Raw genomic sequence first — 55,649 nt, 5'->3', positions numbered from 1 at the left:
GAGGAATTCGGCGTTCGCCTTGACGTCGTGGCCGAGGACCACGTTGTGGCGGGGCAGGTCGGCGAGGCGGGTGGCCAGGAGTTCGCGGGTGACCCGGCTGGCTTCGCCGGTGGGGGCGAGGCCGAAGACGTCGGGGTAGCGGTCCTCGGTGGCCCCCGTGAAGAAGTCGTCCTCGCCCAAGGCCCGGCCGTCGCCGAGGACGGCCGGGGCGGCGTCGGGGTCGATACGCGGGAAGACGATCTTGGCGGCGCTGCCCTCGGTGGCCAGGGCCAGCCCGAGCCAGGTCACCAGCTGGTCCGGGAAGAACTGCGGCTTGAGCTCCTTGCCGGAAGAGGAGCGAATGGGCAGGCGACGGCCGTCCAGAAGGGCGCGGGTGACGGACTCGTGCTGGGTGGGGTGAAGCTGTTCCCCGGACAGGACGCGGGCGCGTACGTCGTCGTAGAGACCGATGGCGTCGAGGAAGCCGAGACCGATCGCGGCGGCCGACGGCCACGGCAGCACGGCGACCCCGCCGTCTTCGTTGGGGCGGACGAACACGCGGTCGTTGGCCAGCAGCTGCCATCCGGCGCGGGCCAGGAGGAACCCGACGGTGGACTTCCCCGCGCCCTTCTCGCCGAGGGCCAGCACGGTACGCCCGTCGCGGACGGCGGCGGAGGCGTGCAGGATGCGCCAGCCGTCCGCGAGGAGCCTGGAGCGCAGGACCTCGCGGGCCAGGCGGGCGGCGGCGAGCGCGACGGGCACCTCGTCGCAGCCGACGATCCGCAGGAGGCCGGGCTCGTACCGGTAGGCCAGGCGCTCGCCCGGTTGGACGGCGGCCACGACACCGTCCTTGCCCCGGGCGTACAGCATGGGCTCGTTGGCGTACAGGCACTCCTGGTGCGGGCCCTCGCCGATCTGCTGGGCGAGGGCGGCGACCTCGACGGCCTCGACGTCGGCGGCCACGACCGGACCGGCGTGCGGGGCGACAGCGTCCACGGCGTTCCACCACGGGCCGAAGTAGCGCATGGACCAGTCGGTGATCACCGCCGTACTGCTGGTCACGGTGACGTGGGCTTGGGCGGCGTTGATGCGGGTCGCGAGGGTCATCGGGCTCCTTCGAGGTGGTGGGAGATCGTCTTGCACGCGAGGTGGATCTTGTGGTCGGCGGCGGCGAGTAGACGCCGTTCGGCCGGGTCCAGGCGGGGCAGGCGGACGGCCGGGCGTCCGGCGGTGAAGTGGACGGGCAGGCCGAGCTGGGCGCCCTGGTGGTCGACGGACAGCTCGACCGGCCCGTCCTCAAGGCCGAGGGCGTGGGTGAGGGCGTGGAGCACAGCGCCGGCCGGACCGCATCGGCCCCGGCCGATCCCGGCGTTGATGCGGCGCGGGCGGGCGCCAAGCTCGGCCCGTACGGCCCGGACAGGGACACGAACGTGGTGGCCGTCGACGCGGGTGGTGGAGGTGCACAGAACGGCGGCGTCGCCGTGCTCACCGATCACATGCCCGCTCACGCTCTCGACGGGGACGGCGAGTTCGGCGGCCAGCGCGAGGCGGTAGCGGGCGGTGTCAGTCGCGGAGCCGACCCCGTACACGCGGGCCGCGCCGGAGGCGCGGGCGAACAGCCACGTCAGCGGGTCGACGGGGTTGGTGACGACCACGGCCGTCCCCTCGTACCCGGTCAGGGAGCGGGCCAGGGCGGCGATCAGCGGGGCGTTGGCCTCCAGACCGGCCATCCGGACGTCGGCGGTCGCGGTGTTGGTGAACTTCGCCCGGGGGGCGACGACCACGGCGGCGCAGTCGCGCATGTCGGCGGGGTGGGCGGTCTGGGCCCGGACGGGCGAGCCGACGATCTGGGCCATGTCCTGGAGGTCGGTGACCAGAGCGGCGGCCGAGCGGTCGCTGCCGGAGGCGATCAGGACTTCCTCGCACCATCCGCCGGCCACCAGGAGGGCGGCGACGGTCTGGCCGACGGCTCCGGCTCCGATGACCCCGACGGGGCCGGTGCGCGCGCTCATCGTCCGGCCGCCGTTGCCGCGTGGTCCAGGGCCAGGCGCCATACGGTGCGGCCGTCCATCGACACGGCCGCAAGGAGCGCGGAGACCCGGTCGAGGAGCGTGCACACGGCGGGTGCCTGGGCGATCAGCGTGCGGGCCGACTCCGGCAGGGGCAGGCCGGTAGGGGCGGTCAGGTAGGTGGTGAAGATGTTGACGGTGTCCATGAGCCACAGGACGACCAGCTGCCGCAGCCACGCCGCCCGCTCCGCCGGGGTCAGCCGGTAGGTGGCCAGGTCGGTGAACTGGCCGATGCCCTGGAGGACTGCGGTGGCGCCGGGCCCGGCCGGGGGCTGGACGATGAGCCCGAGGACCGTGCGGGAGACGAGCTTGGCGACGTCGGATGCCGGGTGGCCCATGGCCAGGCCCGGGTCGATGAACGTCGGCCGCCTCTCCGGCCCGTCCGGGAAGACGACGTGCTCCGGCTTCAAGTCGCCGTAGACGATCCCGCTGCCGTAGCTGCCGGACAGCCGCATCTTCCGCAGCCGTGCCACGACGGCCCCCAGGTCCGGTGCAGACGGCCCGGTCAGGGACACGTATGTGTCCCCGGAGATCCCGTTGAACTTCCGGGCGAACGTACCTTGGACGGACCGCTCCCGGATCGCGGCGCCCTCCACCAGTGCGGCCACCGCAGGCTTCTGGAGCGCGCCCAGCTCCTCGGCCACGCCCGCCAAAACGTCGAACGTGCGGTGCGGGTCCTTCGCCAGGATCTCGCCGAGCGTCACACCGTCCACGGGCTCGGTGAACAGGACCCCGCCGGCCAGTCCGGCCACCGTCGCCGTCCCGAGTCCGGCTCCGGCCAGTGCCCCGTACTGGGCGGCCTCCCGCTCCAGCAGCGCGCCGGGCGACGATAAGTACGCAGCCTGTTTGGCCCTCACCTCCGCCCAGTCCCCGTGCGTGCCGCGCAGCACCGACGCCAGCGACACCCCCAGTAGGGACACCTTCGCGAACAGCGGCCGCCCGGCGGCCTCCACCCGGCGGACGTACCCGGTCACCGACGGGATGTGCGGGCCGACCACCACCGGGCTGTCCGGCCACAAGGCGGCGGCGGCCTGGGCGATCCGCTCGTCCGCGTAGGCGAAGACGTTGTCCGGGCTGACGGTGGTGTTCACAGTGGGCTCCTCGATGACGGGCGAAGGTGGTGCGGAACAGGTGCGCCGGCGAAGGTGCTGTGGAGCACCTGCCGCGGGTGGAGGGCCCCGGCCGTGGCCGCCAAGGCCAGGCCACGGCCGGGGCCGGTCAGGCGGCCCGCCGTCTGGCGGGCGAGTGGTTGTCGGCCGCGTACCGGGCCAGGTGCTGGGCGAGCTTGGCCAGCAGCCTCAGCGAGGCGACCGGGTCCCCGCCCCGCGTGGCGGCCATGTTGCGGGCGTGGTGGACCGTGGCGAGAGCTATGTCGCGGCCCCGGCCATCCGGCATCCAGTCGGCGAACTCCTGTGCGGGGCCAGCGAGGTTGGTGATGTGCTGCCGCAGCCGCTCCCGGATCTGCGCGGCGGCCGTGCCGTAGGGGGCGTGGTCGGCGAGCGCGAGCGCGGTGTCGATGTCGCAGGCGACGTCCACGGAAGAGGTGACCGGCGGAACCTGGGCCGGCGGTGCGATGCCGGCCCTGGGCCGGGCGGGGAGGATCGGTGCGCTCGTGCGGGACATCTCCATAGCTCCTGTTCACGGCTGATCCGGATGAGAGCAGCACCGAGAAGGCCGCCGGGCGGCCGGTTCCTCGGGCATGACGACTATTCAACTCACCGTGATCGGGCAGGGGTACCGTGTCGGCGAGGGCAAGCGGTATATCGGGTATACGGGCAGGTGCTTCATGGCCACACGCACACCGAACGACCGTCTCCGCGATGTGATCGCGGAGACCGGCTTAACGTACGAGGCCGTCGCGAAAGCGGTCCGGTCCGTCGCGGCCGAGTGCGGGACGGCCCTGCGGACGAACAAGTCGGCCGTGGACCACTGGGTGCAGGGCGCCCGACCACAGCCCGACACGGCCCGCTATCTGGCCGTCGCGCTCTCCCGCCGCCTGGGCCGCCTCCTGACCCGCGTGGAGTTGGGCCTCGCCGACGCCGACCCGGACGGCCATGACAGCATCGGTCTCACGCTGGGGGGCGATCCGATCGACTCCCTGATTCCGATGTGGAGGGCCGAGTTGGACCGCAGACGCTTCCTGTCGGCCTCCGCCTACTCGGTGGCCGCCGCCGCTCTGCCCCTGGCGTACGTGCGCGATATCGCGGAGAGGACCGCAGCCGCCCGCTCCGGTCAGGTCATCGGGATGGCCGAGGTCAACGCCGTGCGCGACATGATCGGCATGTTCTCCGACATGGACGAACGCCATGGCGGCCAGCACGGCCGCTCCGCCCTGGTGACCTACCTCCGCGACGACGTCGCGCCGCTGTGCCGGGGCCGGTTCCGCACGGACGAGATCCGCGCCCAGATGCTGTCCGCCGCGAGCCGGGGCGTCCATTTGCTGGGCTGGAAGTCCTACGACGCCGGACAGCAGGGCCTCGCCCAGCGCTACTACCTCCAGTCCTACGGGCTCGCTGTAGAGTCCGGGCTGCCCGGCCATGACGGGTTCGTGATGCGGACCATGGCCATGCAGGGGCTCAAGCTGCACCGTCCCGAGCACTGCCAGGGCCTTGCCGAGACCGGCCTCACCCGGGCCAAGGGCCGCGTGGACTCCCAGACCGAAGCCCTCTTCCGCGTCGTCCACGCCCACACCCTGGCCAAGACGGGACTGTCGGCCGCTGCCCTCGCCGAAGTCGGCCGGGCCCGCGCCCTGCTGGAACAAGGCAGCCAGCGGGGCGACGAGGTGCCGTTCTGGGGCCTGGCGTGGGGGCCTGTGGCGCCGTCGGTGTTCTCCCGGACGGCGAAGGTCTTCGAAACCCTCGGGGACCACCGGGCCGCCGCTGCCGAGTACCTGCACGCCGCCGCCACGAGGCCCGCCGGAACCTACGCCCGGATCGTGGCCCTGGACCTGGTCGCGGGGGCGGAGCTCCACCTCAAGCGCGGCCGGATCGAGCAGGCGTGCGCCACGTTCGGGCAGGCCATGGACCACATGGAAGGCGTCCGCTCCGTGCGGACCCGCAAGGCCGTCAAGACCATGCGGGCCGACCTCGCACCCTTCCGGACCCGGGGGCTTCGCTGCGCGGCCGAGCTGGACGAGCGGGCCGTGTCGTTCCTCGCCACCGCGTAGGAGGTGACCGGGAGCATGCGGGCCGGCGGAGGTGACGCCGGTCCTGGGGTGGAGCGGTGTTGTCGTACGAGACATCTCCCTGGCTCCTGTTCGCGGTGGTCCGTGCAGGGCGAAGCGTCGGCGTGGGGCCGGGTTTCCGGACAGGTCCCGGGCCGATCGCGTTTGGCGTTACGGCTATTGAACTCACGGTGATCGGGTGGGGGTACCGTGGGCGGCGGGGCACCTTGTTCAATCTGTTCAAGATCGCTGCGGGGAGTGCGAGTTGGCGGAGAGCCGTAGTCCGAACACCGCCCTGGCGGACGTCATCGCCGAGGCCGGATGTACCTACGAGGTCCTGGCCAGGGACATCCGTGCGGTGGCCGCCGAGTCCGGGGTGACGCTGCATACCTCCCGCTCGGCCGTTCACTCCTGGGTCATGGGCGGTACACCAAGCGGTCAGACCCGCTCGTACATCGCCGAAGCCCTCACCAGAAGGATGAAGCGGAAGGTCACGCCCACAGAGATCGGTCTAGGCTGCGCAGGCACCGGCGAGGCCCTGGGGGCCGATCCACTGGCCAACGCCACCGACCTCGGGAGACTCGTGATGCTCCGTCGCAGGAACTTCCTCAACGCCGCGTTCGCGACGGCAGCCGTCGCCCTGCCGCTCGGCTACGACCACCAGGCCGTCGCCGCGACCCTGCGGGCAGCCGAACGCGGCGGCGCCGTTGGCACCGAGGAAGTCGCCACCGTGCGGGAGCTCACCGAGACGTTCCGGAGCATGGATGAACGCTTGGGCGGCGGCCACGGCCTGACGATGGTGACCGCCTACCTCACCGATACCGTGGTCCCCATGCTGGAGGGCCGCTTCCCCTCGGAGCCGGTACGGCGCAGCGCGTTCGGGGCGGCGGCGACTCTGGCCTGCCTGGTGGGCTGGAAGCACCACGACTTGGGCCGCGAGGGCGCCGCCCAGCGCTACTACCTCCTCGGCTTCCAGTTGGCCTGCGAGTCAGACCCGTACGGGCACGCCGCGTGGATGATGCGGGCTCTGACTCACCAGGCCCTCGACCTCGGTCACCCGCAGGCGTGCATCGGTCTCGCGGAGGAGGCGCTGCGGCGTGCGACGGGCAAGGTCGACCGGCAGACCGAGGCCCTGCTGCTGGTCACCTGCGCCAGGGCGTACGGGGCTGGTGGGCAGAGCGGGAAGGCGGCGGCGGCCCTGCTGTCGGCCGAGGACGCGATGCTCACCGCAGGTGACCCGGTGCCTGGCTACGCTGCCGCGTCGGGTCCGGTCGCGGCCACCGTTGCTTCGCACACCGGCAAGACCCTGACCGAGATGCGCGACCACCGGGCTGCCGAGAAGCACTACCGGGCGGCGCTCAAGGGACGGACGCCGGGGACCTATCAGCGGGTTCACGGCCTGACCATGGTCAACATCGGGCGGTCGGTCGCCGCGCAGCAGCGGCACGAGGAGGCCGTGGCCGTGTGGGGTCGGTCGCTGGACTTCATGGATGGCCTGGTCTCGGACCGGACCGTGAAGGAGATCAGGGCGATCCAGTCCACGGCTGCCAGCTACCGCAAGCGCCAAATCCCCGGAGCTGGGGCCTTGCACGAACGCGCCGTCGACCTGCTGCGAGCCCAGGCATGAACCGCGCCCGGACCGGTTCGCCTACGGTCGGCGTCGTGATCATCACCATGGGAGACCGGGAGGCTGAACTCCGTGCTCTCCTCGAGTCGGTGGCAGCCCAGGAAGGCGAGCCCGCCACGGTCGTCGTGCTCGGGCAGGGAGCGAAGCTCCCCGCTCTGCCGGACCCGGTGGCGGCCGTCGAATTGCCGGAGAACCTGGGAATCCCCGGCGGCCGGAACGCCGGGGTGCGGTGGCTGCACGAACACGGCGGCGCCGACATCGTCCTCGTCCTCGACGACGACGGCCTCCTCTCTCGAACCGACACCCTCCACCTGGTCCGGGAAGCGTTCACGGCGAATCCGAAGCTGGGGATCGTGGGCTTCCGCATCGCCGACGAGAACGGCGTCTCCCAGCGCAGGCACGTCCCCCGCCTCGGGGGCGCCGACCCGCTCATCTCTGGGCCGGTCACGACGTTCCTGGGCGGCGCCCACGCCATCCGAATGGACGTCATCGACCAGGTCGGCGACTTCCCCGACAAGTTCTTCTACGCCCATGAGGAGACCGACTTCGCCTGGCGGGCCCTGGATGCCGGGTGGGAGATCGACTACCGGGCCGACCTGGTCCTGACTCACCCCCGTACCCCGGCCTCCCGGCACGCGGTCTACTACCACCACACCGGCCGCAACCGGGTCTGGCTCGCCAAGCGGCACCTGCCCGCCGTCCTCGTCCCGGTCTACCTCGCCACCTGGGCCGCGTACACGCTGGCCCAGCGGCCGCCGCTGGCCGGGCTGAAGTCGTGGTGGGCTGGATTCTTCGAGGGGGTGCGGGTGCCGTGCCCGCCACGGCGTCCGATTCGGTGGCGGACCGTGTGGCGCATGACCCGACTCGGCCGACCACCGGTGATCTGACCTTCCCCGGTTTCTGGTCTGTGAGGTGAAGGGGAGCACGGGCGCCGGCCGCGTGCACCCCCGTCGTCTCACCGCGAATCAGGTCAGCTGCCGCCAGCGGCATCGGTGTCATTGGGGCGGCCCACCAGGTCGACACCACCGGGATCTCGACGTCCGACTTTGCGCCGGCCCCCATCGGCCGCGCCAGTAGCTAGGCGTTGTGTTCCTTCACTCAAGCCCGGCGAGGCCAAGGTCATGGCGAGGTGGGCGTCTCCAGCTGGCAGTGGACCTGCACGATGCCCTCGACGGAGTGGGTGAGGCGTTCGGCCATCCCAATCAGGTGGCTGTCTCTGACTTGGCCGGTCAGGGTGGCGATGCCTTCCGTGACGGTGACCTTGACGGCCTCGTGGGAGAGGGGGAAGAGGCGTTCGACGACGGTGCGGCGGATCTCGGTGGCGAGTTCCTCGTCGGTGCGGAGGAAGACCTTGAGGAGGTCGGCGCGGCTGACGATGCCCTTGAGGGTGCCGTCGGCGTCGACGACCGGGAGGCGCTTGATGTGCCGGTCGGCCATGAGGCGGGCGGCCTGAGGCAGGGTGGCGTCGGGGCGGATCGTGACGGCCGGGGTGGTCATCATGTTCTCGGCGCGGGTGGAGCCGGCCTTGGCGGTGTCGCCGAGGCGGCGCATCTGTTCGATCAGGCCCGGGCGGTGCTCGTGGAACTCCTCCTTGGGTAGGAGATCGGCCTCGGAGACCACGCCGACGACGCGGCCCTCGCCCTCGATGACAGGTAGGGCGGTCACCTTCCACCGCTCCATCGCGGTGGCGATGTCCTTGAAGCCGGTTGAGGGGGTGACGGCGATGACCTTGGTGGTCATGACATCGGCGACGGTGTACGGGGTGGAGGTCATGGCGGGGTCCTCAGCGTGCGTAGGCGAGCGGGGTGCCGCTGCCGTGAGGGGCGAACAGGTCGAGGAGGCGGGTCCGGGCGGAGTCGAGCCGGTCGGCGATGACGGCGGCCACTGCGGTGGAGACGGACCGGCCGACGGACGAGTCCTCGTTGCACAGCTCCCGTACGGCTGCGGCGTCGAACTCCAGGGCGCGCACGTCATGGGAGGCGGTGGCGCCGAGGTGCCAGCTGTAGGGCGGGAACATCCAGGACCAGCCGAGGAGCTCGCCGTAGCCGAGGGTGTCGACGACCACGTTCTTGTGGCCGGGGACGTGGGTGTCGAGGTCTACGGTGCCGCGCTGAATGATCCAGAACTCCTCGGCCCGCTGGTGCTCCTTGAAGATGCGGGTGCCGGCCGGGAATGTCACCTGGTGGGAGTGGGCGAGCAGGGCTTCGCGGGCTTCCGGTGCCATCGCTTCGAGGATGGTGTGCATGGTGCTCATGGAGTGCCTCCAACCCTTCGCATCCACCCTGCTCGGTGGCCCACCGTGTCCGGGAGGGCCGCGCGGTGCACACCGCCGGGGCCGTCCGGCCCGGGTCAGCGGACCAGGACGGCCTCCCCGGATTTGGGTACGACGGCCGTCCATCCCAGCTCGTCGTCGATGCGGTCCCGCAGGGTTTCGGCGGCGGTCTCTTCGCCGTGGACAAGGTAGGTGGTGTGCGGGGCGGGGGCGTCGCGCAGCCAGTCGATGATCTGGCCGGCGTCGGCGTGCGCGGAGAAGTGCGGGACGTCGGCGACCTCGGCGCGGACGGGGACGTATTCGCCGAACATCTTGAGCGTGCGGGCGCCGTCCACGAGGTCGCGCGAGCGGGTGCCGGCGGCGGCGAAGCCGACGATCACTACGGCGTTGCGGGGGTCGGGCAGGATCCGGTGGAGGTGGTGCAGCACGCGGCCGCCGGTGGCCATGCCGGCGGACGAGACGATGATCGCTGGTCCGGTGGTGCTGTTGATGTCGATCGATTCCTGGACGGTCCGGGCGGCCAGGAAGGGCTCCGGGCTGATCGCCGCCTCGCCCTGGGCGAGGATCTCGGGGCGCAGCTCGGGCGAGTGCGCCCGCACGGCGTCGCGGTAGACGTCCAGTGCGGCCAGGGCCATGGGGCTGTCGACGTAGACGGGTACGTGGCGGGGCAGGGTGCCGTCGCTGCGCAGGGTGGCCAGCTCGTGCAGGACGACCTCGGTGCGGTCGATCGCGAAGGCCGGGATGACCACGGTCCCGCCACGGGACAGCGTCCGCGTGATCACCGAGGCGAATTCCCGGCGGGCGCTCTCGTGGTCGTGGCGGCGGTTGCCGTATGTCGACTCCATCAGGAGGACGTCGGCGCCGGAGAACGGCTCGGGCGGCAGGAGGAGTGGGTGGCCGGGGCGGCCGAGGTCGCCGCTGACGGCGAGGGTGTGGCCGTCTTCCAGGGTCAGGTGGGCCCAGGCGGAGCCGAGGATGTGACCGCCGTGGTGGAGCATCAGTTTCGTGCCGGCCATGATCTCGATCTCGCTGCCCACCGGTACCGGGTCGAAGTACTTGATCGTGTGGTCGACGTCGGCATCGTCGTACAGCGGCTTGGCGGGCCGGTGCTTGGACCAGCCGTGCTGGTTGGCGTGCTCGGCGGCTTCCATCTGGAGGCGGGCGCTGTCACGGAGCACGATCTCGGCGAGCCGGGCCGTGGTGGCGCTGGTCAGGATCGGTCCGCGGAATCCGTGCCGGACCAGTCGAGGCAGGTAGCCGCAGTGGTCCAGGTGGGCGTGGGTGACGACGACGGCGTGGATGTCGGAGGCGTCGCAGGGCAGCTTGTCCCAGTTGCGGCGCCGTAGGTCCGCGACACCCTGGAAGAGTCCGCAGTCGACGAGTATCCGGGCGTGGTCGCTCTCGACCAGGAACTTGCTGCCGGTGACCGTCCGCACCCCGCCCAGGAACCTCAGCAGGGCCGGGCGGGCGGTAGCAGGAGACGGGGACGGGGCTGGCTGGGACATGGCAGCAGCCCTCCTTTCGGAACGGATGCCGGTCTCCACCGTGGCACCGGAACGCCCTGCCCGCTGGGGACCGACCGGTCCCGGGTAGGGGCCGACCGGCCCAAGCGGGACGGAGGGAAACGGGCACAGCCTGACGGTGACCCCCTCCCGCACAGCACACAGAGAGAAGGCCGCGCCATGAAGGCACTCGTCTTCCACGGGCCCGGACAGACCTCCTGGCAGGACGTCCCGGACCCCTCCATCAAGGACGCCGCCGACGCCATCGTCCGGGTCGACGCCGTCACCATCTGCGGCACCGACCTGCACATCATCAAGGGTGACGTCCCCGAGGTGACACCCGGACGGATCCTGGGCCACGAGGCCGTGGGGACCGTCGTCGAGACCGGCGGCGATGTCCGCAGCGTCCGCCCCGGTGACCGCGTCCTGATCTCCTGCATCTCCGCGTGCGGTCGCTGCCGGTTCTGCCGTGAAGGGCACTACGGCCAGTGCCGCGGAGGAGGCGGCTGGGTCCTGGGCCACACCATCGACGGCACCCAGGCCGAGTACGTCCGCGTTCCCTTCGCCGACCTCTCCGTCCATCCCCTTCCCAGCGCCCTGGCGAGCCACGAAGCGGTACTGCTCGCGGACATCTTCCCGACCTCGTACGAGGTGGGTGTCCTCAATGGCAACGTGCGCCCGGGCGACACGGTCGTCGTGGTCGGCGCCGGACCCATCGGCCTGGCCGCCATCGCCACGGCACAGCTATACAGCCCGTCCCGGATCGTCGCCGTCGACCTCGCTGCTTCCCGTCTGGCAGCTGCGCGGGACCTCGGGGCCGATGCGACCGTCAGCGCGCAGGAGGAGCCGGAGCAGCTGGTGGGGGACCTCACGGACGGGCTCGGCGCGGATGTCGTCATCGAGGCCGTCGGCGTACCCGAAGCCTTCGAGATGTGCACCCGCATGGTCCGCCCGGGCGGCCGGGTAGCCAACATCGGCGTGCACGGCAAGCCCGCCGTCCTCCACCTCGAAGACCTGTGGATCAAGGATGTCACCATCACCACCGGCCTCGTCGACACCCACTCGACTCCCATGCTGCTGCGCATGATGGCCGCCGGCCGCCTGCCCGGTGCTGCGATGGTCACGCACCGGTTCGAGCTGGACCAGATGGAAGAGGCGTACGACGTCTTCTCCCGCGCCGGCGAGACCGGCGCCCTCAAGGTCGTACTCGGCGGACCGCAGCACGACACCGTCGCCGTACCGCCCCAGGAGCAGTGATCGCCGTGAAGAGCATCCCGCGATCCCCGGAGCAGTCGTCCGGAGAGAGGACCGGACGAACCGACCTGGGTCGTCGCCTGGCGGCCCGCCGTGAAGCCCTCGGTCTTAGCCGCGAGGAACTGGGCCAGCGGTGCGGAGCGGATGGTAACTACATCGCGTACCTGGAGGAGCACGCCGCCGCTCCCGCTATTGGCACCCTCGCTCGCGTCGCTGATGCCCTCGGCCTCACCGTCGACGACCTGACCGGCGCCAGCGCCCATCGAGTCGCCGGCCGATCCACTGCCCGGCGCGACAGTACCCTCGTACCGCTGGACGAGCCCGAATGCCAGCGCCTGCTGAACACGTACGGCGTGGGCCGCATCGCCATCTTCACCCCCGACGGCCCCGCCGTCCTCCCCGTCAACTACCTGATCGCAGGACCCGACATCGCTTTCCGCACCTCCGCGGAAGCCGTCACGGCCAGGGCCGCCGGAACCGAGGTCGCCTTCGAGATCGACAACATCGACGACGTGACCGCCACTGGTTGGAGCGTGCTGGCCGTGGGCGAACTGGCAGCCGTCACGGACCAGCACGAAATTCAACACCTCAACACCACGGCCCGCTCCCAGCCCTGGGCCGGCGGCCCGCGCACCCACTGGATGAAGCTCACCCCCGCCCGCATCACCGGCCGTCGCGTGGTGCACGACTCATGAACGACCTACGCGCGGTCGTCTTCGACACCGACGGAGTGCTCCTCGCCACGGCGGACCGCCACGCGGCTGCCTGGAAGGAGACCTTCGACGGCTGCCTCCCCGAGTGGCAGCCATCGCACGCCGGTGCACGACCGCGCCCGTTCGACGCAGTCCGCGAGTACCGGGACCTGGTCGACGGCCGCTCCCGCCTCGATGGCGTACGCGCATTCCTGACTGCCCGGCACATCGACCTTCCGCCCGGAAGCTCGGAGGATCCGCCCGGGTGCGCCACCGTCCACGCGGTCGCCGCCCGCAAGGAGGAAGCCTTCTCCACGATGCTGCGGACCGAAGGCGTCCGTGTCTTCGACGACGTGCGGCCCGTGCTCCGGGAACTGCGGGAGAAGGCGATCCGGTGCGCAGCCGTCTCGGCCTCCCGGCACGCCCGCTCGCTCCTGGAATCCGCAGATCTCCTCAATTACTTCGACGCCTTGGTGGACGGCCAGGACGCGGCCGCACTCGCCCTGCCAGGCAAACCCGACCCTGCCCTCTTCCTCGAAGCTGCCGGCCGCCTCGGCGTGACTCCCGCACACACCGCCGTGGTGGAGGATGCACTCGCCGGCGTCGAAGCCGGACACCGAGGCCGTTTCCGCCTCGTGGTGGGACTCAACCGCGAAGACGACCCGCACATGAGGGACGCCGTGCGTGCACATGGTGCTCACCTCGTCCTCCCGGACCTCGGCGGGCTGCCCGCCGCACTCGAAGGCGAACGCGCGTGACCACCGTCTGGCGCTGGGAGTACCCCCGCTACGACCCCAAAACCGAGCGGCTGGTCGAGTCCCTGTGCACCCTGGGCAACGGCCGTTTCGCCACCCGCGGTTCAGCCCCCGAAAGTGTCGCCGACGACGTCCACTACCCGGGCACCTACCTCGCCGGCTGCTACAACCGGCTCGACTCCATCATCGGCGGACGAACGGTCTCCAACGAGGACATGGTCCGGCTGCCGGACTGGACCGCCCTGAGATACCGCTGCCTGCCCGAGGGCGCACCGCCCGGCGACTGGCTCACACCCGACCACCCGACCCTGCGCCACAGCCACGTGTCGCTGGACCTGCACGCCGGAACGCTCACCCGCCGCATGCTCTTCCACGACGCCGAAGGCCGCCGCCTGGGCGTCACCCACACCCGCCTCGTCCACATGGGCGACCCGAACCTGGCCGCCCAGAACTCGGTGTTCAGAGCGTACGGCTGGAGCGGCGGGATCGAGATTGAGTCCGTGCTCGACGGAGACGTCGTCAACACGGGAGTCGAGCGCTACCGCGCCTTGGCCGGGAGGCATCTCGTCGAGCACCGGGCCGGAGTGAAGGCGGAGGGCACCGCCTGGCTCTCCTGCACCACAACCACCTCCCGGGTACGGATCGGGCTCGCAGTCCGGACATCAGCACGTCCTGTGGCACCGGTGGGCCGGGCATGCACAGCCACCACCGCCACGCAGGCATTCGTCTTGCCGATCAAGCGGGCCGCCCCGGTCGTCGTCGTAAAGACCGCCGCCCTGTGCACCTCGCTCGACCGTCCCTCAGCCGATCCGCTGCGGCGGAGCATCGACTGCGCCACACACGCCCCGGACTTCCCCACCCTGCTGGCGTCCCACCGCGCATCCTGGCAACGCCTCTGGAGCGAAGGAGAGTTGAAGGTGCCCGGAGAGACCGGCAAGGTTCTGCGGCTGCACGCCTTCCACGTCCTGCAGACCCTCTCGCCGCACACCGCGGAGCTCGACGCCGGCGTTCCCGCCCGCGGCCTTCACGGCGAGGCGTACCGGGGCCACGTCTTCTGGGACGAGTTGTTCGTCCTGCCCTACCTCGCCCTCCACCTCCCCGAGACCGCTCGCGCCCTGTTGATGTACCGGCACCGCCGGCTCCCTGTGGCTCGGGAGACCGCCCGCCGGGCTGGAGCGAAAGGGGCGATGTTTCCCTGGCAGAGCGGCAGTTCCGGCGCCGAGGAGACGCAGCGGCTGCACCTCAATCCGCGCTCGGGCCGCTGGCTGCCGGACCACTCGCACCTCCAGCACCACGTGGGCTCGGCCATCGCCTGGAACGTGTGGCAGTACGGGCAGGCCACCGGCGACGCCGGATTCATGCACGGCCCGGGCGCCGAACTCCTCCTGCACATAGCCCGCTTCTGGGCGGACGCGGCAACGTGGGACACCGGCCTCGGCCGCTACCGGATCCGCGGCGTCGTCGGACCGGACGAGTACCACGATGCCTACCCGGACGCTGTCGCTCCCGGGATCGACGACAACGCCTACACCAATGTCACCGCCGCGTGGGTACTGGCCCGCGCCCTCGACCTGTACGGGGAACTTCCGCCGGCCCGGCGCGCGGAGCTCCTCACGCATTTCGGCATCGGCCCCGACGACCTCACCGCCTGGGAGGACGTCTCCCACCGCCTGTACGTGCCGTTCCATCGCGACGTGATCAGCCAGTTCCACGGCTACGGGGACCTCGCCGAGCTCGACTGGGACGGCTACCGTGCCCGCTACCACGACATCCGGCGCCTGGACCGCATCCTGGAGGCCGAAGGCGACACACCCAACCGCTACCAGGCGTCCAAGCAGGCCGACACCCTCATGCTCGGCTACCTCTTCCGCCCCACAGAGCTCGAACAGCTCTTCCTTCGGCTCGGACACCGCCTCGACGACGGCCTCTGGCGCAGGACGGTGGACTACTACCTGCGCCGCACCTGCCACGGCTCCACGCTCAGCAGCCTCGTCCACGGCTGGATCCTCGCCCGGGAACAGGGCCCGGACGCATGGCGCTACTGCCAGGAAGCCCTGCTCAGTGACATCACCGACGTCCAGGGCGGCACCACAGGCGAAGGGATCCACCTCGGAGCCATGGGCGGCACCCTCGACCTCGTCGAGCGCGGCATCGTCGGACTCGAACCCCACGCCGACGGCCTGCACATCGACCCCGTCCCCCTCTCCGAAGTGCCCGGTTCCTCGTTCTCGATCTCCTACCTGGGGCACCGGGACATCCGTATACGGTTCCGGCCCGGCCGGCTCGGCATCAGCGTCCCCTCGTCGCTCCTGGGCCCGGTGCCCTTGGTGCTGCCCGGAGACCGGAAGGAATGTATTGCCGCAGGCCAGGAGCGGTGGTTCCGGTTGCCGAAGGGCTGACAGGGCAACCAGCGCAAGCTCGCGTGGCGGTGCGTTCCCGATGCGCACACTGTGGAGGTATCAGCCGTTGGAAGGGTGAACGGGATGGACAGGCAGCAGGAGGCTCCGCGGATCGTGGCGGGTGTCGACGGATCGCCTTCGTCCCAGGCCGCGCTGCGCTGGGCGGTCCGGTACGCAGGGCTGGTGGGCGGGCGAGTAGAAGCGGTCGCGGCGTGGGACCTGCCCGGTGCCGCGTCTTGGTCGGCCCCGGCGGTCGACGCAACGTTCGACGAGGAAGAGGCCGAGCGGCGTCTGGTCGAGGAGGTCCGCACGGTTCTCGGTGAGGACGGCGCCGCCTCCGTGCACCAGCGCCTGGTGCGCGGCAATCCGGTCGACGTCCTGGTGGATGCGGCAGAGGGCGCGGACCTGCTGGTCGTGGGCAGCCACGGTCGCGGCGGCTTCAGCCGAGCCCTCCTCGGTTCGGTGAGCCAGCAGGCGGCGCTCCATGCGCCGTGCCCGATCACCATCGTCCGGGCGGACATCCCCGTCGAGTGATCCCGCCCCGGGTACGCCTGGCGTACGGCTGTGGGTCAGGGCATCAGGCTGCAGTGTGACCTCCTGAGCCCGGAGCGCATACGCCGGCCGTGGCCACAGGGTGGTGTATGCGCCCGTCTAGGCAGGTCTGGCGAGACTGACCCTCCGCATGCCTGGGGCGAGTGCTGGCACTACAACGCCAGTCTTTGGGATCCCTGGCCCGCTTCTCAAATCGGGCGGGCATGCCCGTCGGCGTCGTTGCACGCGGCCAGCGTTACCGGGGGACGGTCTGGGTGACGCGCCACAGCCTTCGGGGGAGGCTGCCTTCCTCGAACGCGGCAACCTCATCCAGGGTCCAGTTCTTGGCGAGGTCGTCGACCAGGTCGCGCGGGAAGAAGTGGACGGCGAAGCCGCCGTGTTCCCAGACGTCGTCTCCGTGCCCGGTACCGGCCTGGTAGTGGGCGTCCCCGATGTGGCGGACGGTGTAGACGAAGGATCCGCCGGGCCGCAACACCCTTCGCACCTCGGCTACCAGGGCGTGGATCTCCTTGGTGGACAGCGCCATGCAGAGCAACATGTGCGCGAACACGGCATCCACCGAGGCGTCCGCGAGCGGCAGGGGCTCGCGGACGTCGTGAACCGCCGTGGTGATCCGCCCGGCCATGCCTTGGGCCGCGGCGGCCTCGCGCAGCTGATCCAGACCGACCGGGCTGAAGTCGGTGGCCATGACGGAGAAGCCTTCGCGGGCGAAGTACAGCGCGTCACGGCCATGGCCCGCACCCAGCTCCAGCACCTCGCGGGCACCGGTCGCCCGGAAGACGGCCGCGGCACGGATCGCCGGCTCGGAGGGCTCGGCGCCGTACATGCCGGGATGCTCGCCGTAGGTCCGCTGCCAGTGCGCACGCTGGACCTCGGCCAGCTCCTGCTCTGACTCCGACACGCTGACGCCTTCCTGACCGGGCCGGTGTCGAACAACCGGCCCCCGTCAGGCCACCCTAGAGGGACCCCAGGTCGTTGCCTCGCCCGGCCGCTGCCAGTCCGGTCGGTTCTCGTGAATATCGACTTCGTCCTGAACCGGGTGACTCCCAAAGCCGTGAACAAGCGGAACTCGTGAACAAGGCCAGAGGGCTCTGAACAGGGCGAACCGGAGCCATGGCCAGGTCCGAGCGCCCACTCAGTACCGGGCCCCCGGGCCGATCGGCCCCGCACCGCAGCGGCCCACTCGGCCCCGCGCGAATGGCCCCCTCGGCACTGCGGCCCCGGTGCCGTACCGGGTGATCGTGGAACCCGGACGCCATTCCGGCGCCGCCTTCCGAAGAGGGTGACCACGATGCAGCGCATTCGGATCCAGACCCGGCCCAAGCAGCCTCACAGGCCCGCTCCGCTGGATCTGCGCACGCCGTCCGGCCGCCCCCTGCCGTACTGATCCCTGCCGACACGCAGCCCCGGAGGACGTCATGGGACACATACGACGCATCGCACCGTTCACCGAGCTCGGCCGAGGCGACATCAGCCGGGTCGGCGGCAAGAACGCCTCCCTTGGAGAGCTGACCAGACGGCTGACCGCAGCCGGCTTGCGCGTGCCGCCCGGCTTCGCAACGACCGCCGACGCCTATGAGGAACTGCTCGACGGACACGGCCTGCGCACCCGCATCCAGGAGCAGCTCGACCGGCTCCACGACGGTGTCGCGCTCGAAGACGTCGGAGCAGGCATCCGTTCAATGATCACGGGCGAGCCTCTGCCCGAAGCCCTGACGACCGAGATCATCACGGCGTACGAGGCCCTCGGCCGAGAGCTGGGCCGCAGCGACCCGGAGGTCGCCGTACGCAGCAGCGCAACCGCCGAGGACCTGCCGGAGGCCAGCTTCGCCGGCCAGCAGGAGACCTATCTGAACGTGAGCGGCGCCGTACAGCTGCTGGACGCGGTGCACCGCTGCTTCGCCTCCCTCTACACCGACCGTGCGATCGACTACCGGGAGCGGATGGGCTTCGACCACCTCCAGGTCGCCCTGTCCGTGGGTGTCCAGGTGATGGTCCGCTCCGACCTCGCCGGGGCAGGGGTGATCTTCACCCTCGATCCCGAGAGCGGCTTCCCGAACGTCGTCGTGGTGAGCGCGGCCTGGGGGCTGGGTGAGACCGTGGTCAGCGGCCAGACCGACCCCGACGAGTACACCGTCTTCAAGCCCGGCCTCAAGGACCCGGCCCTGAACCCCGTCATCGACGTGCGGATCGGCGCCAAGCGTCGCAAGGCCGTCTACGCGGAGCGTGGGCTGACCGACACCGTGGACACCACCGCAGAGGAACAGGCCCGACGGGTCCTGACCGACACCGAGGTGCGGCAGCTCGCCGAGTGGGCCGTTGCCGTCGAGGACCACTACGGCTGCCCGATGGACCTGGAGTGGGCGAAGGACGGCATCACCGGCGACCTGGCGATCGTGCAGGCGCGGCCCGAGACCGTGCAGTCCCGCCGCCGCCCCACGACCCTGCGCCGCTGCCGCCTGACCGCCGCCCCGGGTGACGCCCTCGTCGAAGGCATCGCGGTGGGCGAAGCCATCGGAGCGGGTGCCGTCTGCCGCATGGACACGCCCGTGAACCTGGAACGCTTCCCGGCCGGAGCCGTGCTCGTCACCTCGATCACCGACCCGGACTGGGAACCGGTCATGAAGCGTGCCGCGGCCATCGTCACCGACCACGGCGGCCGCACCTCACATGCCGCGATCGTCAGCCGGGAGCTGGGCGTACCTGCGGTTGTCGGCACCGGGAATGCCACCGCAGTGCTGCGCGACGGCGACGACGTCACCGTCTCGTGCACCGAAGGCAGCCGGGGCAAGGTCTACGCGGGCCGCCTCCCGTACGAGGAGACCGAGACGGACCTGGCCGCCCTGCCCGCCACTCGTACGCGGGTGATGCTCAACCTTGCCGACCCGTCCGCCGCCTTCCGCTGGTGGCGGCTGCCCGCGGACGGCGTGGGTCTGGCCCGCCTGGAGTTCATCGTCGCGCACCAGGTCAAGGTCCACCCCATGGCCCTCCTGCACCCGGAACGCCTGGATGCGGCCGACCGCTGCGCCATCGACCAGCTCACCGAGGGCTACCTCGACCGCGGCCAGTACTTCACCGACCGCCTCGCATACGGCATCGCCCGGATCGCCGCCTCCCGCTGGCCCGACCCCGTCGTCGTCCGCACCAGCGACTTCAAGACCAACGAGTACGCCAAGCTCCTCGGCGGCCGCCCCTTCGAACCGGTCGAGGCCAATCCGATGATCGGATGGCGCGGCGCCAGCCGCTACTACAGCGACGGCTACCGGGAAGGCTTCGCCCTCGAATGCCAGGCCCTTCGCCGGGTACGCGAGGAGATGGGCCTGACCAACGTCATCATCATGATCCCGTTCTGTCGCACCCTGGAAGAGGCCGACAAGGTCCTCGAAGTGATGGCGGCTGAAGGACTCCGGCGCGGCGAGAACGGCCTCAAGGTCTACGTGATGGCAGAGGTCCCCTCCAACATCCTCCTCGCTCAGGACTTCGCCGAGCGCTTCGACGGCTTCTCCATCGGCAGCAACGACCTCACCCAGCTCACCCTCGGCGTCGACCGGGACTCCGAAGCCCTCGCCCACGTCTTCGACGAGAACAACCCGGCCGTCACCGACCTCATCCGGATCCTCCTCCCACGGGTCCAGACCCTGGGACGCCCGGTGGGCCTGTGCGGACAGCGGCCCAGCGACGACCCGGCCTATGCCGCCTTCCTCGTCCGTGTCGGGATCGACTCGATCTCCGTCGCCCCCGACAGCTTCGCCGCCGTCAAGCAGCACGTCGCCGACACCGAGGAGAGCCGCTACGGGGAGGACCGAGTGGTCCCCGTACGGATCCGTCCGGCCCAAGCGGAGCAGCCGTCGGCCGCGTGACAGTGGCATCAGCAACGCACCATGGAACCAAGGAGCACCCGCCATGAGCACCAAGCGAGTCCTGGTCGCCTACGGCACCAAGCACGGCGCCACCGCAGGCATCGCCGAACAGATCGGAAAGACCCTCCGCGAAGACGGTCTCGACGCCGTCGTGCTGCCCGCCGACGATGTCCATGACGTCCGCGCCTACGACGCCGTCGTCCTCGGCGGCTCGCTCTACGCCGGCCACTGGAGCAGCAAGGCCAAGCACTGCGCCGAACGCAACGCCGACTCGCTGCGGCACCGCCCGGTGTGGATGTTCAGCAGCGGCCCGCTCGACCGCTCGGCCGAGGAACACGACATTCCCCCGGTCTCCGCGGTCGCCCGGGAGATGCAGCTGGTCGGAGCGCGCGAGCACATGACCTTCGGCGGCAGCATCACGGCCCACACCCCAGGCTTCCTCGCCAAGGCACTGACCCGCCAGGGCAAGGGCGGAGACTTCCGCAACCCCGAGCGGATCCAGAACTGGGCCCACCACATCAGCGCCGAGCTCGCCGCCTGAAGGGACGGCCCCGGCTCGGCACGCAGCAGCACGGAGGCGTGCCATGCACCACCGGACGACAGGGACGGGGGCCAACCCGCTCAGGCGTGATGCCGACCGCGCCCGGACCCGTCTGCGTGCCGCCTTCGCGCTGACCTGCCTGCTGGCAGTCATCGCTGGCTTCGCCATTGGGCGGGCCGCTTGGACGGACGGTCATCGCACCGCCGAGAACGTCGCGCGCCATCGACACACCGTGACGGCCACGACGATCGGCGAGACCAGCTACCGGGCCGGTGCCCGGCCGAGCAGTCCGCCGGTCACGGTGGCAATCGCCACCTGGCACTACCCGTCCCACCGCCCGCACACGGAAACCATCCCCGTTCCGGCAGGAACCCGGAACGGCGACACGGTCCGGGTGCGGGTCGATGAAACTGGCAGTGTGGCCGCCGCGCCGTCCGGCCAGGCCGACATCGCTCTGAACGCCGTGGGCATCGGCACCGGAGCCCTGGTCGGGATCCTGCTCGTCGGCGGCGCCCTTGTCGCCGTGCGCCTCCGCATCGTGGACGCGCGCAGCGCACGGGCGTGGGAATCCGAGTGGGAGGGCATCGAGCCCCGCTGGTCCGGCCGCCTGCGCCCCGGCCAGGGAGCCGGCGATGACTGAGACCGCCGCCGGCCCGGACCTCACCCCGGACACCGCGCCGGATCCACTCGAACCCCTTCCCCTGCTCCGCCGTGAGCTGCACACCGGCCCCCTGGGCCTGTCGAGCCGGGAGGCGGCACGCCGGCTGGCCGTCCACGGCCCGAACGAGGTCCGCCGCACCACCCGGACGAGCGTCCTGAGGGAACTCCTGCGGCAACTGGTCCACCCACTGGCTCTGCTGCTGTGGGCTGCGGCAGCCCTCGCCTTCATCGCCGCAATCGAGGTGCTCGGCTGGGCGATCGTCGCGGTCGTCCTCGTCAACGCCGGATTCGCCCTCGTGCAGGAGCGGCAGGCCGAGAGGGCCGTCGAGACCCTGGCCGCCTACCTTCCCGCCCGGGCCCAGGTGATCCGCGACGGACAGCCACAGCACGTCCCGGCCCGGGACCTGGTGCCGGGCGACCTCATCGCCCTCGACGAGGGCGACCGGGTACCCGCCGACGCCCGCCTGACCGAGGGGGGAATCGAGGCGGACCTCTCCATGCTCACGGGCGAGTCCACCCCCGTCGAGCGTGTTGCCGGCCCGGCTCTGGAAGGCCTCTCGCTGCTGCAGGAGCCCAACCTCGTCTTCAGCGGCACCACCGCCACCGAGGGGCAAGCGCAGGCGATCGTCTTCGCCACCGGAGACCACACCGAACTCGGCCGGATCGCCGCCCTCAGCCAGCGCACCCGCCGCGAACCGAGCCCATTGGAGACGCAGGTCAAGAAGGTCGCCTGGCTGATCGCCGCGGTCGCGGTCGCCATGGGGGCCGTCTTTCTCGTGCTGGGCGTCGCGGTGGGGCTGCCACTCACCGACGCGCTGATGTTCGCGATCGGTCTGCTCGTGGCCAACGTGCCGGAAGGGCTGCTGCCCACCATCACTCTGGCGCTCGCCGTCGGCGTACGGGTTCTCGCCCGCCAAGGCGCGGTGATCAAGCGGCTGAGCGCCGTGGAGACCCTCGGCTCCACCAATGTCATCTGTACCGACAAGACCGGCACGCTCACCCGCAACCAGATGCGCCTGCACTCCACCTGGACACCACCGCACGAGACGCCGAGCGGTTCGGAGACCGCCGAACTGGTCCGCGCCGCCGCCCAGTGCACGACCGTCACCCGCGAGAGCGACGGCGGGCTGCACGGTGACCCGACCGAGATCGCGCTGGTGGAGGGAGCCACACAGCACGCTGCGCCTGTCGACCCGGCCGACCGGGACACCCACCGCCGCGCCTGCTTCCGCTTCGACCCGCGCCTGCGCCGCATGTCGGTCGTGCTCCGCACTGACGACCACGACAGCCTCGGCGTGATCGTCAAGGGCGCCCCGGAGAGCGTCCTGGCACTACTGGCCGAAGGAGAGCCGACTGCGCAAGCTCAGACCGCCGCCGACACCCTGGCTGCGGACGGCATGCGCGTGCTGGCCGTCGCGGTGCGCGAACTGCCGCCCGGCACAACGGCACCGCTGCAGCGCCAGGACGTCGAAAGGGACCTGCACCTGCTCGGACTGGTCGGACTGTACGACCCGCCGCGCCCCGAGGTCGCCGACGCGGTCGGGCGCTGCCACGAGGCGGGTCTCACCGTCCACATCGTCACCGGCGACAACGGTGCCACCGCCGCCGCCGTGGCCCGCGCCGTCGGTATCGGTAGGACGAACCTGCACGTGGTCGCCCAGTCCGAGGCGATCGACGACCACGAACTCGACCACCTTCTCCGTCTGGACGGCACGGAGATCGTCTTCGCCCGCTCCTCGCCCGAGACCAAACTGAAAGTGGCCGATGCCCTCCGGGCGCACGGTCAGATCGTGGCCATGACCGGCGACGGCGTGAACGACGCTCCGGCCCTGCACCGTGCCCACATCGGCGTCGCCATGGGACTCTCCGGCACCGATGTCGCCCGCGAGGCGTCGACGATGGTCCTGACCGACGACAACTTCGCCACCATCGTCACGGCCATCGAGTCCGGCCGCCGCGTCTACGACAACGTCCGCAAGTTCATCGTCTACATCTTCGCCCACCTCACCCCTGAGGTCGTGCCCTTCCTCGTGTTCGCCCTCTCCGCCGGGGCCGTACCGCTGCCGCTGACCGTCCTGCAGATCCTCGCCATCGACCTCGGAACCGAGACCCTTCCGGCCCTCGCCCTCGGCCGTGAGCGCGCCGAGCCGGGAATCATGTCCCGCCCGCCCCGCCCCAGTTCCCAGAGCGTGATCAACAAAGACATGCTCGTACGCAGTTGGGGCTGGCTCGGCACCATTTCCGCAGCCCTCGTCATGACCGCCTTCTTCTACGTCCTGTGGCGCGCGGGCTGGCACCCCGGCGACCCCACCGGACCCGGAACCCCGCTCCACCACGCCTACCTCACCGCGACCACCGCCACGTTCGCCGGCATCGTCACCTGCCAGGTCGGCACAGCCATCGCCGCCCGCACCGACCATGCCGCCCTGCGCGACATCGGCTTCTTCAGCAACCCGCTGCTGCTGGCCGGCATCGCCTTCGAACTCGTCTTCACCGCAGCGCTCGTCTACGCGCCGCCGCTCCAGAATCTCTTCGGTACCGCCGCCCTCCCGCTGGACGTCATCCTCCTCATCTCGGTCTTCCCACCGCTCGTCTGGGGAACCGACGAGGTCCGGCGCTGGGCCCGACGCCGCCACCACCCCTGAACCGACAGGAGGCAAACCATGTCGCACACGAGCGAATGGAAGACCCGCGTCTACCTCTTCGAGGAAGACCACACGACCAAGGTCCGCGTCGAACTCGACACCGGCACCACCCGTCTCACTGGCCACGGCACCGCGCGCTGCAACCCCACGGACAGGGACGTGCCCGAGATCGGCGACGAACTCGCAGCCGCCCGGGCACTGGAGAACCTGGCGGAACAGCTCAAGCGCATCGCTTATGGCGACATGGCCGCAGCGGGGGTCGCACCGCAGCGCGCTCCCCTCACGGCCTACGACCTTGGGTGAACGGGCGGGCCTCCAGCAGCAGGCTCAGACTGGACCCATGGGTGACGGGCCGGCGATCGAGCTGACCGGGCTGACCAAGAGGTACGGGCCGGTGGTGGGAGTCGACGGCCTGAGCATCACGGTGAGACCAGGTGAGGTGTTCGGCTTCCTGGGGCCGAACGGCGCGGGGAAGACGACCACTAAGCCTTGATTGGTGCGGCCGACCTGGCGGCCTGCTCGATCTTCGCGCAGTAGGCGGCACGGGCTTCCTCGTCGATCTGCTGCTCGTGTTCGGGGCGCAACCCGGTCCGGCCGTCGAGGCCCTCGCGCAGGATATCGGCGTGCCCGGCATGCCGGATGGACTCGCCGAGGACATGGACCATGACGGCGAACAGGTTCGTGTTGGTATAAGGCTCCGGCCACCACGGCACGTGGCCGGGGGCGTCGAGGGCAAGCTCGTTGATCGTCGCGTCCGAGTGTTCCCACGTGCGCCGGTAGAACCCGATGATCTGATCACGGGTCTCGTCCTCGGCCGCCCACTGATCGCTGCCGTCGGAGTCCTGCCACCGGGGCAGCGGTTCCGGGGAAGGGCGGTCGAAGACCTCGCCGAAGTACCTGGCCTCGACGGTGGCCACGTGTTTGACCAGGCCGAGGAGGTTGGTCCCGGTCGCCGTCAAAGGCCGGCGGGCGTCATATTCGGACAAGCCGTCGAGTTTCCAGAGCAGCGCCTCGCGGTCCCGCCGCAGTCTCCCGTGCAGGTTGTCTTTCGCGAATTCATCGATCATGCGGCATGAGCCTTCCATGGGTTGTTCGTGATCTCAAGATCCCGTACATGGTCCGCAACGGCTGGCAGAGCCGAGGCTTAGGACTCCTTGCACCATGAGATACCGGGAATGAGGTGGGCGGGTGCCAGGTGAGAATCCAGCCGGCGGTGAGCACCGCTGCGCCGCCTGCCAGGGCGATTGCGCCGCCTGTTCCGATGCCTGCGGCCACCGAGCCGAAGCAGACCGGCCCGACGCCCTGCAGCGTCATGCCGCCGGAGCCGAGCAGACCGAAGGCCTGGCCCTGGCCGTCCTGCGGCAGTGCGTCCAGGAACGGCCGTTGCAGGCCGAGACCGTAGGCGAATCCGAAGCCGCAGAGCAGCAGCAGACAGGACGAGACGCCCACTCCGGGCTCGGCGGCGAAGCCGACCAGCGGCAGTCCCATCAGCGCGATCAACGGGACTACCAGTCGCTCCCGGGTGGGCGGCCGTAGCAGTCGCCCCACCAGCAGGTCACCGACAAGCATGCCGACCGGCAGACAGCCCATCAGCACCGCGTACCAGCCGGGCGCGAAGTGGCGTCCTCCCGCGTAGGCGACGATCAGGCCTTCCGCGCCCGCCACGAACGCGGGCGGTAGCCACTGGGCCAGCATCAGTCGTCGCACCGTGTGTCCGCGCAGCAGCAGGCCGGCGGCCCCGTGCAGGCTTGCCCGGACGGCCCCGCCCTCGCCCCGAGCGCTGGCGGGTGTGCCGCCGAAGCCTCCCGGCTCCAGCCGGGGTAGCCGGATGCGGATAGCGAGCGCGCAGCCGAGGTAGAGGGCGGCGCTCACCGCGAGCGCCCGGTGCGGGCCGAGTACCGCGACGACCGCACCTCCCAGCGCCAGACCGAACAACTGCGCGCCGGAAGCAGCGATGTTGTTCAGTGAACGGCCCAGTACATAGGCGTCGCCCTCCAGCCACTGCGCGACCAGCCGACTCGACGCGCCACTGAACACCGGTGTGGCGAGGGCGACCAGCGCCACGACACCGAGGCTTGCCGCGATCGGCATCCGCACCAGGGCGAGCAGCAGGGCGGCGGCGCACTCCAAGGCGTAGCCGCCGGCGATGAGCGCGCGGGGCGGCAGTCGGTCGGCCAGTGAGCCCAGCAGCAGCGAGCCGAACAACTGCGGGAGAAAGCCGATGCCGAAGGCCAGTGCGCTCAACAGCGCGGAGCCGGTGGCCGCGAAGACCAGAACCGAGAACGTGGTGATCCGCAGTGAGTCCGCGGTGATCGCGACGGTGCGGGTCGAGAAGAGCAGCCGGAATCGCGGCTCGGCCAGCACCTCCCGGTAAGTGGCACGGCGGTTGCCCTGCGCGGATTCAGCGGTTGGGATCATGACGCCCAGCCTCGCCGTGCGCCCACGCCACTCACCAATGATTCGTCGCTGGACGAATCGGAACAGACGTCCCGCGGTAGCCTTGCAGGGTGCTGCGCTTCGAAGTCTCCGTCGAGGACCTGCTGCGCAGCCGCTTCGCGCTGTCGCCCGCACTGGACCTCTGTTTGCTGCTGCGCTCGCTCGCCGGCCAAGGCCAGCCGCTGCCGCGAGCCTGGGCCGCCCGGCTCATGCCGGCCTTTGAACGGCTTCGCCGCGAGACCGAACTGGACGCCGCCCTCGCGCTGCAGGCACCGCAAGGCGGACCGAACTTCGTCGCCCCACCCCCGCGCGGCCTCAACCAGACCTGGGCTGACGACCTGGCCGTGATCCGGGCCACACCGCTGGAAGCGGCCCGCCACGAATTCGCCGCCGCCGCGACCGGCCCGTCCGCCCGTGATCCCCGTGTACGCGCAGTGCTGGACTCGGCGGACGCCGTCTCCAGGATCGCTGAGGCGATGGACCAGGCGTGGCACGAGCTGCTCGCCGCGGACTGGCCGCAACTGCGCGCGATCTGCGAGCGCGATGTCGTGCACCGGGTGGGTGTGATCGGCGAACACGGATGGGCCGCGACCATCGAGAGCCTGCACCCGGGCGTCGCCTGGCGCGCCGGCGGTATCGAGATCGGCTTCTTCCGAGGCGGAACAGTCCGCCTCGCCGGCGACGGGCTCCTGCTGATCCCTTCGGCCATCGTCGGGCATATCGCCGCCCACATGGAAGACCCCTGGCCCAGGACCTTGGTCTACCGTGCCCGCGGCACCGCCGCCCTGTGGGGCGAACAGGAGACCGTCCCCCAACCGGACGCGCTGACCGCTCTGGTCGGCCGGGCCCGAGCCCGGCTGCTGTTGGCGCTGGACGCCCCGGCCAGTACCAGCCACCTCGCCCGAAGCCTCGCCATGGCACCCGGCGCGGTAGGAGACCACCTCGCCATCCTGCGAAGCGCGGGACTGCTCGTCCGCGCCCGGTCCGGACGGTCGGTGCTCTACCGGCGCACCCCGCTCGGCGAGGCACTGGTCGCCGGTTCGGGCTGAGGGCTCAGATCAGCACTGTTTTCTGAGGCGCCGCCAGCAGATGATCGCGCAGCCGAGGGTGAGGAAGGCCTGGTGGATGCCGACGCGGATTTCCCAGCGGATACGCGGCCGACGCAACCAGCGCAGAAGCGCGAAGGTCGCTTCGACGACCCAGCGGTTCTTGCCCAGGCCGCTTCCATGCCCGGTGCCGCGCCGGGCGATGAGCGGGCGGATGCCCAGCTCACGGACCTGGCGGCGGTAGACGTTGTGGTCGTAACCGCGGTCGGCGTAGAGGACGGCGGGGCGCTGACGGAGTCGTCCGCGCTTGCCGCGGATGGGCGGTACGGCGTGGATCAGGGGCAGGCGTTGGGTGACGTCGTTGCGGTTGTCACCCGTCACGGTGGCGGCAGGGCGACGGCGGGCCCAGGTGGTCGGCGTGACCATCGCAATCGGGGCAGTGGGGTTCGCGGTCAACTTCATCGCACTGGCCTGGTCGCCCGCAGCATCGCTGAGGTTCCTGAGCCCGTTCCATTACTACGCCCCGGGCGACGCCCTGGCCGAAGGCGACGTGCTCTGGCCCCAGCTCGGGATCCTTGTCGGAACGGGAGTGCTGGGCATGCTCCTGGCTCATGTGCTGCTCCAACGCCGAGACCTCGCGCCCTGAACGGAATTCGTCATTCGAGCGACTACGCGTCTTCCACCGGTTTCTACTCCCGGACTTCCAGGACCTCGGTCAACGGGCGACGGGGCGTGTCGGGGCCTGCAGGGCCGTAGCCGAGGCGGAAGACCATCTGCACGTGCCCCATGGCCGCGACCGGGTCTCGCACCGTCCACCGCAACTCCGGCCATTCCAGGGGATGGGACGTCATCGACGTGGCAAGTCCGTCAGCGGTGGCCTGCAGAAGGACGCGCTCCATCGCCTGGCCGGCGCGCAGCCAGTCGGCTTTCGTGTCCCCCTCGGTGCTCAGCAGAGCCAGCTGCGGCCGCTTCTCGAACACGGCCCACCCGCGATCCGGTATCGGGTTGGCCCAACCGAAGTCGCGTACGGGGGTGGGACCGCCGGAGCCCTTGGGTCCGAATGCGGCGGCGGGAATGCCGTCCCGACGTGTGTCTGTAGCACTCTGGGGGTGGGAGGTCCAGGCCGCGGTTTCCGCCTGCGCGAGCGGATCGATCTCCTCGCGGTGTTCGGCGTCCCGGACCAGCCCGAGCACGGTGTCGATGTGCCACGTATCAGGGACGGTCAGCCGGCAGCCTTCCAAGTGGGCCGCAGCCCACAGACCGTCCAGCAGTGCCGTCGGCACCGGCTCCTCGCTGAACGGGTACCGGCTGGTGTGCCGACGCCGGATCGCGTCGTGCAGGGAGGCCAGCTCGCGGTCCGCGCCCGTCGTTTCGTCGATGGTCACCGTGGCGAGCAGCCATGGTTCGGCGTCGTCGGGCAAGAGCTGCACGCGAACCGGCAGACCGATCCAGGCCGCGGACACGCGCAGGTTGAACAATGCCGCGGCGCAACCCAGGTGGAGGCCACGGTGATTCGGGTCGGTTCGGGCCATGGCGCGTTCCGGATCGCCGTACAGAGCGAGGGCACCACTACCGACATGGAATACGAACTTCCACGGCTGGGCGTTGTGCATGGACGGAGCGGTGACGGCGTCGCCGACGAACTGGATGACGGTGTCGGGGTCGAGGTGTGTTGCGGTCATGGGACTGGTCCTGTCTACGTGGCCTCAGTCGTGCGCCACGACGGCGACCGGTGGGGCCCGATAGTCGGCTGCTTTCAGGCTCTGCCTCGTGCGAGGTCCTTGGAAAGGACCGAGCGGCCCAACCTGGGACCGACCGGCCCTCCTCGCCCGGTCAGCTCTGTTCGGCCTCCGCGCAGGTGAGCCTGTTGTCGACGTCGACGACCCCGTCGACGCTCTGGCAGAGGCGCAGCACCACGGGCATCAGGCCGGGCTGCGGCACGGTGCCACTGAGGGTCACCAGGCCGTCGTCGACTTCGACGGTGATGGACGAAGGAGCGAGGTGGAGCGTCCGGGTGAGGACGTCCTCGAGGATCTCTTCCTGTATCGCGTGGTCGCGGCGGAGGAACAGCTGGATCAGATCGCTGCGGCTGAGTACGCCGACCACCCGGCCTTCCGCGTCGATGACCGGCAGCCGTTTGACCTGGTGCCGCTGCATGACGCGGGCCGCGCGGACCACGCTCCACTCGGGTCGGGCCGTGACGGCCGGGCTGGTCATCAGCTCCTCGGCTGTTGCCGCACCACCGGCGGGCCGCCGACGGAGAAGGTCGGCTTCGGAGACGACGCCGACCGGGTGCCCGGATTCGTCGATCACGGGCATGGCGGTGATGTCGAACTCCTTCAGGAGCCGGGCGATCTCCTTGAACGCGGTCGTACGCCGGACGGTGACGGCGGTGTGCGTCATCAGGTCCGAGACACTGCGGTGCCGCATGACGGTCGTTCCCTCATACGGATACGGGGACGGTGAAATCCGCCTTGACGTCGACGACGCCCGGTACTGTGCCGGCGGCGCGTACGACGACGTCTTCCATCGCGGGGTCCGCCAGAGACCCGTTGAGGTAGGCGATGCCGTTGGCGACGTGGACGTGCACCTCGGCGGAACCGCGCGGGATCAGCTGGTACGTGATCATCTCGCGGATCTCCGCGCCGATGTCCTCGTCCGGGCGCAGGAAGACCTTGAGCAGGTCGCCACGGCTGACGACGCCGACGAGGCGGCCGTCGCCGTCGACCACGGGAAGGCGCTTGAGGTGCCCGCGGGCCATCAAACGCGCCGCGGTGGGGATGGTGGCGTCCTTCGTGACGGTCACGGCCGGGCGGGTCATCAGCTGCTCGGCGGTGGTGTCGTGGGCCGTGTCGGCGCCTTGGGGCTTGAGCAGCAGGTCGGCTTCGGAGACGACGCCGACCACCTGTCCGTCCTGGGCCAGGACCGGGAGCGCGCTGACGTTCCACATCCGCAGCGCCTCCACGATGTCCTTGAACGCGGTTCCTCGGTCGATGGAGATCACGGCGTGTGTCATGACGTCATCGACGGTGCGCAGGTGCTTCATGGTCCTCCTCCTCGATGGGACGGCTGGTACTCGCGATGGTGGGAAGGCCGACCCGCCTGTGGGTAGGGCCGTCCGGGGCCTTGAGGCGGTCCGGCCGGCCCTGGTGGGCTCCGCCTGGGGGTGGTTCCATGAAAGTGCGGAAAGGGTCCTTGCGAGGATGCGGAGAAGCGGCCGAGTGCCGCGCACCGCACAATCGGGATCCGCGAGAAGCGGGCGGACTCTTTCCGCCCCTTTTTGCGCGCGGCATACGTCCGGTGCACCGGTCCCGCTCCTTCAGTCGTGGGCGATGACGGCCACGGGGGCTGCTGCGTGGTGCAGCACCGCGTGGGCGACCGATCCCAGGTGCGCTCCGAGGGGGGAGCGGCGCACATGGCGTCCCACGACCACGAGTCCCGCGCCCTGCGAGGCCCGGACGAGATGCTCGCCCGCCGATCCCATGAACACGCTGTGGCTGACGTTCACGTCGGGGAACTTGTGCTGCCAGGGCAGCAGCATGTCCTCCATCATCTGGGTGACGCTCCTGCCGATGTCCCGTTCGTTGTCCGGGTCGAAGAAGGGGACGTAGCTGTAGGCGGGCGGCATCTTCCAGCCGTGTACGGCCCGCAGTGGGCAGTCGCGCCGGGCTGCCTCTTCGAAGGCGAAGGTGAGTACCCGGTCGCACGCTTCGTGGATGTCGACGCCTACGACGACCTCGCCGCTGGAGCCGGTGCCCGGGCCGGTCGGCTCGTCGGCGACGCGGACGAGGACGACCGGGGTGTCGGTCGCGACCACGGTGGACATCGCCACTGAGCCGACGATGAAACCGACCAGGCCGCCCAGGCCACGCGATCCCAGGACCAGCAGCCCGGCGTCGGCGGCCTCGGCCGCGAGAGCGGCTGCCGGCCGTGCTGTCAGGCAGCGGGTCGTGACTTCCAAGCGCGGGTGGCGCCCGTGCAGCTCCTGCGCCGCTTCGGTCAGGGCCTGGTCCGCCCAGCGGTCAACGTCCTGGCGGCCCAGGCCGGGGAACACCGGGTCCAGGGGCCAGTCGACGGCGTGCACGAGGCGCAGCGGCACCTGCCGCAGGACGGCTTCCTGTGCGGCCCAGCGTGCTGCTGCCCGGCTCTCCGGGGAGCCGTCGACTCCGACGGTCACGTGGTTGTTCATGGCTGCGATTCCTTTCGTGCGGGCGCTCATCACCACGGCATTGCGTGCCGGGCACCGGCCGCATGAGTGGTTGACGTGTCGTCGGTGCGGGCGGTGACGCGTGAGGCCACGGCGACGACCCCGTCGAGCTGTTCGACGAGGCTGAGAAGTGCGGGGAGCTGACTCCGGCGCTCGACATGGCCGTCCAGGGTGACGATGCCGTCCACCACGTGGACGTCGATGTCACCGGCCGGCACACCGAGCACCTCCGTGAGCACCTCGTCGGTGACACGCCGGCGTATTTCGGAGTCCGGGCGCAGGAAGATGCGGAGCAGGTCCCGGCGGGTGACGATGCCGACGAGCCGGTCCTCCACGTCCACGACGGGGAGGCGTTCGATACTCCGGCGGGTCATCAGCCGGGCGGCGTCGGCCACTGTCTCTTCGGCGTGGACGGTGACCGCGGGCACGGACATGACGTCACCGGCGGTAGGCGGCCCAGCCGCTGTGATGCCCTGCTCGGAGGGATAGTGTCCCGGCAACGTGTGGGCGAGCAGGTCGGTCTGCGAGACGACGCCCACCACACGGTCCTCGTCGTCCAGGACGGGGACTCCTGAGAGGTCGTACTGGGCGAGGAGCTTCGCGACGTCCTTGAAGGCGGTGCCCGGGGCCACGGAGACGACCTCGTCGGTCATCAGGTCCGCCACCTTGAGGTGCTTCATGAGGCCCTCCTGCTCCGCCCTGTCGCGCGAGGCTGATGTCCGGTGTGGGGTGTGCCCCCACCATCCGTCGACGACTGCCGGTAATCGAGGGCCGAACGGTCCCGTTCGAGGGCCCGCAAGGGCCCGGGGCTGCCGAGCCCGGGACGATGGGGACCTTTGGTCCCGTCGGCGGTCCCGGGCGGCCCTCTTCCTGATGCGTCGACGGTGCCAGCGTGAGTGGTGTCCCTCATCGGCTTCTCGGTTGGGAGGAATCGTGGAAAGCACCTTCCGCACCCCGGACACCAGCTCGGTCACGGTCGGCGTGGACGGCTCGGAGTCGGCACGCGTCGCTGCTTTGTGGGCGGCCAAGGAGGCCGTACGCCGTGACCGTCCCCTGCACATCGTCTACGGCTCCGACACCGACGGCAGGGCCTTGTACCTGTCCGCGGAGACCATCGAACGGGTCCGCGTCAACGGCCGGGCGCTCCTGGACGACACGGCGAAGGCCGTGTCGGCCGAGTACCCCGGGCTGACCGTGACCACCGAATTCAGCCGCGCCGGCGCTGTCGACACCCTGCACCGGGCCGGAGGACTCCACGGCACGGTCGTGGTGGGCAACCGCGGCCTGGGCGGGTTCAACTCCCTCATGCTCGGCTCGGTAGGGCTGGGCACCGCGGCCATCGCCATGACACCCGTCATCGTCGTCCGAGGCATCGACGGGACCGAGGAGACCGGAACGGTCCTCGCCGCGGTCCGCGACGAACACGACCTCCTGATCACCCGGTACGCAGCCCGGGAAGCCGAGCTGCACAAGGCCTCCCTGCGACTGCTGCACGTGTGGAACGTGCTCCAGTCCGTCGGTGAGGTGGTCACCATGCTCGACGGCGTCGACGAGATCGCCGGCGGGCACGCAGAGACCCTGCGGGCCGTCACGGACGTGATCCGCAGCGAGTTCCCCGACCTTGAGGTACAGGCCGATGCGGAGAAGAGCATCTCCGTGGCCGGCGTCCTGGTCGAGGCGTCCCGCCACGCCGACCTGCTCGTCATGGGCGGCCGCCGGGTGCCCGGGCCCCTCGGACTCGCCCCCAACCTGGGCAAGGCCACACACAGCCTGCTGCACCACGCCCACTGCCCCGTCCTCCTCATTCCTCGGACCGGCAGCGACTTCGGGAGCCAGTCATGACCAGCCACCCGTCAGCAAGCCGTGACATCGTCGTGGGCATCGACCCGGACAGGGACTGGCACCTTGCCCTGGCCTGGGCCGCCGACGAGGCGCAACGGCGTCGGCTCCCGATGCGCCTGGTGCTCGCCGTGCCGCCCCAGCACGACACCCAACAGGTCGACGACACCCCCCGCCAAACGGCCCTGAGGCAGGCCGTATCCGACCGTCTCGAACAAGCGTGCAACTGGGTACGTGACCGCCACCCCGAGGTGGCCGTCACCGGTGACCTGCTGAGCGGCTTCCCCGCCCCCGTGCTGGGCGCTGCGGCGCGAGAAGCCCGCATGATCGTCCTCGGTTCCCGGCACCTGAGCCGCACCGCCGAGTTCTTCAGCGCCGGCTCCCTCGTGGTCCCCGTCACCGCCCAGGCCCGTTGCCCGGTCGTCGTCGTGGGCGACGCCGAGCACATCAGCCAGCAGCCGCCCTATGTCGTCGCCGGTATCGACGGCAGCGCGTCCGCCACGGCCGCGCTGACCTTCGCCTTCGACGAGGCCGACCTTCGAGGGGCGGCGCTGCGGGTCGTCTGCGTGTGGCAGCCGCCGCTGATCATGCTGGACGACGAGGAGGTGGCGCTGCGCGCCCAGCGCACCCTGCTCTCCGAGGCCACCGCCAGCCTGTCCGAGAAGTACCCGGATGTGCATGTGACGCACGAGGTCCTCACCGGCCACCCCGTCGAGGAACTGGCCCGGGCAGCCGAGCACGCCCTGGCCGTCGTCGTGGGCCGCCGCGGCCGCGGCGGCTACACCGGCATGCGGATCGGATCCGTCGTCCACGGCCTCCTGCACCGCGCGCACTGCCCGGTGATCACCATCCCCACCGGATGAACCGGCCATGACCAGCCGCGCGATCGAAACGTCGTCCGTCGGCTCCTTGCCCCCGGCGGGGCTGACGCGGGCCGAGGCCGAACGCCGACTGGCCCGCTACGGGCGCAACGAGGTGGCACCTCCGCCGCCCACACCCCTCCACCGTCGGGTGCTGGCGCAGCTACGTGATCCGCTGATCATGGTGCTGCTCGGTGCCGCACTCCTGACTATCGCGATCGGCGACCACCCGGACGCCGTCGTCATCGGCCTGGTGGTCGTCTTCAACACGACCGTGGGAGTGACCCAGGAAGTCCGGGCGGACCACGCGGTCTCCGCCCTCTCCGCGCTCTCGGCCCCGCATGCCCGGGTGCGGCGCGACGGTGAAGCGCACGAGGTGTCGGCAGCGCTCGTGGTGCCGGGTGACAGCCTGCTGTTGGGCGAGGGGGACATCGTTGCTGCGGACGCCGATCTCACGGAGGCGTCAGCCCTCCTGATTGACGAGTCGATGCTGACCGGCGAATCGGAACCCGTCGCCAAGACCGCGCGCGACACGGTCAGCGCCGGCACCGTCGTGGTGCGCGGTCGGGGTGTCGCGACCGCCACGGCCACAGGATCCGCCAGCGCCCTCGGCCGGATCGCGGCGCTCCTCGACGGAGACCACGGGCCGACCCCGCTCCAGCGCCGCCTCGCCTCCCTCGGCCGCGTCCTGGCCGCCGCCACCCTCGCCCTGTGCGTGCTCTTCTTCGCCCTGGGCCTCGTACGCGGCCTCGGCGTGAGCACGATGGCGGTCACCGCCATCAGCCTGGCCGTCGCTGCGGTGCCCGAGTCCCTGCCCGCCGTAGTCACCCTCGCCCTCGCCCTCGGAGCCCGCCGCATGGCGGCCCGGGGCGCCCTGATCCGACGCCTGCCGGCGGTCGAAACGCTGGGCTCGGTGAGCGTGCTGGCCACGGACAAGACCGGCACGCTCACCGAGGGCCGCATGGTCGTCCAGCACGTGTGGACGCCGTCGGGAAACGTGGACGTGTCCGGCAGCGGATACGAACCCCACGGAGCCCTGACCCGCGCCGGACGCTCCCTGACACCCGAGCAACTCCGCCCTCTCCAGGAGCTGCTGACCACGGCAGCCCTGTGCAACGACGCGAGCCTGAAACCGCCCCAGAGCGGTTCCGACGGGTGGACGGCCGTGGGCGATCCCATGGAAGCCGCACTGCTGGCGGCCGCCGCCAAGGCCGGCTGCCCGAGCCACGCCGAGCTCCACCGGGCCTGCCCCCGGATCGGAGAAGCACCGTTCGACAGCCTGCGCAAACGGATGACCACCCTCCACCACCTGCCCGACGGCAACGTCCTGGTCTGCCTCAAGGGGGCGCCCGAGGCTGTCCTGGCTCCCACGGTGCTCACCGAGCCGCCCGAGGTCCTGGAGCAAGCTCGCCTGCAGGCTGCCCGGCTGGCCGCGCACGGATTCAGGGTCCTGGCAGTGGCTGGCGCCGAACGGCTCCAGTGGAGTCCGCCCGCCGCCGAGGCGGAGCACGGACTGAGCCTTCTCGGCCTGATCGCCATCAGCGATCCGCCGAAAGCGGCAGCCGCGGCCACCTTGGCAGCCTGCCGCGCCGCCGGCATCACCCCGATCATGATCACCGGCGACCACCCCGCGACCGCCCACGCCATAGCCGTACGCATCGGCCTCGTCGACGACGGTCCCGCTGATGCGGTCGTCACCGGACCCGAGCTGGCCGCAGCACCGGACACCGACCTGACCGCGGTCCGCGTCTTCGCCCGGACCGATCCACAGCAGAAACTGGACATCATCCACGCCTGGCGTGCCCACGGCGCCGTGACCGCCATGACCGGGGACGGCGTCAACGACGGCCCCGCCCTCCACCAGGCCGACATCGGCGTCGCCATGGGCGCCCGCGGCACCGAGGTGGCCCGCCAGGCCGCCGACCTCGTCCTCACGGACGACGAGCTCTCCACCGTGGTCACGGCCGTCGAGGAAGGCCGCCGCGTCTACGACAACATCCGACGCTTCCTCGTCTACGCCATGGCCGGCGGAACCGCCGAGATCCTAGTGATGCTGGCGGGCCCCCTCCTCGGCCTCGCCCTCCCTCTTCGGGCGGGGCAGATCCTGTGGATCAACCTCCTCACACACGGCCTGACCGGCGTTGCCATGGGCGCCGAACCGGCCGCACCAGAAGCCATGCGGCGCCCGCCCCGGCCGCCCGGACAGCACATCCTGGCCGCCGGCGTGTGGCAACGCCTCCTCATCCTCGCCGCGGCCGTGACAGCGTTCAGCCTGATCGCCGGAATCGCCGCGCGCACCCATGGCCTGCCCTGGCAGAGCGTGCTTTTCCTGTCTCTGCTCGGCGCCCAGCTGGGCGTGGCCCTGGGCCTGCGGGCCCGGCTGCTCACCACCCAGAACCTCTTCCTCCCCGCCTCCGTGGTGGCCTCCGCCTTCCTTGCGATGGCCGCCCTGCACGTTCCCACTCTGCAGTCGCTGCTGGACACCCAGCCGGTGGGCTGGGCCGGCACAGGGCTCGCCACCGCGGCAGCCCTCGCGGCATTCGTCGCCGCCCGGCTCCTGCGAGGCGCATTCCACAGAAAGGCATGATCATGAACGCGAATCCGCTTGCCCACGGGCACGGGGTCCACGCCGAGGTGGGCGACCAGATCGTCGTGGGCGGCCCCACGGTCGGAACGCCGGGCCGTGACGGAGAAGTCATCGCCCTGCACCATGAGGACGGCACCCCTCCGTACGACGTCCGCTGGTCCGATACCGGCCGCACCAGCGTGTTCTTCCCCGGCCCGGACGCCCACGTCCGGCATCTGCATGACGAACCCGGTACGCCGCGGCACGAGGAGAGGCCGAGCGGGGCAGTCGCCTCCTGCTGAGTGGGAAGGCCGGGCCCCCCGGCCGGAGATACCGTGGAAGTGATGGCCATCTCGCCATCGCTTCCGGCCGGAGGTGGGCATGAGCACAGGGGAACAGCCCACCCGGAGCGGTGTTCCTCGATTGCGGCTCGACGAACTGCTGGATGAGTTGCAGGTGCGGATCGACGAGGTCAGGGGCACCCGCGACCGGCTGAACGGTCTGCTCGAGGCCGTCATGTCCGTGGGCCGGGAACTCGATCTGCCGCAGGTGCTGCACGGCATCGTCGAGGCCGCCGTGGTGCTCGTGGACGCCGAGTACGGGGCCCTCGGAGTCATCGGGAACGACAAGAAGCTGGCCGAGTTCCTTCCCGTCGGCATCAGCGACGACCTCCGCGCACAGATCGGAGACCTGCCCTCCGGCCACGGCATCCTCGGCGAGCTGATCCGCCATCCCGAACCGTTGCGGCTGTCGGAGCTGTCCGAGCACCCGGCCTCGTACGGGTTCCCTGACCACCACCCGCCGATGCACTCCTTCCTCGGTGTCCCGATCCGCATTCGCGAGGAGGTCTTCGGCAACCTCTATCTGACCGAGAAGCGCGGCGGCGCCGAGTTCGACGCCGAGGACGAAGCGGTCCTGTCCACCCTCGCCGTCGCGGCCGGCATCGCCATCGAAAACGCCCGGCTCTTCGAGGAGGTCCGGTTGCGCGAGCGCTGGCTGGAGGCCAGCTCCGACATCACCAGCGCCCTGCTCTCCGGAGCGCCCGAGGACGAGGTCCTCGAGGGCATGCTGGAGCGGGCCAAGGACATCACCAGCGCGGACATGGGCGTTTTCTACCTGCTCGGCTCGGGTGGTGAACTGCGAGGCTCCCTCGCCCTAGGAGAGGGAGCAGAGGCGCACCGCGGGATCGTCCTGCCCAGTACGCAGGGCACTCTCGCCGAGGCCGCGCTGGCCCGCAATGGCCTCATCACAGTCCCCGACATGGCGACCGACGAGCGCGTCACCGTGCAACCCGAGCGGTGGAAGGGGTTCGGCCCGGCCGTGGCCGTCACCGTCGGCACCAAGGAAAAACTCAGGGGCGTCCTGATGCTCGCCCGTCGGCACGGTCGCCCCGTGTTCGCCACCGCGGAGATCGCCGCGCTTCCGGGATTCGCGGGCCAGGCCGCCCTGGCACTGGAGCTTGCCGACCGGCGCCACGACGCCGAGCAGATGAGCCTGCTGGAGGACCACGACCGCATCGCCCGCGACCTGCACGACCTGGCCATCCAGCGCCTCTTCGCCACCGGCATGACCCTCCAGAGCGCCCAGCGCTTCGTCGACCACCCCCAGGCATCCGAACGCCTCGCGCGCGCCGTGGACGACCTCGACGCCACCATCAAGATCATCCGATCGACCATCTTCGGACTCCGCGAGCACGAGGCCCCCGGTGAGGCATCCAAGATGCGCTCCCGCCTGGCCCAGGCCCTGGATGAGGCCTCGGCGGCCCTCGGCTTCGCCCCGGCCCTGCGTGTGGAGGGGCTGATCGACACCGACGTACCGTCGGCCGTCGCGGACGAGGCCCTCGCCGTGGTGGGGGAAGCCCTCAGCAACGTCGCCCGCCATGCCGAGGCCACGCGGGCAGAGGTCTCGATCGTCGCGGCCGACGGGAACCTGACGGTCATCGTGACCGATAACGGCGTCGGCCTGCCTGCGGGCGGTCGGCGCAGCGGACTGCGGAACCTGGCAGAGCGTGCCGAAAGGCTCAGCGGCCAGATGCAGGCCGCGGCGCGGGGCGATGGGGAGCGGGGCACTCGCCTGGAGTGGCAGGTACCTCTGGTCCCGCCACCGCGCTGACCGTCGTCGGTGTACCTGCTACTTGCCGGCGTCGTGCTCGTGCACTTGGGCGGCGATCACGGCCGCCTGGACCCGCCGCTCCACTCCGAGCTTGCCCAGGAGCCGTGAGATGTGGTTCTTGACCGTCTTCTCCGACAGGTAGAGCTGTTTGGCGATCTGCCGGTTGGTGAGGCCCTCGCCGATGAGGTCCAGGACGGCCTGCTCCCGTTCGGACAGAGCCGCCAGGCGGGCGTCCTCCGGCGCCTTCGCCGACTCCGGGTCCCGCAGGGAGTGCATCAGGCGGGCGGTGGTCGCAGGGTCCAGCATGGACTGGCCGGTGGCGACGGTGCGTACGGCCGAGACCAGGTCGGTGCCCTTGATCTGCTTCAGGACGTAGCCGGAAGCCCCTGCCATGATCGCGTCCAAGAGGGCGTCCTCGTCGTCGAACGAGGTCAGCATCAAACAGGCCAGGCCCGGCATGCGCGAGCGCAGCTCGCGGCAGACGGTAATGCCGTCGCTGTCGGGTAGCCGCACGTCAAGTACGGCGACGTCCGGACGGAGCGCCGGCCCGCGGGCGAGAGCCTGCTCGGCCGTTCCGGCTGCGCCTACGACCGTGATGTCCGGCTCTGCGTCCAAGAGGTCCCGCAGCCCGCGCCGGACCACCTCGTGGTCATCGAGGAGGAACACCTTGATAGGCGCCCCGGCGGACATGGTCGGATCCTCGGACATGATCGCCCCTGGCTCGGTCCGTGCTGTGCATTTCCCTCCGAATTGTCTCAGGAAGAGGCGCAATGCACCCGTGGCCGACGAGACGGCTCGTTAGGCAGCGATGGTGCTTTCCAGCTCCATCCGGACGTCCACGATGCCCTCGACCGCGCGGATCGCCCGTGCGAGCAGGGGGACCAAGGCCCGGTCCCGCAGCGGGCCGCGCAGAGTGACGACGCCGTCCTGTACGGCGAAGTCCAAGGTCATGCCGGGTACGAGCTCGGTGAGCACGGTCTGGCGGATCTCCTCTTCGAGCTCCTCGTCGGGCCGCAGGAACACCTTGAGGAGGTCGCTGCGGCTGACCACGCCTTCCAGCATGTCGAGCGCGTTCACCACGGGCAGGCGCTTGACGTGCTTGCGCGCCATGATCCTTGCGGCTTCGGCGACGGGCGCGTCAGGGTGCACGGTGATCGCCGGGCTCGACATCAGCTCCTCGGCCAGCACCGCGCCGGCCTTCGACGCTTCCTCCAGCTGCTCGGGCAGCGCGGGGTCCGTACGCCGGAACTCCTCTTTCGGCAGCAGGTCCGCCTCGGAGACGACGCCGACGACCCGGCCCTCGCCTTCCAGGACGGGGACCGCGCTGACCTTCCACTGGTGCATCAGCTCGACGATCTCCTTGTAGGAAGCCTCGCGGCCGATGGCGACGGCGGTGTGCGTCATGACGTCACTGACGGTGTAGCGGGATGCGGGCATGACCGGCTCCTTCGGCGTACGGACGATCAGAGGAAGCTGCCGCTGCCATAGGGCGCGTACAAGTCGAGAAGGCGCACGCGGGCGGCCTGCAGCCGGTTGGCGAGGACCTGCCCGACCCAGTGGCCCAGGGCAGAGCCGAAGGCGGCGTCAGTATCCATCAGCGTCCGTACGCGTGCCGCGTCGAACTCGTACGCGCGGACGGGCGTCATCGCCTCCGCACCCAGACGCCAGGAGTAGGGCTTGAAGAGCCACGAGCAGCCGACCAGCTGGCCGGCGCCGAGGCTCTCGATGACGGCGGCGCGCCGCCCGGGCACGTGGACGTCCAAGGTCACGGTTCCGGACCGGACGATCCAGAACCGGTCGGCGTGGCCACCCTCGCGAAAGAGATGGGCCCCCTCGTCGAAGTTGACCTCTCGGGCCAGTTCCATCAGACGGGAGCGGCAGTCGGCGGGCAGCGCCTCGGAGAGACGAGCGGGTGAAGGGGTGCTCATAAAGTGGCCTCCTGTTCGAGTCCGTCTTCAGTCTTGGCGTTCCCGCCGGTCCCGGGCATGGGCCCTCTGGTCCCGTCTATGGGCCGACCGGCCCATGCCGGGGACGGCGCAGCCGGAGATCCTGGCAGCAGATGGCCGGCTCGCGGCCGTCGACCCGTCCACCTGGCAGGTGCGCGATGTACTGGAATGGCCATGGCATGGGGGCCTGGGGATGGTTCGCCATGTCCCTCACCACGCTGATCTTCTGGACCCTGATCGTCGCGGCGACCGTCCTCGTGGTCCGCGCCCTCAGGCGAGATGGTGCGGACGGGCGGACTGCACCCGCGCCTTACTCAGCCTCCGACAGCGGGGCCGAAAGGCTCCTCGCGGAACGATTCGCCAGAGGCGAGATCGACGAGGAGGAGTACACCCGGCGGCTCGCGGTGCTGCGAAGCCACGGCCCTGGGCCCACGCCACTTTGAGAAGCCAACAGCGGGCAAGGGCACCGGCGTCCCGCCCGCTTGACCGAGGATGCCCACGATGAAGAGCGACCCGGCCATTACGACCACCAGCTTGCCTGCCGTCAGCATGCCGGGACGGCAGATGGAAGAACTCAGCGCTGACGAGGCGTTGCAGCTGCTGGGCACCGTTCCGCTGGGCCGGATCGTGTTCACCCGTAACGCGCTGCCCGCGGTGCGCCCCGTCAACCACCTTCTCGATGCAGGCGACATCATCGTCCGGGTCCAGGACGGCTCGACGCTGGGAGCCTTGCTCGCGGCTCAGGCAGATGCGGGCGTAGTCGTCGCGTACGAAGCCGACGTCATCGATCAAGGCGCGCACCTGGGCTGGAGCGTGGTCGCCACCGGCTACGCCACCGCAGTCACCGCCCCCAGCGAGATCGAGCGCTACGCGCACCTCCTGCACCCGTGGGTCGAGGGCACCGCATCGGGCGCCATCCGGATCAGGCCCGACCTGATCACCGGCTTCCGCCTGCGTGAGAGCAGCCCGTAGAGGTCGGCCCACGCGCGCTTCACCTCCTCGCAGCCCTCCGCCCGGCACCATGGTGAGGCACAGGCCCGCATGGAGTCCCGGAGGTGCCATGCCGAAGCACGGACGGATCACCGCGATTCCGCCCGCCTTCCGTGGCTACCGGACGAGCTGGCTCCGGGGCGACGTCCTGGCCGGAATCACGGTCGCCGCCTACCTGGTCCCCCAGGTCATGGCCTACGCGGGCGTGGCAGGTCTGCCTCCGGTCGTAGGCCTGTGGGCCGTCCTGCCGGCCATGGTCCTCTACGCCCTGAGCGGCACCTCGCGCCTGCTGTCCGTCGGACCGGAGTCGACCACCGCACTGATGACCGCCGTGGCCGTCGGGCCACTCGCGGCCGGCGACCCCACGCGCTACGCGGCGCTTGCGGCAGCCCTGGCCCTCGTCGTCGGCCTGCTCTGTTTGGTCGCGTGGGCCATCCGGCTCGGCTTCCTGGCCGACCTGCTCTCCAGGCCCGTGCTCGTCGGCTACCTGGCCGGTGTCGCCTTCATCATGATCGTGGATCAGCTGCCCCGCCTCACCGGGACCAGCGGCAGCGGATCGGGGTTCTTCCCCCAGCTCTTCTCGTTCCTCCACCACATCGGCGACCTGCACCGGCCCACGACCGTCATGGCCGCGGGCTGCCTGCTCCTGCTGTTCACCCTGCCGCTGCTGTGGCGCGCTCTGCCCGGACCGCTCGTTGTCCTCCTTCTCGCCACGGCGGTAGTGACGGTCTTCGCACTGGACGAGGACCAGGGGATCGACGTCATCGGCGCGGTGCCGTCCGGCTTGCCGGGTTTCGCCCTGCCCCGGCTGACCGACCTCGCCGACCTGGTGCTCCCGGCTCTCGGCGTTCTGCTGGTCGGCTACACCGACGTCGTCCTGACCGCACGCGCCTTCGCCCGGCACGACGACCCGCACCGCCTGGACGCCAACCGCGAGCTGCTGGCCCTCGGCGCGGCGAATCTCGGCGCCGGAGTCCTGCACGGCTTCCCGGTCAGCAGCAGTGCCAGCCGCACCGCGCTCGCGGACTCCTCGGGAGCCCGTACCCAGGTGTACTCCCTCGCCGGCGCCGCCTGCGTGGCCGCCGTCCTCCTTTTCCTCGGCCCGCTGCTCACCCACACTCCTGCCGCCGCCCTCGGCGCCATCGTCGTCTACGCCGCCGTACGCCTGGTCGAGGTGAGCGAGTTCCGCAGGCTGGCGGCCTTCCGACGCCGCGAACTACTCCTGGCCATCGGCTGCACCCTCGGCGTCCTCGCCCTGGGCATCTTGTACGGCGTCCTGGTCGCGGTGGCCCTCTCGGTAATCGATCTGCTTGCAAGGGTTGCTCGTCCACACGACGCCATCCTGGGGATCGTTCCGGGCCTGGCGGGCATGCACGACGTCGACGACTACCCGACTGCCCGCACCGTCCCCGGCCTGCTCATCTACCGCTATGACTCTCCGCTGTTCTTCGCGAACGCCGAGGATTTCCGCCGCCGCGCAATGGCGGCTGTCGATGTGCAGGACGGACCGGTCGACTGGTTCGTCCTGAACACCGAGGCCAACGTCGAGGTCGATATCACCGCCCTTGACGCCGTCGAGGCCCTGCGCGCCGAACTCGTAGAGAGGGAGGTCGTGTTCGCCCTCGCCCGTGTCAAGCAGGAACTTCGCGAATCCCTCGACGCCTACGGCCTCACGGCGGCGGTCGGGGCGAACCGTATTTACCCGACCTTGCCGACAGCCATCGCTGCTTTCCACGCCTGGCAGCGGTCCGCCAACCATGATCCCGGCCCATGACGAGAGAACGGAACCGTGGCTTCTTCACGCGAGACCTTGGCTGCGGAGCCTGTGCGCGGGGGTGAAGCCACGACGATGGCAGGCGACCCCGGATCTGGGGACCAGATCTGGGGACCAGTGCCGAGTACACGCATCTGGGCGATGGAGTAAGGAGGCTCGAACTCTGCGGTGAACTGCTGGTCAGCCGGTGTGCCACGCGTCCGCTGGGTCGCCTACCGGCTGCGCATCGGCTTCCACCGTGAAGTTCCGCCCGCCCTCTGTGCATCGACGGGCAGAGGGCGGGCGGGGTGCGCTGGACCGGCCCGATGGGGATGTCCTGGCCGGACATCTCGATCTCGTAGGTCGGATGGCTGCTGGAGTCGGTCGGGTGTTGGGCTGCGAGCAACTTGCGGACGTAGTCGGTGTCATCAGGGGCATTCATCCAGCGTCCGGCAGCGCGTGTCACTGCTCGGCTCTAAGCTCGCAAGGCAGGAGAAGGGGGAGTTCGTGCGCGATCGCATGCTGACAGCCGACGTACCACTCGGACCGTTCGAAGGCACCAAGATCACCGTCCACTCGGCGAAGGGCAAGAACGCCAGACTGCATGTGCGCAGAGAGTGTGGTCAGCTCCGGACGCCCCATGTGGCCACGATCGAGGTTCCGTTGAACGCGGACGCGGTGGACAGGTTCTGTTCGGGCTGTGCGGACTGGGGTCCGACGTCGCGGCCGACATCGGGGCTGGGCATCTTCATGCGGGCGCTGGGTGGATCGGGACTGCTCCATCAGCTGCAGGCCTATGCGGAGCCGGACGAGGACGTGCACTGGACCCAGGACGAGGTGCAGGCTGCGGCTGAGCTTCTGCAGTCGGAACGGGGCGCCGCGGACGAGGGCGAAGACGAGGAGGATGACGACAGGCCGTGGGAAGCGCGCAGGGAGGCACAAGAGCTGCAGGAGCAGGTCTTGTCCCGCTGGCGGCACGCAGCCCAGAGCCTTCACCGAGCGCAGGCCATCATCGCTCACTTCCCTTGGCTGACCGCCTGGGCGGAGCCGAAGGTGTCGGCGAAGGAGCGCTACCTCGAGACCCTGCGGGTGCAGGCGACCCTCTTCGTTGAGCCGGCTGGTCTCGTCGTGGCCGCTGCGGCAGCGTCACTGGAGACGCCTCCGCTGCCGACCGACGATCCTGCCTTCGCGGTGCTGGGCAAAGGCAGCCAGATCTCCACAGGCCTGAGCGCGTTGTGGCGCAGGTGGCAGTACTCGGCCGAGCGGGGCTGGGAAGGACCGGCGTCACGGTCGATCAACCGCTATGACCTCGTGCACGGCATCCGGCCCAACAAGAAGGGGCACGCGGAAGCTCTGGAAGGAGCCGCCCGTCTGATTCAGTCCTGGGAGGACGAAGCCCATGCCGCCGCTGCGGCGACGGATTCGACACCGACGGTGTGGGTCACGGCGCGATTGCCGGAGGGCACGGAGGAGCCTTCGCGCGGAGGCGTTCCCGACGTCCTGGACGGCCTGGATCGGTGGACTCTCGGCGTGCTGCTGACCTGGACCATCGCCGCCGACTGGGGTCGACGCACGCTGACGCTGCGAGTCCCCGCACTCGTCGCCGCCAGACTCCTGGAACCCTCGGGCAACCTCGTGTGTGAGCCGGGCAGTTCCGATGCTGTGGCCGCTGAAACGGACCCCCAAGGGCAGCCGGACTCCCTCCGGCCCGGGGTCTTCGATGACACACCTGTCTTCGACCGCCAGCCCGTCACACCCGCGCACCTCCGGGCGCTGCGCAACTTCTCGTACGCTGCCGACCAGCTCTACATCGTCTTCTCGACGAGCGGCGGAGCGGAGGTTTTGCCTCTCGAAGTCATTGAGAGGCGACTTGCCGAGGGCTGGCTCGGCGTCATCGTCGCCAGTGCGTCGGACCTCCCCGAGAGCGTGATCAGTCCGTGGATCAAGGACATCGTCCCCACGCCAGAGGCTGACGATGCCCCATCCTCGGGCCACGGCCATGCACGGCAGGATGGCCACTTCGGTGCTGACCTGGGCCTTGCAGCCGGCGCCCGGGACGTTGTCCGGCGGACGTACCGGGAGCATGACCAAGAACACAATCTGCGCCTGCTTGCCATGGCACGCGGCGTTTCCGACTTGCGGAGCCTCGACACCGGCCGCTCCGGCATTCTGCCCCTCGCGGTGTGGGAGGGCCTGCTCGCGCCTGCTTCCTTGGGCCTCTCGCCGTTCCGGCCGCCCGGCACCGACCGCTGGCGCAGCGGCAGCGGCCTTCCGCTGGGTGTCCTGGGGCAGGCGCAGATCTACGCCACGAACTCGAATCCCAAGTTCGAGGGCAAGGGGCACTCACCCTTGTGCCGGCATACACGGGATCGAGGCCTCGCGGCGAGCGACGACCTTCTGACCGTGGCGGACCTGCTGGCGCGTGACGACTGGGACTGGTGCAGCAAGTGCGGCGGCTACGCCGTACGCCGGCTGACCGACACCCAGCTGTCCTACTACCGCGCTGCTCACCGGCTGCACGACGTCGCAGGGCAGCTCGACGACGAGCGTCCACACCGTGTACCTGTCGATCCGGATGTCCTGATCAAGCAGCTGGAAGAGCTTGCGGGCTGGGAGCCGGGCGGGCACGAGGGCTGCGACTGGGACGGTTCCTGGCGCTGGCATGAGGTTATCCGCGACCTGCGACGCCGAGCCGAACGGAAGCGGGGCCAGACCGCTTCCTGAGCCGGTTTTCCCCTGGTGGCCAGCTGTGACGGCTGGCGGGCCCCATTGCCATCTGGTGGACCTTGGGGACCACTTGGGGGCCAACGCCCGCCCCGCCGAGCGTGGATCGCCGCCGCATACGCGCCGCTGTTCCAGTCCTCGGTCTCCTGGGCGGTCACTTGTCATGTCTTGCCGCGGAGAGGGTGTCCGGCACGGCACTGCCCTCTGATTCCACCCGAACGGATCTACGGTCACCGAGAACTGCAGGAGGTGTACGAGCAGCGGGTGAGCCTGGTGATGCAGGCCGCCCGTCCCGCACAGCCGAGCGTGACGCGGAGTCAGGGCGATGGCGGGCGTGGTCTGCCGCCGCGTTGGCGCTGGCCTGCGAGGACGACGACACCAACGGGAGGCGTCGTCTTGATCTCGGGACATCTGCGCAGTCTCGGCGTCGCCGACACCGGCGGGCGGCACCTTCCGTGCCATGACCCACATCACAATGGATTCCTGTCAGGGATCGGGGCGCTGTTCCGCTCAAGTCACCGAGAGCCCAGCGAACCGACAGGAGCATCACATGAAGCACCGCATCGTCGTCCTCGGCGCCGGCTACGCCGGGGTCTACGTGGCCGGCAACCTGGCCCGCCGGCTGTCCCCGGCGGACACCGAGATCACCGTCGTCAACGCCGTGCCCGACTTCGTCGAGCGGCTGCGACTGCACCAGGTCGCCGCCGGTCAGGAGATCGAGACCCAGAAGCTCACCGACATTTTCGCGGGCACGGGGATACGGCTGCACGTGGCCCGGGTCACCGCCGTCGACCCCGAGCGCCAGGTCGTCACCGTGGCCGACGCCGCAGGCGGCGCCGAGCTCGGCTACGACACGCTGCTCTACGCCCTCGGCAGCCGCGGTGACGACCGCGGCGTCGCCGGTGTGGCCGAGCATGCCTTCGACGTGGCCTCCCGGCCCTCGGCGCTGCGCCTGCGCGATCGGCTGGACGGCCTGAGGGAAGACGGGACCGTGGTCGTCGTCGGCGACGGGCTGACCGGGATCGAGACCGCCACCGAGATCGCCGAGTCCCGGCCCGGCCTGTCGGTGACATTGGTCGCCCGAGGCGAGCTCGGCGCCCCACTCTCCGCCGGGGCACGCAACCACCTGCGCCAGGCCTGCGACCGGCTGGGCATCACCGTCCTGGAACACACGAGCGTCGAAGCCGTCGAAGCGACCGGGGTCCTGTGCGCCGACGGCACCGCCCTGGCATCGGACGCGACGGTGTGGACGACCGGGTTCGTGGTCGACCCCATCGCCGCGGCCGCCGGGCTGGAGGTCACCGAGAGCGGTCGGATCGTCGTCGACCGCACCATGCGCTCGCTCTCGCACCCGAACGTCTACGCCGCAGGCGACAGCGTCTTCACGATCGGCGAGAACGGCCTGCCGCTGCCGATGTCCTGCGCCTCGGCCGGCTACACCGGGATGCAGGCGATGAAGGCCATTGTGGGAGGCCTGACCGGCAGCAAGATCGGACACGTCAAGCTCGCCTACCCGGGCAACCACATCAGCCTCGGCCGGCAGGACGGGATCCTGCAGCTGGTCGACCACGAAGCGCGGGCGAAGCCGAAGTACATGGGAGGCCGCAAGGCCGCGCGGATCAAGGCGGGCATCCTCAAGATGTCGCTGTGGACCAACTCGCACCCGACCTTCTGCGTGCCCACGCGCAAGCGCCACCTGAGCTCCGAACCCGGTTCGGTACCCGCCGGACGCCCCCGCCGAGGAGGCGGTCGCGTAGCCGCCTAGGCTAACCAGCATGGACAGCATGGGCGTTGATCGCTTCGACACCAGCCGGTTCGAGGCCAGCCGGAACCGGCTGGCCTCGCTGGCCTACCGGCTATTGGGCTCCGCCGCCGACGCCCAAGACGCCGTGCAGGACGCGTTCTTGCACTGGCAGGCCGCCGACCGGCAGCAGATCAAGGTGCCCGAGGCATGGCTGACCAAGGTCGTCACCAACCTGTGCCTCGACCGGCTCCGCTCGGCGCAGGTTCGTCGCGAACGCACGGTTGGCGCCTGGCTGCCCGAACCGCTCCTCGACGGCGATCCCATGCTCGGACCGGCCGACACCTTCGAGCAGCGCGAATCGGTCTCCCTGGCCATGCTGACCCTCATGGAGCGCCTGCCGCCCATCGAGCGGGCCGTCTACATCCTGCGCGAAGCGTTCACCTACAGCCACGCCGAGATCGCCGAGATCCTCGACATCTCCGAGTCCGCGAGCCAGCAGCACCTCCACCGCGCCCGGACCCGCGTCACCGCCGACCGCCGCCGCGGCGCCGGCGAAGTCGACCCGGCGTCCGCCCGCAGGATCGTTGAGGAATTCCTCGCCGCCGCCACCTCGGGCCGCACCGACCGGCTGGTCGCGCTGCTCACCGACAACGCGATCGCGATCTCCGACTCCAACGCCGCCGGCCTGGCCAAGACACTGATCCGGTACGACACCCCGGAGCGCATCGCCGCCATGGCACGGGCCGGTTTCAAGCCCACACCCGCGAAGCGGCGGCTGCTCGGCGGCGCGCCCGCCGTCCACTACGCGCTCGTCAACGGCGCCCCCGCCCTCCTCTTCGTGCTCGAAGAGAAGGTCATAGGCTCCGTCACCTTCGACATCACCGACGGCAGGATCGCAACCGTGCGCGGCATCGCCGCCCCCACCCGCCTCGCCCGTCTCACCGAAGCCTGGCGGCAGCACGAACCGGACACCGCGCTCCTCAACCAGTGGTGAACCGACGCCGACGCGCGGCGAGCGTCCTGCACCGATCGCTGCACCGTGGGTCACGGATAGGAGTCCAAGGCCTCGAAGCCTGACGTGCGTTGAGTGGCTACCTCTGTGTGCCCTGTGTGGGCCCGGGTGCGGAGGTGCTGGAAGGCGGCCAGGAGTGGGCGTACGGGGGTGGGGTCCACGGCGGCGGGGTGGGCGCAGGCTTGAAGGGGCCCGCCCGGTTGGACATCAGGATCATCATCGTCGCGGCGAAGAGCAGGCTGATCACGATCAGGGCGAGTCCGATGGGGTTGTTGGGGTTGTAGTAGTAGCGGTTGGTTCCCCACTTGCTGCGCTTGAAGACGGGTTCGTCGTCGTGATGCACGGGCCGGATCCTCCTGTCGAGTGGTCTGCGTCGCTGTACGGCGGTCGTGCTCCGTGGGAGTCTGTGGCCACGACGTCTTCCCCCCTGCCAGGAGCCATTCCATGACTCGCCGTTCTCGCAGCGGGCCGCTTTCCCCGCTCTTCGCCTTCGGCGCTGTCCTGACGGCGGCCGGGGCGGCGATGTACGCGCTGCCGGGCCCCGGCCTGCCGCTGTTCGCCTCGGGGGCTCTCGTTCTCGCTGCGGTCGCCGCCGTGTGGCTTGCCGCCCGGCAGCCCTGAGCCGAGTGCGCCGACGGATCCCCCCACCGGCCCGGATGCCACCGCTCCCCCCGCTTCCGCGGCTCGGCATCCGGGCCGTGCTGGATCCCCCGTGACCTGATCGTGCCCGTGCGGTGCCCGGCCGCGCATTGCCGGTGATCGGCAGTCTTTACGACGCCCCGATGCCGGTGGTGGCGCCCGGCCCCGCACGTGTCACCCTGGTCCCCGCGTCAAGGACGTGTCATGGAGGCGTCAGGATCGGGGGAGGGCAATGACCGACGGAGCTGTACCGGCGGAGCATGTGGCGGGGTATGCCGAAATCCTGCTCGACGCCTGTGTCACGGGCCGTCGGCTCACCCGTGCCGAGCTGGAGTCCCGCAGAGCGCAGGGCACGCGCGCGGCGGAGGCGGGACTCCCACTGCGCGGGCTCATCCGGGGCCACTTGGGCGCAGCGCGGGAGATGCAGTCGCGGTTGCCGTCCGGGTCCGTGGGTGCGTTGCTGGCCGCTGTCGAGCAGGCGGTGGACGCTTTCGCCGAGGGGTACGAACGGGCCCAGCACCAGGCGGTGCGGCAGGAGGAGGCCGCGCGGCGGGAGTTCATCGACGACCTGCTGTACGGCGGCAGTGATCTGGGGAGGCTGGCGGAGCGGGCCGAGCGGTTCGGGCTGCGGCTGTCGCAGGCCCATGCGGTCGCGGTCGCCGTGGGCCCGGAGCCGTACGGTGACGGCTACCCGGTGGCGCGGGGGATCGAGGAGACCGTCCTGGCCCGGTTCGGCAACCGGCAGCTCCTGCTGACGACGAAGGACGGGCGGCTGATCTGTGTCGCGCCGGGCGATCAGCCGGATGTCCTGGCGTATTTCGCGAAGCGGGCGTACGCGGCCACCGGCGGCGGCCGGGTCGCCATAGGCCGCTCGCACCCGGGGGCCGGTGGGGTCGTCCACTCGTACGAGGAGGCCCTCAACGCCCTCGAACTGGCGGAGCGGATGGGCCTGGAGGGGCCCGTGCTGCACGCCGCCGACCTGCTGGTCTATCCGGTCCTGACCCGGGACCGGCAGGCCATGGCCGACCTGGTGGAGAGTGTGCTGGGCCCGCTGCGGAACGGGCGCGGGGGCGCGCAGCTCTTCATCGACACGCTCACCGCCTACTTCGACAGCGGCTGCGTGGCGACCGAGGCGGCCCGCCGGCTGTCGTTGAGCGTGCGGGCCCTGACCTACCGGCTGGAGCGGATCCACACGCTGACCGGCGCCGACCCGGCTGATCCCGTGAACCGCTACACGCTCCAGACGGCGGTGATCGGCGCCCGCCTGCTGGGCTGGCCGGGCGAAGCGGGGGCCTGAGCACGGCCCTCAGTGCTGCCGCGGGAGCCGGGAGCGGGCCCGCCACCGTCGGCGCAGCCACGCGCCGATCTCTCCCAGAGCGACCAGCAGAGCCGCGCTCGCGGCGCAGGTCACGGCGGACGCGGGCTGGTGCCGGACCTGTCCGCCGCACCACAGCAGCAGGGTGAGGGCGGGCCACCACACGGCTATGGATATGGCTTTGGTGGGCCGGTCATGACGGGCCATGGGCCTGCTCTCTTTCCGGTACGGGCGTCTCTCATGCGAGGGCGAAGTAGCGCAGCCACAGGTAGAGGGCCGAGACGGCGATCGTGGCGGCGGTGACGACGAGCCCGTACTTGGTGAACTGCCAGAAGGTGATCGGGGTCCGGTTGCGTTCGGCGATTCCGAGGATGACGACGTTGGCGGAGGCGCCGATGGCGGTCGCGTTCCCCCCGAGGTCGGCGCCGAGGGCGAGGGCCCACCACATGACGTGGTCGGGATCGCCTCCCATGTCGGTGACCAGCTCGCTGGTGACGGGCGCCATGGTGGCGACGTAGGGGATGTTGTCGACGATCCCGGAGAGTACGGCGGAGCCGCCCAGCAGGAGCATGGAGCCGCCGAGTTCGGCGCCCCCGATCGCGTCCGCGAGGGCCCCGGCGAGCTCGCCGATGACACCGGTCTCGATGAGGGCGCCGACCATGACGAACAGGCCCGCGAAGAAGGCGAGCGTGGGCCACTCCACCTCGCCCAGCACCTCGCCCGTCTCGACCTTGGAGATCGCGACGAGCAGTCCGGCGCCGAGGAGGGCGACGACGCTGGGTTCGTAGTGCAGGACGGGGTGGAGGACGAATCCGGCGACGACCAGGGCGAGGACACCCAACCCCTGGGCGAGCAGCCGGGGGTCACGGATCGCCTCGCGTTCGCGCAGTTCCATCAGCTCGGCGGCGCGCTTCTCGTCGTAGACGAAGTACTTGGCGAACATCACCCGGCACAGCAGTACGAGTACGACTATCAGGACGGCGCACAGCGGGGCGAGGTGGACGAGGAAGTCGTTGAAGGTGAGGCCCGCCCGGCTGGCGATGATGATGTTGGGCGGGTCGCCGACGAGGGTGGCGGTGCCGCCGACGTTGGAGGCGAAGACCTCGGCGATCAGGAACGGAGCCGCGGGCAGCTTCAGCCGGTCGCACACCAGCAGGGTGACGGGGGCGACCAGCAGCACGGTGGTGACGTTGTCCAGGAGCGCCGAGGCGACCGCCGTGATGACGATCAGCATGGCCATCACCCGGAAGGGGCGGGCCTTGGCCTTCTTCACGGACCAGATCGCCAGGTACTCGAAGAGCCCGGTGCGCTTCAGCACGCCGACGATCATCATCATGCCGAGCAGCAGGAAGATGACGTTCCAGTCGATGCCGGTCTTGTCGGAGTGGAAGGCCGCGATGTCATCGGTGGCGCCGATCGCCAGCATCAGCGCGGCGCCACCCAGGGCCGCGGCGACCCGGTGCACCCATTCGCTGATGATCAGGACGTAGGCGCCGGCGAAGACGGCGATCGCCGCCCAGCTGTGCCAGTCGCTCACGCCTGCCCGCCCGCTTGCAGCAGGTGGCGCATCAGGGAAGCCGCCGAGACCACCCCGATGAGCCGGCCCGTGTCGCCGTCGCGTTCGACGACCGCGACGAGGGGTACGTGCGTACGGGCCATGGCGGCCGCGATCTCCATCGTCCCCGCGTCCGGGCCGACGTAGGGCTGCTTGAACTTGCGCCGGGGCAGCCACTCGGCGACCGTCTTGCCCGCCAGGCCTTCGGCCATCGCTTCGGCGTGCCGCTCGTCGATGACCGGGGCCAGCAGCGGGTCCTCCATCACGTATTCGGGTACGAGCTGGCGCACCAGCTGGGAGCCGGGGACGATCGCGTACGGGGTTCCGCCGCTGTCCAGGACCAGGAGTGCGGGCAGGTTCTGCTCGGCGAGCAGGCGGACCGCGTCCACAGCCGGGTCGTCGGTGGTCACATGGGGGTAGGGCTCGGCCAGATCACGGGCGGGCATGGTGCGTCTCCTGGTCTGGTGCACTGCGCGGGAGGGGGACGGTGGACGGCTTCGCGGTGTGGTCCTCGCCCGGCATGCCGGCAAGGTCGTCGATGCGGAAGAGGCGGGCGATCGGTACATCGGTGCTGGAGTGCGCGATGATCGAGAAGGCGATGCAGACGGCGATCAGCGTGTAAGCCTCCTCGCCCCGCGGGATACCGGCCTGCAGGACCAGCAGCCCGTAGACGACCGAGGCGAAACCCTTGGGCCCGAACCAGGCGGCCACCAGCTTCTCCCGGCGCTCGATCCGTGCCCCCAGCAGGGAGACCAGCAGCGAAGCGGGGCGGATCAGCACGATCGCCAGCACCACTGCCACGTAGCCGCCCACTGACAGATCTCCGAAGAGTGTCGGGGTCAGCAGGGCGCCGAAGACGAGGAGGGCGGTGAACTTGGCCAGCTCCGCGAGCATCTCGCCGAGCGGCTCGAAGACCGTCTTCGCCTCGGGCGATACGGAGGCCAGGACGGCGCCGGCGGAGAACGCGGCCAGGTAGGGGTTGGCGTGAGTCAGGTGGCACAGCCCGTAGAGGATGATCCCGGTCGCCAGCGGCAGCAGCGGCTGGAGCTTCGGCTCCGCCCCCAGCAGCCGCAGCCGCACCAGCCCCGCGACTGCCAGCGGTAGCACGATCCCGAAGACCAGCCCCATGCCGAGCTCCAGGGCGATCGAACCGACGGAGGCGTGTGCCTGGCCGGAGGTGGGCCCTGCGGCGGCGATGAGGATCAGCACGACGGGCAGCGCGAGGCCGTCGTTGATGCCGCTCTCGACGTTCAGCAGCTGCCGCAGCTTCGCCGGGACCTCGCGGCGCCCCACGATCGCGGAGGCGAACACCGGGTCCGTAGGCGCGAGTACCGCCCCGACCAGGAATGAGGTCGTCCAGTCCAGGCCGACGAGGTAGTGGGTGATCAGGGCCATCCCGGCCATGGCGAGCGGCATGCCGAGCCCGAGCGCGCGGGCCGGGTTCTTCCAGTTCTGCCGCAGCTTCGGGAAGGACACGTGCATGCCGTCGGTGAACAGCACGGCGAAGAGGGCCAGATCGGCGGTGACGGAGACGATCTCGCTGTCAGGAGTGATGTGGATCAGCCCCAGGAACCCGTCGCTGACGAGGGCCCCACCCAGCAGGAAGAGGAGAGAGGTCGAAAGGACCGTACGGGCGGCGAGCCCCGACAGCAGCACGGCAATCAGCAGCGCCACACCGAAAACAGCGACGAGCACCATGGCAGAGCCCCGATTCGCGAAGAGAGTTGTCCCCTGTTCGCCGACCAGGCTTCCCGGCACACCATCGGCTATTTTATACATTCCTTACGCGTTTTTGACGGCTCTCTGACGGCAGTTCAAGAGGGCAGGGGCTGCCGGACTCCGGCATGCGCGCGTCAGGCGAAGCGCCACTATGGTGGGCGATCGCTGCCTCACCCGGGCGGTTTGGCTCTCCCGGCGCCCGACGACACGGACTGAGGTCTGATCTCCATGCCTGCCATCCGCGCCGTCTCCTGGCTGAGCCGCAACGTCGACGAGTTCCGCCTCGCCGTTGCACTGGTGGTCATCGGCGTCCCCGTCACCCTGACGGGCGCCGTCCTGTACGCCCTTCCCGGAAGCGGGTTCCCTGAGCTGGTCGTCGGCTTGTCCTGCCTAGTCGCCGGCCTGGCGATGCTCGGCTCCAACGCCGGACGCCGCTGACGCGCGGTTGCCCCGTAGCCTCTCGCGTGCGTTAAAGCAGCGTAAAGATTGCCGAAGGCAGGCAATGTGCGCTGACCTGTCCCGGTGGGACGATCCCCAGGTCCGGCGGAAACGCCAGCCACGCGGGGAGGTGTTCATGGGCTTGTTTCTGGGTCTCGGCATTGCGGGAATCGTGCTGCTGGTCGCCTCCCTGGTGCTCGATGGAGTCCTGGAGGGCGTCTTCGACGGCGCTCTGGACGGACTGTTCGACGGGTGGCTGTCGCTTCCGGCGGTCGCGGGCTTCGTCTCGATGCTCGGTTTCACCGGGGCCATCGTGCTCGGGTCCACGGGACTCGGGCCGGGAGCGGCGACCGCCGTCGGAGCCTGCGCGGGCGCGGGGGCCGGCTGGGCGACGTACCGGCTGAGCCGGACCCTGCTGCGGGACGACAGCGGGGCCGCGCCCCGTCACGGCGATCTCGTGGGATCGGCCGGGACGGTGGTGACCGCCATTCCGTCGGGCGGCTACGGGGAGGTCCTGCTGCGGCTGGCCGGACAGCCCGTCAAGTACGCCGCGACGGCCGACTGCCCGCTGGCCCGCGGCGCGGAGGTCTGGGTGACAGCCGCTCCGTCTCCGACCTCGGTCGCCGTCCGCGCCGTAGAGCACTGACGAAACCTTTCGCCAGCTCATTCACGCTTCACCATCATCGATCTGCCGCCTCGGGGGCAGGAGGGATCCCTCATGAGTCCAGTCGTCGCCGCGGTCGTCGGAGTGGTCGTACTCCTCGTCCTGCTCGCCCTC

General features: G+C 70.4%; 54 protein-coding genes and 2 pseudogenes (2 of these 56 only partly in view). 32 read left to right on the top strand and 24 right to left on the bottom strand.

Translation table 11 applies throughout. The features are described from left to right. The 4 genes from OOK31_RS04500 to OOK31_RS04485 all read right to left on the bottom strand — a co-directional run. Positions 1-1,086, bottom strand: the 5' portion of a protein-coding gene (locus tag OOK31_RS04500) for a hypothetical protein (protein ID WP_267011010.1). It extends 21 nt beyond the left edge of the window; 1,086 of the gene's 1,107 nt are visible here — the first part of the coding sequence; it begins with the start codon at positions 1,084-1,086; the stop codon falls past the left edge of the window. Next, positions 1,083-1,991, bottom strand: a complete 909-nt coding sequence (locus tag OOK31_RS04495; protein WP_267011009.1) for an NAD(P)-binding domain-containing protein — start codon at positions 1,989-1,991, stop codon at positions 1,083-1,085. The genes OOK31_RS04500 and OOK31_RS04495 overlap by 4 nt, the downstream gene beginning before the upstream one ends. Next, positions 1,988-3,139: a phosphotransferase gene (locus OOK31_RS04490; RefSeq protein WP_267011008.1), complete on the bottom strand. Its 1,152-nt coding sequence runs from the start codon at positions 3,137-3,139 to the stop codon at positions 1,988-1,990. Before OOK31_RS04490 ends, OOK31_RS04495 begins: the two co-directional genes overlap by 4 nt. A 127-nt stretch (positions 3,140-3,266) precedes the next feature. Beyond that, positions 3,267-3,671, bottom strand: a complete 405-nt coding sequence (locus OOK31_RS04485; RefSeq protein WP_267011007.1) for a hypothetical protein — start codon at positions 3,669-3,671, stop codon at positions 3,267-3,269. A gap of 163 nt (positions 3,672-3,834) precedes the next feature. On the opposite strand from OOK31_RS04485, the gene OOK31_RS04480 reads away from it, so the two are divergent. The 3 genes from OOK31_RS04480 to OOK31_RS04470 all read left to right on the top strand — a co-directional run bounded on the left by OOK31_RS04480 (position 3,835) and on the right by OOK31_RS04470 (position 7,725). Beyond that, the gene (locus tag OOK31_RS04480) at positions 3,835-5,214 is read left to right on the top strand and encodes a hypothetical protein (protein ID WP_267011006.1); all 1,380 of its coding nucleotides are present in this window, start codon (positions 3,835-3,837) and stop codon (positions 5,212-5,214) included. A 262-nt stretch (positions 5,215-5,476) separates the two neighbouring features. Next, positions 5,477-6,838, top strand: coding sequence for a tetratricopeptide repeat protein (locus OOK31_RS04475; RefSeq protein WP_267011005.1), 1,362 nt, complete (start codon positions 5,477-5,479; stop codon positions 6,836-6,838). Beyond that, positions 6,835-7,725 carry a glycosyltransferase family 2 protein gene (locus tag OOK31_RS04470; RefSeq protein ID WP_267011004.1) on the top strand — a complete coding sequence of 297 codons (891 nt, stop codon included), beginning with the start codon at positions 6,835-6,837 and terminating at the stop codon, positions 7,723-7,725. The genes OOK31_RS04475 and OOK31_RS04470 overlap by 4 nt, the downstream gene beginning before the upstream one ends. A 232-nt stretch (positions 7,726-7,957) precedes the next feature. Here the strand turns inward: OOK31_RS04470 and OOK31_RS04465 are convergent, their stop codons facing one another. From OOK31_RS04465 to OOK31_RS04455, 3 genes are all read right to left on the bottom strand, one after another. Beyond that, positions 7,958-8,611 (bottom strand): CBS domain-containing protein, encoded by a 654-nt coding sequence (locus OOK31_RS04465; protein WP_267011003.1) that lies wholly within the window; start codon positions 8,609-8,611, stop codon positions 7,958-7,960. Between the two features lie 10 nt (positions 8,612-8,621). After that, the gene (locus OOK31_RS04460) at positions 8,622-9,092 is read right to left on the bottom strand and encodes a cyclic nucleotide-binding domain-containing protein (protein WP_267011002.1); all 471 of its coding nucleotides are present in this window, start codon (positions 9,090-9,092) and stop codon (positions 8,622-8,624) included. A gap of 95 nt (positions 9,093-9,187) precedes the next feature. Beyond that, complete coding sequence (locus OOK31_RS04455) at positions 9,188-10,615, bottom strand: MBL fold metallo-hydrolase RNA specificity domain-containing protein (RefSeq protein WP_267011001.1); 1,428 nt, start codon at positions 10,613-10,615, stop codon at positions 9,188-9,190. Between the two features lie 177 nt (positions 10,616-10,792). Here OOK31_RS04455 and OOK31_RS04450 point away from each other — a divergent pair, with 177 nt between their 5' ends. The 5 genes from OOK31_RS04450 to OOK31_RS04430 all read left to right on the top strand — a co-directional run bounded on the left by OOK31_RS04450 (position 10,793) and on the right by OOK31_RS04430 (position 16,246). Then, a complete protein-coding gene (locus OOK31_RS04450) occupies positions 10,793-11,869 on the top strand; it encodes a zinc-dependent alcohol dehydrogenase family protein (protein WP_267011000.1) in 1,077 nt (358 codons plus the stop codon). 5 nt (positions 11,870-11,874) lie between these two features. After that, positions 11,875-12,561: a pyridoxamine 5'-phosphate oxidase family protein gene (locus tag OOK31_RS04445; RefSeq protein WP_267010999.1), complete on the top strand. Its 687-nt coding sequence runs from the start codon at positions 11,875-11,877 to the stop codon at positions 12,559-12,561. Continuing rightward, positions 12,558-13,316 carry an HAD family phosphatase gene (locus tag OOK31_RS04440; protein ID WP_267010998.1) on the top strand — a complete coding sequence of 253 codons (759 nt, stop codon included), beginning with the start codon at positions 12,558-12,560 and terminating at the stop codon, positions 13,314-13,316. The genes OOK31_RS04445 and OOK31_RS04440 overlap by 4 nt, the downstream gene beginning before the upstream one ends. Next, entirely contained in the window at positions 13,313-15,712 is a 2,400-nt protein-coding gene (locus OOK31_RS04435) for a glycoside hydrolase family 65 protein (protein WP_267010997.1), read from the top strand. The genes OOK31_RS04440 and OOK31_RS04435 overlap by 4 nt, the downstream gene beginning before the upstream one ends. Before the next feature lie 84 nt (positions 15,713-15,796). Continuing rightward, on the top strand, positions 15,797-16,246 hold the full coding sequence (locus OOK31_RS04430) for a universal stress protein (RefSeq protein WP_267010996.1): 450 nt from the start codon (positions 15,797-15,799) through the stop codon (positions 16,244-16,246). A gap of 253 nt (positions 16,247-16,499) precedes the next feature. Here OOK31_RS04430 and OOK31_RS04425 read toward each other — a convergent pair whose 3' ends face one another. Then, positions 16,500-17,165, bottom strand: coding sequence for a class I SAM-dependent methyltransferase (locus OOK31_RS04425; protein ID WP_267010995.1), 666 nt, complete (start codon positions 17,163-17,165; stop codon positions 16,500-16,502). Positions 17,166-17,682: 517 nt separating this feature from the next. On the opposite strand from OOK31_RS04425, the gene ppsA reads away from it, so the two are divergent. The 6 genes and pseudogenes from ppsA to OOK31_RS04395 all read left to right on the top strand — a co-directional run. After that, a complete protein-coding gene (gene ppsA / locus OOK31_RS04420; RefSeq protein WP_267010994.1) occupies positions 17,683-20,124 on the top strand; it encodes a phosphoenolpyruvate synthase in 2,442 nt (813 codons plus the stop codon). Positions 20,125-20,167: 43 nt separating this feature from the next. After that, complete coding sequence (locus tag OOK31_RS04415; RefSeq protein WP_267010993.1) at positions 20,168-20,665, top strand: flavodoxin domain-containing protein; 498 nt, start codon at positions 20,168-20,170, stop codon at positions 20,663-20,665. 43 nt (positions 20,666-20,708) lie between these two features. After that, the gene (locus OOK31_RS04410) at positions 20,709-21,305 is read left to right on the top strand and encodes a hypothetical protein (RefSeq protein WP_267010992.1); all 597 of its coding nucleotides are present in this window, start codon (positions 20,709-20,711) and stop codon (positions 21,303-21,305) included. Continuing rightward, complete coding sequence (locus OOK31_RS04405) at positions 21,298-23,970, top strand: cation-transporting P-type ATPase (RefSeq protein WP_267010991.1); 2,673 nt, start codon at positions 21,298-21,300, stop codon at positions 23,968-23,970. Before OOK31_RS04410 ends, OOK31_RS04405 begins: the two co-directional genes overlap by 8 nt. Positions 23,971-23,988: 18 nt before the next feature. Further along, a complete protein-coding gene (locus tag OOK31_RS04400) occupies positions 23,989-24,273 on the top strand; it encodes a DUF1876 domain-containing protein (RefSeq protein WP_267010990.1) in 285 nt (94 codons plus the stop codon). Positions 24,274-24,310: 37 nt separating this feature from the next. Next, positions 24,311-24,454 (top strand): annotated as a pseudogene (locus OOK31_RS04395) (ATP-binding cassette domain-containing protein); the annotation flags it as partial. Here the strand turns inward: OOK31_RS04395 and OOK31_RS04390 are convergent. Both OOK31_RS04390 and OOK31_RS04385 read right to left on the bottom strand, forming a co-directional pair. Continuing rightward, complete coding sequence (locus OOK31_RS04390; protein WP_267010989.1) at positions 24,453-25,037, bottom strand: DinB family protein; 585 nt, start codon at positions 25,035-25,037, stop codon at positions 24,453-24,455. The pseudogene OOK31_RS04395 and the gene OOK31_RS04390 sit on opposite strands and share 2 nt — an antisense overlap. Further along, positions 25,027-26,388, bottom strand: a complete 1,362-nt coding sequence (locus tag OOK31_RS04385) for an MFS transporter (RefSeq protein WP_267010988.1) — start codon at positions 26,386-26,388, stop codon at positions 25,027-25,029. Before OOK31_RS04385 ends, OOK31_RS04390 begins: the two co-directional genes overlap by 11 nt. A gap of 89 nt (positions 26,389-26,477) precedes the next feature. Here OOK31_RS04385 and OOK31_RS04380 point away from each other — a divergent pair, with 89 nt between their 5' ends. Next, complete coding sequence (locus tag OOK31_RS04380) at positions 26,478-27,455, top strand: winged helix-turn-helix domain-containing protein (protein ID WP_267010987.1); 978 nt, start codon at positions 26,478-26,480, stop codon at positions 27,453-27,455. A 9-nt stretch (positions 27,456-27,464) separates the two neighbouring features. On the opposite strand, the pseudogene OOK31_RS04375 reads toward OOK31_RS04380, so the two are convergent. Next, positions 27,465-27,842 (bottom strand): annotated as a pseudogene (locus tag OOK31_RS04375) (transposase); the annotation flags it as partial. A gap of 28 nt (positions 27,843-27,870) precedes the next feature. Between OOK31_RS04375 and OOK31_RS04370 the strand changes: the two are divergent. Beyond that, positions 27,871-28,098, top strand: a complete 228-nt coding sequence (locus tag OOK31_RS04370; RefSeq protein ID WP_267010986.1) for a hypothetical protein — start codon at positions 27,871-27,873, stop codon at positions 28,096-28,098. Between the two features lie 43 nt (positions 28,099-28,141). Here OOK31_RS04370 and OOK31_RS04365 read toward each other — a convergent pair whose 3' ends face one another. The 5 genes from OOK31_RS04365 to OOK31_RS04345 all read right to left on the bottom strand — a co-directional run bounded on the left by OOK31_RS04365 (position 28,142) and on the right by OOK31_RS04345 (position 32,339). Continuing rightward, entirely contained in the window at positions 28,142-29,134 is a 993-nt protein-coding gene (locus OOK31_RS04365) for a nitroreductase family protein (RefSeq protein ID WP_267010985.1), read from the bottom strand. Positions 29,135-29,285: 151 nt separating this feature from the next. Further along, the gene (locus OOK31_RS04360) at positions 29,286-29,882 is read right to left on the bottom strand and encodes a CBS domain-containing protein (protein WP_267010984.1); all 597 of its coding nucleotides are present in this window, start codon (positions 29,880-29,882) and stop codon (positions 29,286-29,288) included. Between the two features lie 13 nt (positions 29,883-29,895). Next, on the bottom strand, positions 29,896-30,498 hold the full coding sequence (locus OOK31_RS04355; protein WP_267010983.1) for a CBS domain-containing protein: 603 nt from the start codon (positions 30,496-30,498) through the stop codon (positions 29,896-29,898). Positions 30,499-30,771: 273 nt separating this feature from the next. Further along, positions 30,772-31,641 (bottom strand): universal stress protein, encoded by an 870-nt coding sequence (locus OOK31_RS04350; RefSeq protein WP_267010982.1) that lies wholly within the window; start codon positions 31,639-31,641, stop codon positions 30,772-30,774. A gap of 29 nt (positions 31,642-31,670) precedes the next feature. Then, positions 31,671-32,339 (bottom strand): CBS domain-containing protein, encoded by a 669-nt coding sequence (locus tag OOK31_RS04345; RefSeq protein WP_267010981.1) that lies wholly within the window; start codon positions 32,337-32,339, stop codon positions 31,671-31,673. A 253-nt stretch (positions 32,340-32,592) separates the two neighbouring features. On the opposite strand from OOK31_RS04345, the gene OOK31_RS04340 reads away from it, so the two are divergent. The 5 genes from OOK31_RS04340 (at position 32,593) to OOK31_RS04320 (ending at position 39,036) form a co-directional block, all read left to right on the top strand. Next, positions 32,593-33,501 carry a universal stress protein gene (locus OOK31_RS04340; RefSeq protein ID WP_267010980.1) on the top strand — a complete coding sequence of 303 codons (909 nt, stop codon included), beginning with the start codon at positions 32,593-32,595 and terminating at the stop codon, positions 33,499-33,501. Continuing rightward, complete coding sequence (locus OOK31_RS04335) at positions 33,498-34,361, top strand: universal stress protein (protein ID WP_267010979.1); 864 nt, start codon at positions 33,498-33,500, stop codon at positions 34,359-34,361. Before OOK31_RS04340 ends, OOK31_RS04335 begins: the two co-directional genes overlap by 4 nt. Before the next feature lie 7 nt (positions 34,362-34,368). Continuing rightward, complete coding sequence (locus OOK31_RS04330; RefSeq protein ID WP_267010978.1) at positions 34,369-36,945, top strand: cation-transporting P-type ATPase; 2,577 nt, start codon at positions 34,369-34,371, stop codon at positions 36,943-36,945. 2 nt (positions 36,946-36,947) lie between these two features. Beyond that, on the top strand, positions 36,948-37,226 hold the full coding sequence (locus OOK31_RS04325) for a DUF1918 domain-containing protein (protein ID WP_323188178.1): 279 nt from the start codon (positions 36,948-36,950) through the stop codon (positions 37,224-37,226). A gap of 79 nt (positions 37,227-37,305) precedes the next feature. Further along, positions 37,306-39,036 (top strand): GAF domain-containing protein, encoded by a 1,731-nt coding sequence (locus tag OOK31_RS04320; protein ID WP_267010977.1) that lies wholly within the window; start codon positions 37,306-37,308, stop codon positions 39,034-39,036. 18 nt (positions 39,037-39,054) lie between these two features. Here the strand turns inward: OOK31_RS04320 and OOK31_RS04315 are convergent, their stop codons facing one another. From OOK31_RS04315 to OOK31_RS04305, 3 genes are all read right to left on the bottom strand, one after another. After that, on the bottom strand, positions 39,055-39,744 hold the full coding sequence (locus OOK31_RS04315) for a response regulator transcription factor (RefSeq protein ID WP_267010976.1): 690 nt from the start codon (positions 39,742-39,744) through the stop codon (positions 39,055-39,057). Positions 39,745-39,834: 90 nt separating this feature from the next. Next, complete coding sequence (locus tag OOK31_RS04310) at positions 39,835-40,473, bottom strand: CBS domain-containing protein (protein WP_267010975.1); 639 nt, start codon at positions 40,471-40,473, stop codon at positions 39,835-39,837. Positions 40,474-40,499: 26 nt separating this feature from the next. Continuing rightward, positions 40,500-40,964: a Crp/Fnr family transcriptional regulator gene (locus tag OOK31_RS04305; protein ID WP_267010974.1), complete on the bottom strand. Its 465-nt coding sequence runs from the start codon at positions 40,962-40,964 to the stop codon at positions 40,500-40,502. Positions 40,965-41,185: 221 nt separating this feature from the next. Here OOK31_RS04305 and OOK31_RS04300 point away from each other — a divergent pair, with 221 nt between their 5' ends. From OOK31_RS04300 to OOK31_RS04275, 6 genes are all read left to right on the top strand, one after another. Further along, complete coding sequence (locus tag OOK31_RS04300) at positions 41,186-41,425, top strand: SHOCT domain-containing protein (RefSeq protein WP_267010973.1); 240 nt, start codon at positions 41,186-41,188, stop codon at positions 41,423-41,425. A 58-nt stretch (positions 41,426-41,483) separates the two neighbouring features. Continuing rightward, a complete protein-coding gene (locus OOK31_RS04295) occupies positions 41,484-41,954 on the top strand; it encodes a pyridoxamine 5'-phosphate oxidase family protein (protein WP_267010972.1) in 471 nt (156 codons plus the stop codon). A gap of 88 nt (positions 41,955-42,042) precedes the next feature. Beyond that, a complete protein-coding gene (locus tag OOK31_RS04290) occupies positions 42,043-43,746 on the top strand; it encodes a SulP family inorganic anion transporter (protein WP_267010971.1) in 1,704 nt (567 codons plus the stop codon). Positions 43,747-44,232: 486 nt separating this feature from the next. After that, positions 44,233-46,449 (top strand): hypothetical protein, encoded by a 2,217-nt coding sequence (locus OOK31_RS04285; RefSeq protein ID WP_267010970.1) that lies wholly within the window; start codon positions 44,233-44,235, stop codon positions 46,447-46,449. 550 nt (positions 46,450-46,999) lie between these two features. After that, positions 47,000-48,214, top strand: a complete 1,215-nt coding sequence (locus OOK31_RS04280; protein ID WP_267010969.1) for an NAD(P)/FAD-dependent oxidoreductase — start codon at positions 47,000-47,002, stop codon at positions 48,212-48,214. Positions 48,215-48,224: 10 nt separating this feature from the next. Beyond that, complete coding sequence (locus OOK31_RS04275; RefSeq protein ID WP_267010968.1) at positions 48,225-49,187, top strand: sigma-70 family RNA polymerase sigma factor; 963 nt, start codon at positions 48,225-48,227, stop codon at positions 49,185-49,187. A gap of 97 nt (positions 49,188-49,284) precedes the next feature. Here the strand turns inward: OOK31_RS04275 and OOK31_RS04270 are convergent, their stop codons facing one another. After that, on the bottom strand, positions 49,285-49,548 hold the full coding sequence (locus OOK31_RS04270; protein WP_267010967.1) for a hypothetical protein: 264 nt from the start codon (positions 49,546-49,548) through the stop codon (positions 49,285-49,287). Between the two features lie 101 nt (positions 49,549-49,649). Here OOK31_RS04270 and OOK31_RS04265 point away from each other — a divergent pair, with 101 nt between their 5' ends. Both OOK31_RS04265 and OOK31_RS04260 read left to right on the top strand, forming a co-directional pair. Then, entirely contained in the window at positions 49,650-49,826 is a 177-nt protein-coding gene (locus OOK31_RS04265) for a hypothetical protein (RefSeq protein ID WP_267010966.1), read from the top strand. Between the two features lie 250 nt (positions 49,827-50,076). Continuing rightward, complete coding sequence (locus OOK31_RS04260; protein ID WP_267010965.1) at positions 50,077-51,141, top strand: CdaR family transcriptional regulator; 1,065 nt, start codon at positions 50,077-50,079, stop codon at positions 51,139-51,141. Between the two features lie 9 nt (positions 51,142-51,150). On the opposite strand, the gene OOK31_RS04255 is transcribed toward OOK31_RS04260, so the two are convergent. From OOK31_RS04255 to OOK31_RS04240, 4 genes are read right to left on the bottom strand one after another with little or no spacing between them, the layout of a single operon-like run. After that, complete coding sequence (locus OOK31_RS04255; protein WP_267010964.1) at positions 51,151-51,366, bottom strand: hypothetical protein; 216 nt, start codon at positions 51,364-51,366, stop codon at positions 51,151-51,153. Positions 51,367-51,397: 31 nt separating this feature from the next. Next, positions 51,398-52,696: an ArsB/NhaD family transporter gene (locus tag OOK31_RS04250; RefSeq protein WP_267010963.1), complete on the bottom strand. Its 1,299-nt coding sequence runs from the start codon at positions 52,694-52,696 to the stop codon at positions 51,398-51,400. Then, the gene (locus OOK31_RS04245; protein ID WP_267010962.1) at positions 52,693-53,160 is read right to left on the bottom strand and encodes a CBS domain-containing protein; all 468 of its coding nucleotides are present in this window, start codon (positions 53,158-53,160) and stop codon (positions 52,693-52,695) included. The genes OOK31_RS04250 and OOK31_RS04245 overlap by 4 nt, the downstream gene beginning before the upstream one ends. Further along, complete coding sequence (locus OOK31_RS04240) at positions 53,147-54,412, bottom strand: sodium:proton antiporter (RefSeq protein ID WP_267010961.1); 1,266 nt, start codon at positions 54,410-54,412, stop codon at positions 53,147-53,149. The genes OOK31_RS04245 and OOK31_RS04240 overlap by 14 nt, the downstream gene beginning before the upstream one ends. Positions 54,413-54,661: 249 nt before the next feature. On the opposite strand from OOK31_RS04240, the gene OOK31_RS04235 reads away from it, so the two are divergent. The 3 genes from OOK31_RS04235 to OOK31_RS04225 all read left to right on the top strand — a co-directional run. Further along, positions 54,662-54,871: a hypothetical protein gene (locus tag OOK31_RS04235; RefSeq protein ID WP_267010960.1), complete on the top strand. Its 210-nt coding sequence runs from the start codon at positions 54,662-54,664 to the stop codon at positions 54,869-54,871. Positions 54,872-55,007: 136 nt separating this feature from the next. Then, positions 55,008-55,517, top strand: a complete 510-nt coding sequence (locus OOK31_RS04230) for a hypothetical protein (RefSeq protein ID WP_267010959.1) — start codon at positions 55,008-55,010, stop codon at positions 55,515-55,517. 72 nt (positions 55,518-55,589) lie between these two features. Next, positions 55,590-55,649, top strand: partial view of a flotillin family protein gene (locus tag OOK31_RS04225; RefSeq protein ID WP_267010958.1) — the 5' end (the start) only. The gene runs 1,464 nt beyond the window's last position; only the first 60 of its 1,524 coding nucleotides appear in the window; its start codon is at positions 55,590-55,592; the stop codon falls past the right edge of the window.

Origin of the sequence: Streptomyces sp. NBC_00249 (genome assembly GCF_026342355.1) — a bacterium.
GTDB lineage: Bacteria > Actinomycetota > Actinomycetes > Streptomycetales > Streptomycetaceae > Streptomyces.
Note: the sequence above shows the minus strand (reverse complement) of the source record. Positions and strands in the feature narration are given on the sequence as shown.

Excerpts from the sequence above, each read along its gene's own strand:
- OOK31_RS04315 (WP_267010976.1), bottom strand. The coding sequence starts at position 39,744 with ATGTCCGAGGATCCGACCATGTCCGCCGGGGCGCCTATCAAGGTGTTC.
- OOK31_RS04265 (WP_267010966.1), top strand. The coding sequence starts at position 49,650 with ATGACTCGCCGTTCTCGCAGCGGGCCGCTTTCCCCGCTCTTCGCCTTC.
- OOK31_RS04410 (WP_267010992.1), top strand. The coding sequence starts at position 20,709 with ATGCACCACCGGACGACAGGGACGGGGGCCAACCCGCTCAGGCGTGAT.
- OOK31_RS04405 (WP_267010991.1), top strand. The coding sequence starts at position 21,298 with ATGACTGAGACCGCCGCCGGCCCGGACCTCACCCCGGACACCGCGCCG.
- OOK31_RS04335 (WP_267010979.1), top strand. The coding sequence starts at position 33,498 with ATGACCAGCCACCCGTCAGCAAGCCGTGACATCGTCGTGGGCATCGAC.
- OOK31_RS04470 (WP_267011004.1), top strand. The coding sequence starts at position 6,835 with ATGAACCGCGCCCGGACCGGTTCGCCTACGGTCGGCGTCGTGATCATC.
- OOK31_RS04460 (WP_267011002.1), bottom strand. The coding sequence starts at position 9,092 with ATGAGCACCATGCACACCATCCTCGAAGCGATGGCACCGGAAGCCCGC.
- OOK31_RS04385 (WP_267010988.1), bottom strand. The coding sequence starts at position 26,388 with ATGATCCCAACCGCTGAATCCGCGCAGGGCAACCGCCGTGCCACTTAC.
- OOK31_RS04345 (WP_267010981.1), bottom strand. The coding sequence starts at position 32,339 with ATGAAGCACCTCAAGGTGGCGGACCTGATGACCGACGAGGTCGTCTCC.
- OOK31_RS04295 (WP_267010972.1), top strand. The coding sequence starts at position 41,484 with ATGAAGAGCGACCCGGCCATTACGACCACCAGCTTGCCTGCCGTCAGC.
- OOK31_RS04305 (WP_267010974.1), bottom strand. The coding sequence starts at position 40,964 with ATGAGCACCCCTTCACCCGCTCGTCTCTCCGAGGCGCTGCCCGCCGAC.
- OOK31_RS04450 (WP_267011000.1), top strand. The coding sequence starts at position 10,793 with ATGAAGGCACTCGTCTTCCACGGGCCCGGACAGACCTCCTGGCAGGAC.
- OOK31_RS04310 (WP_267010975.1), bottom strand. The coding sequence starts at position 40,473 with ATGCCCGCATCCCGCTACACCGTCAGTGACGTCATGACGCACACCGCC.
- OOK31_RS04325 (WP_323188178.1), top strand. The coding sequence starts at position 36,948 with ATGAACGCGAATCCGCTTGCCCACGGGCACGGGGTCCACGCCGAGGTG.
- OOK31_RS04480 (WP_267011006.1), top strand. The coding sequence starts at position 3,835 with ATGGCCACACGCACACCGAACGACCGTCTCCGCGATGTGATCGCGGAG.
- OOK31_RS04235 (WP_267010960.1), top strand. The coding sequence starts at position 54,662 with ATGCCTGCCATCCGCGCCGTCTCCTGGCTGAGCCGCAACGTCGACGAG.
- OOK31_RS04320 (WP_267010977.1), top strand. The coding sequence starts at position 37,306 with ATGAGCACAGGGGAACAGCCCACCCGGAGCGGTGTTCCTCGATTGCGG.
- OOK31_RS04365 (WP_267010985.1), bottom strand. The coding sequence starts at position 29,134 with ATGACCGCAACACACCTCGACCCCGACACCGTCATCCAGTTCGTCGGC.
- OOK31_RS04355 (WP_267010983.1), bottom strand. The coding sequence starts at position 30,498 with ATGAAGCACCTGCGCACCGTCGATGACGTCATGACACACGCCGTGATC.
- OOK31_RS04495 (WP_267011009.1), bottom strand. The coding sequence starts at position 1,991 with ATGAGCGCGCGCACCGGCCCCGTCGGGGTCATCGGAGCCGGAGCCGTC.
- OOK31_RS04415 (WP_267010993.1), top strand. The coding sequence starts at position 20,168 with ATGAGCACCAAGCGAGTCCTGGTCGCCTACGGCACCAAGCACGGCGCC.
- OOK31_RS04465 (WP_267011003.1), bottom strand. The coding sequence starts at position 8,611 with ATGACCTCCACCCCGTACACCGTCGCCGATGTCATGACCACCAAGGTC.
- OOK31_RS04245 (WP_267010962.1), bottom strand. The coding sequence starts at position 53,160 with ATGCCCGCCCGTGATCTGGCCGAGCCCTACCCCCATGTGACCACCGAC.
- OOK31_RS04430 (WP_267010996.1), top strand. The coding sequence starts at position 15,797 with ATGGACAGGCAGCAGGAGGCTCCGCGGATCGTGGCGGGTGTCGACGGA.
- OOK31_RS04290 (WP_267010971.1), top strand. The coding sequence starts at position 42,043 with ATGCCGAAGCACGGACGGATCACCGCGATTCCGCCCGCCTTCCGTGGC.
- OOK31_RS04300 (WP_267010973.1), top strand. The coding sequence starts at position 41,186 with ATGTCCCTCACCACGCTGATCTTCTGGACCCTGATCGTCGCGGCGACC.
- OOK31_RS04280 (WP_267010969.1), top strand. The coding sequence starts at position 47,000 with ATGAAGCACCGCATCGTCGTCCTCGGCGCCGGCTACGCCGGGGTCTAC.
- OOK31_RS04230 (WP_267010959.1), top strand. The coding sequence starts at position 55,008 with ATGGGCTTGTTTCTGGGTCTCGGCATTGCGGGAATCGTGCTGCTGGTC.
- OOK31_RS04485 (WP_267011007.1), bottom strand. The coding sequence starts at position 3,671 with ATGTCCCGCACGAGCGCACCGATCCTCCCCGCCCGGCCCAGGGCCGGC.
- OOK31_RS04330 (WP_267010978.1), top strand. The coding sequence starts at position 34,369 with ATGACCAGCCGCGCGATCGAAACGTCGTCCGTCGGCTCCTTGCCCCCG.
- OOK31_RS04440 (WP_267010998.1), top strand. The coding sequence starts at position 12,558 with ATGAACGACCTACGCGCGGTCGTCTTCGACACCGACGGAGTGCTCCTC.
- OOK31_RS04350 (WP_267010982.1), bottom strand. The coding sequence starts at position 31,641 with ATGAACAACCACGTGACCGTCGGAGTCGACGGCTCCCCGGAGAGCCGG.
- OOK31_RS04390 (WP_267010989.1), bottom strand. The coding sequence starts at position 25,037 with ATGATCGATGAATTCGCGAAAGACAACCTGCACGGGAGACTGCGGCGG.
- OOK31_RS04400 (WP_267010990.1), top strand. The coding sequence starts at position 23,989 with ATGTCGCACACGAGCGAATGGAAGACCCGCGTCTACCTCTTCGAGGAA.
- OOK31_RS04255 (WP_267010964.1), bottom strand. The coding sequence starts at position 51,366 with ATGGCCCGTCATGACCGGCCCACCAAAGCCATATCCATAGCCGTGTGG.
- OOK31_RS04455 (WP_267011001.1), bottom strand. The coding sequence starts at position 10,615 with ATGTCCCAGCCAGCCCCGTCCCCGTCTCCTGCTACCGCCCGCCCGGCC.
- ppsA (WP_267010994.1), top strand. The coding sequence starts at position 17,683 with ATGGGACACATACGACGCATCGCACCGTTCACCGAGCTCGGCCGAGGC.
- OOK31_RS04240 (WP_267010961.1), bottom strand. The coding sequence starts at position 54,412 with ATGGTGCTCGTCGCTGTTTTCGGTGTGGCGCTGCTGATTGCCGTGCTG.
- OOK31_RS04275 (WP_267010968.1), top strand. The coding sequence starts at position 48,225 with ATGGACAGCATGGGCGTTGATCGCTTCGACACCAGCCGGTTCGAGGCC.
- OOK31_RS04360 (WP_267010984.1), bottom strand. The coding sequence starts at position 29,882 with ATGCGGCACCGCAGTGTCTCGGACCTGATGACGCACACCGCCGTCACC.
- OOK31_RS04260 (WP_267010965.1), top strand. The coding sequence starts at position 50,077 with ATGACCGACGGAGCTGTACCGGCGGAGCATGTGGCGGGGTATGCCGAA.